At 71.0% G+C, this 57,117-nt stretch carries 52 protein-coding genes and 3 pseudogenes (2 of these 55 cut by a window edge); 31 read left to right on the plus strand and 24 right to left on the minus strand.

Annotated features, from left to right (window positions below):
• On the minus strand, window positions 1-549 hold the 5' portion of the coding sequence (locus EMA17_RS55445) for a HEAT repeat domain-containing protein (protein WP_174861436.1). Its footprint begins 492 nt before the window's first position; 549 of the gene's 1,041 nt are visible here — the first part of the coding sequence; its start codon is at window positions 547-549; the stop codon falls past the left edge of the window.
• Between the two features lie 291 nt (window positions 550-840).
• Here EMA17_RS55445 and EMA17_RS27160 point away from each other — a divergent pair, with 291 nt between their 5' ends.
• Window positions 841-1,125, plus strand: a complete 285-nt coding sequence (locus EMA17_RS27160; protein WP_126639752.1) for a hypothetical protein — start codon at window positions 841-843, stop codon at window positions 1,123-1,125.
• Between the two features lie 783 nt (window positions 1,126-1,908).
• On the opposite strand, the gene EMA17_RS27165 is transcribed toward EMA17_RS27160, so the two are convergent.
• The 7 genes from EMA17_RS27165 to EMA17_RS27190 form a co-directional block, all read right to left on the minus strand.
• Complete coding sequence (locus EMA17_RS27165) at window positions 1,909-2,100, minus strand: hypothetical protein (RefSeq protein ID WP_126639753.1); 192 nt, start codon at window positions 2,098-2,100, stop codon at window positions 1,909-1,911.
• Between the two features lie 369 nt (window positions 2,101-2,469).
• Complete coding sequence (locus tag EMA17_RS27170) at window positions 2,470-3,153, minus strand: polysaccharide deacetylase family protein (RefSeq protein ID WP_246126921.1); 684 nt, start codon at window positions 3,151-3,153, stop codon at window positions 2,470-2,472.
• 193 nt (window positions 3,154-3,346) lie between these two features.
• Window positions 3,347-3,499 (minus strand): hypothetical protein, encoded by a 153-nt coding sequence (locus EMA17_RS51975; RefSeq protein WP_160161577.1) that lies wholly within the window; start codon window positions 3,497-3,499, stop codon window positions 3,347-3,349.
• A gap of 2 nt (window positions 3,500-3,501) precedes the next feature.
• Window positions 3,502-4,830 carry a glycosyltransferase gene (locus EMA17_RS27175; protein WP_126639755.1) on the minus strand — a complete coding sequence of 443 codons (1,329 nt, stop codon included), beginning with the start codon at window positions 4,828-4,830 and terminating at the stop codon, window positions 3,502-3,504.
• A gap of 583 nt (window positions 4,831-5,413) precedes the next feature.
• A complete protein-coding gene (locus tag EMA17_RS27180; protein WP_126639756.1) occupies window positions 5,414-6,370 on the minus strand; it encodes a DUF4082 domain-containing protein in 957 nt (318 codons plus the stop codon).
• Between the two features lie 716 nt (window positions 6,371-7,086).
• Window positions 7,087-7,440 carry a VOC family protein gene (locus tag EMA17_RS27185; RefSeq protein WP_126639757.1) on the minus strand — a complete coding sequence of 118 codons (354 nt, stop codon included), beginning with the start codon at window positions 7,438-7,440 and terminating at the stop codon, window positions 7,087-7,089.
• Between the two features lie 65 nt (window positions 7,441-7,505).
• Window positions 7,506-8,357, minus strand: coding sequence for a TetR/AcrR family transcriptional regulator (locus EMA17_RS27190; RefSeq protein ID WP_126639758.1), 852 nt, complete (start codon window positions 8,355-8,357; stop codon window positions 7,506-7,508).
• Between the two features lie 180 nt (window positions 8,358-8,537).
• Between EMA17_RS27190 and EMA17_RS27195 the strand changes: the two genes are divergently transcribed.
• From EMA17_RS27195 to EMA17_RS27210, 3 genes are all read left to right on the plus strand, one after another.
• On the plus strand, window positions 8,538-10,118 hold the full coding sequence (locus EMA17_RS27195; protein ID WP_371863044.1) for an MFS transporter: 1,581 nt from the start codon (window positions 8,538-8,540) through the stop codon (window positions 10,116-10,118).
• A gap of 739 nt (window positions 10,119-10,857) precedes the next feature.
• Window positions 10,858-11,814, plus strand: coding sequence for a substrate-binding domain-containing protein (locus EMA17_RS27200; protein WP_126639760.1), 957 nt, complete (start codon window positions 10,858-10,860; stop codon window positions 11,812-11,814).
• A 1,079-nt stretch (window positions 11,815-12,893) separates the two neighbouring features.
• Window positions 12,894-13,628, plus strand: coding sequence for a hypothetical protein (locus EMA17_RS27210; protein WP_126639761.1), 735 nt, complete (start codon window positions 12,894-12,896; stop codon window positions 13,626-13,628).
• Window positions 13,629-13,927: 299 nt separating this feature from the next.
• On the opposite strand, the gene EMA17_RS27215 is transcribed toward EMA17_RS27210, so the two are convergent.
• The 3 genes and pseudogenes from EMA17_RS27215 to EMA17_RS51980 all read right to left on the minus strand — a co-directional run.
• Complete coding sequence (locus EMA17_RS27215; RefSeq protein WP_126639762.1) at window positions 13,928-14,662, minus strand: SDR family oxidoreductase; 735 nt, start codon at window positions 14,660-14,662, stop codon at window positions 13,928-13,930.
• A gap of 103 nt (window positions 14,663-14,765) precedes the next feature.
• Window positions 14,766-15,257: pseudogene (locus EMA17_RS27220) on the minus strand (nitroreductase family protein).
• Between the two features lie 338 nt (window positions 15,258-15,595).
• A pseudogene (locus tag EMA17_RS51980) lies at window positions 15,596-15,694 on the minus strand (transposase); the annotation flags it as partial.
• Between the two features lie 42 nt (window positions 15,695-15,736).
• On the opposite strand from EMA17_RS51980, the gene EMA17_RS27230 reads away from it, so the two are divergent.
• From EMA17_RS27230 to EMA17_RS27255, 5 genes and pseudogenes are all read left to right on the plus strand, one after another.
• Window positions 15,737-17,104 carry a prealbumin-like fold domain-containing protein gene (locus EMA17_RS27230; RefSeq protein WP_160161578.1) on the plus strand — a complete coding sequence of 456 codons (1,368 nt, stop codon included), beginning with the start codon at window positions 15,737-15,739 and terminating at the stop codon, window positions 17,102-17,104.
• Window positions 17,105-17,626: 522 nt separating this feature from the next.
• Entirely contained in the window at window positions 17,627-18,040 is a 414-nt protein-coding gene (locus tag EMA17_RS27240; RefSeq protein WP_126639766.1) for an ABC transporter permease family protein, read from the plus strand.
• 131 nt (window positions 18,041-18,171) lie between these two features.
• Window positions 18,172-18,495 (plus strand): annotated as a pseudogene (locus EMA17_RS27245) (ATP-binding protein); the annotation flags it as partial.
• A gap of 291 nt (window positions 18,496-18,786) precedes the next feature.
• Window positions 18,787-19,119, plus strand: coding sequence for a hypothetical protein (locus tag EMA17_RS27250; RefSeq protein WP_126639768.1), 333 nt, complete (start codon window positions 18,787-18,789; stop codon window positions 19,117-19,119).
• 498 nt (window positions 19,120-19,617) lie between these two features.
• The gene (locus EMA17_RS27255; protein WP_160161579.1) at window positions 19,618-20,772 is read left to right on the plus strand and encodes a WD40 repeat domain-containing protein; all 1,155 of its coding nucleotides are present in this window, start codon (window positions 19,618-19,620) and stop codon (window positions 20,770-20,772) included.
• On the opposite strand, the gene EMA17_RS27260 is transcribed toward EMA17_RS27255, so the two are convergent.
• Window positions 20,769-21,656 carry an alpha/beta fold hydrolase gene (locus EMA17_RS27260; RefSeq protein WP_126639770.1) on the minus strand — a complete coding sequence of 296 codons (888 nt, stop codon included), beginning with the start codon at window positions 21,654-21,656 and terminating at the stop codon, window positions 20,769-20,771. The genes EMA17_RS27255 and EMA17_RS27260 overlap by 4 nt on opposite strands.
• Before the next feature lie 258 nt (window positions 21,657-21,914).
• The gene (locus EMA17_RS27265; protein ID WP_126639771.1) at window positions 21,915-23,402 is read right to left on the minus strand and encodes a carboxylesterase/lipase family protein; all 1,488 of its coding nucleotides are present in this window, start codon (window positions 23,400-23,402) and stop codon (window positions 21,915-21,917) included.
• An 82-nt stretch (window positions 23,403-23,484) separates the two neighbouring features.
• Here EMA17_RS27265 and EMA17_RS27270 point away from each other — a divergent pair, with 82 nt between their 5' ends.
• On the plus strand, window positions 23,485-24,087 hold the full coding sequence (locus EMA17_RS27270) for a TetR/AcrR family transcriptional regulator (protein ID WP_126639772.1): 603 nt from the start codon (window positions 23,485-23,487) through the stop codon (window positions 24,085-24,087).
• A gap of 1,060 nt (window positions 24,088-25,147) precedes the next feature.
• Here EMA17_RS27270 and EMA17_RS27285 read toward each other — a convergent pair.
• A complete protein-coding gene (locus EMA17_RS27285) occupies window positions 25,148-25,729 on the minus strand; it encodes a TetR/AcrR family transcriptional regulator (protein ID WP_126639773.1) in 582 nt (193 codons plus the stop codon).
• 77 nt (window positions 25,730-25,806) lie between these two features.
• On the opposite strand from EMA17_RS27285, the gene EMA17_RS27290 reads away from it, so the two are divergent.
• The 4 genes from EMA17_RS27290 (at window position 25,807) to EMA17_RS27305 (ending at window position 30,589) form a co-directional block, all read left to right on the plus strand.
• Window positions 25,807-26,673, plus strand: coding sequence for an SDR family oxidoreductase (locus EMA17_RS27290; protein WP_126639774.1), 867 nt, complete (start codon window positions 25,807-25,809; stop codon window positions 26,671-26,673).
• Window positions 26,674-26,916: 243 nt separating this feature from the next.
• The gene (locus EMA17_RS27295; RefSeq protein ID WP_126639775.1) at window positions 26,917-27,822 is read left to right on the plus strand and encodes a helix-turn-helix transcriptional regulator; all 906 of its coding nucleotides are present in this window, start codon (window positions 26,917-26,919) and stop codon (window positions 27,820-27,822) included.
• 263 nt (window positions 27,823-28,085) lie between these two features.
• Entirely contained in the window at window positions 28,086-29,096 is a 1,011-nt protein-coding gene (locus tag EMA17_RS27300) for an aldo/keto reductase (protein ID WP_126639776.1), read from the plus strand.
• 308 nt (window positions 29,097-29,404) lie between these two features.
• The gene (locus EMA17_RS27305) at window positions 29,405-30,589 is read left to right on the plus strand and encodes a hypothetical protein (protein ID WP_126639777.1); all 1,185 of its coding nucleotides are present in this window, start codon (window positions 29,405-29,407) and stop codon (window positions 30,587-30,589) included.
• A gap of 501 nt (window positions 30,590-31,090) precedes the next feature.
• On the opposite strand, the gene EMA17_RS27310 is transcribed toward EMA17_RS27305, so the two are convergent.
• Window positions 31,091-31,270, minus strand: coding sequence for a hypothetical protein (locus EMA17_RS27310; protein ID WP_126639778.1), 180 nt, complete (start codon window positions 31,268-31,270; stop codon window positions 31,091-31,093).
• 14 nt (window positions 31,271-31,284) lie between these two features.
• Entirely contained in the window at window positions 31,285-31,506 is a 222-nt protein-coding gene (locus EMA17_RS27315) for a hypothetical protein (protein WP_126639779.1), read from the minus strand.
• A gap of 550 nt (window positions 31,507-32,056) precedes the next feature.
• On the opposite strand from EMA17_RS27315, the gene EMA17_RS27320 reads away from it, so the two are divergent.
• Window positions 32,057-32,581 carry a hypothetical protein gene (locus EMA17_RS27320; RefSeq protein WP_126639854.1) on the plus strand — a complete coding sequence of 175 codons (525 nt, stop codon included), beginning with the start codon at window positions 32,057-32,059 and terminating at the stop codon, window positions 32,579-32,581.
• 1,214 nt (window positions 32,582-33,795) lie between these two features.
• Here EMA17_RS27320 and EMA17_RS27330 read toward each other — a convergent pair.
• Window positions 33,796-34,389 carry a hypothetical protein gene (locus EMA17_RS27330; RefSeq protein WP_126639780.1) on the minus strand — a complete coding sequence of 198 codons (594 nt, stop codon included), beginning with the start codon at window positions 34,387-34,389 and terminating at the stop codon, window positions 33,796-33,798.
• 510 nt (window positions 34,390-34,899) lie between these two features.
• On the opposite strand from EMA17_RS27330, the gene EMA17_RS53000 reads away from it, so the two are divergent.
• From EMA17_RS53000 to EMA17_RS27355, 5 genes are all read left to right on the plus strand, one after another.
• The gene (locus EMA17_RS53000) at window positions 34,900-35,781 is read left to right on the plus strand and encodes a hypothetical protein (RefSeq protein WP_174861437.1); all 882 of its coding nucleotides are present in this window, start codon (window positions 34,900-34,902) and stop codon (window positions 35,779-35,781) included.
• 870 nt (window positions 35,782-36,651) lie between these two features.
• Window positions 36,652-38,904 carry an FUSC family protein gene (locus tag EMA17_RS27340; protein ID WP_126639781.1) on the plus strand — a complete coding sequence of 751 codons (2,253 nt, stop codon included), beginning with the start codon at window positions 36,652-36,654 and terminating at the stop codon, window positions 38,902-38,904.
• A gap of 385 nt (window positions 38,905-39,289) precedes the next feature.
• Entirely contained in the window at window positions 39,290-40,204 is a 915-nt protein-coding gene (locus EMA17_RS27345; protein WP_126639782.1) for an MBL fold metallo-hydrolase, read from the plus strand.
• A gap of 21 nt (window positions 40,205-40,225) precedes the next feature.
• On the plus strand, window positions 40,226-41,719 hold the full coding sequence (locus EMA17_RS27350) for a carboxylesterase/lipase family protein (RefSeq protein WP_126639783.1): 1,494 nt from the start codon (window positions 40,226-40,228) through the stop codon (window positions 41,717-41,719).
• 61 nt (window positions 41,720-41,780) lie between these two features.
• Window positions 41,781-42,164: a RidA family protein gene (locus tag EMA17_RS27355; protein WP_126639784.1), complete on the plus strand. Its 384-nt coding sequence runs from the start codon at window positions 41,781-41,783 to the stop codon at window positions 42,162-42,164.
• 112 nt (window positions 42,165-42,276) lie between these two features.
• Here the strand turns inward: EMA17_RS27355 and EMA17_RS27360 are convergent, their stop codons facing one another.
• Window positions 42,277-42,546 (minus strand): metal-sensitive transcriptional regulator, encoded by a 270-nt coding sequence (locus EMA17_RS27360; protein WP_126639785.1) that lies wholly within the window; start codon window positions 42,544-42,546, stop codon window positions 42,277-42,279.
• A 128-nt stretch (window positions 42,547-42,674) separates the two neighbouring features.
• Entirely contained in the window at window positions 42,675-44,870 is a 2,196-nt protein-coding gene (locus tag EMA17_RS27365; RefSeq protein ID WP_126639786.1) for an MMPL family transporter, read from the minus strand.
• A gap of 128 nt (window positions 44,871-44,998) precedes the next feature.
• On the opposite strand from EMA17_RS27365, the gene EMA17_RS27370 reads away from it, so the two are divergent.
• From EMA17_RS27370 to EMA17_RS27390, 4 genes are all read left to right on the plus strand, one after another.
• On the plus strand, window positions 44,999-45,388 hold the full coding sequence (locus tag EMA17_RS27370; protein ID WP_126639787.1) for a DUF302 domain-containing protein: 390 nt from the start codon (window positions 44,999-45,001) through the stop codon (window positions 45,386-45,388).
• Window positions 45,385-45,633 carry a YgaP-like transmembrane domain gene (locus EMA17_RS27375; protein WP_126639788.1) on the plus strand — a complete coding sequence of 83 codons (249 nt, stop codon included), beginning with the start codon at window positions 45,385-45,387 and terminating at the stop codon, window positions 45,631-45,633. The genes EMA17_RS27370 and EMA17_RS27375 overlap by 4 nt, the downstream gene beginning before the upstream one ends.
• Before the next feature lie 737 nt (window positions 45,634-46,370).
• Window positions 46,371-46,634 (plus strand): hypothetical protein, encoded by a 264-nt coding sequence (locus tag EMA17_RS27385; protein WP_174861438.1) that lies wholly within the window; start codon window positions 46,371-46,373, stop codon window positions 46,632-46,634.
• Window positions 46,631-46,996: a hypothetical protein gene (locus EMA17_RS27390; protein WP_126639789.1), complete on the plus strand. Its 366-nt coding sequence runs from the start codon at window positions 46,631-46,633 to the stop codon at window positions 46,994-46,996. Before EMA17_RS27385 ends, EMA17_RS27390 begins: the two co-directional genes overlap by 4 nt.
• A 149-nt stretch (window positions 46,997-47,145) precedes the next feature.
• Here EMA17_RS27390 and EMA17_RS27395 read toward each other — a convergent pair whose 3' ends face one another.
• From EMA17_RS27395 to EMA17_RS27405, 3 genes are all read right to left on the minus strand, one after another.
• Window positions 47,146-48,372: a serine hydrolase domain-containing protein gene (locus EMA17_RS27395; RefSeq protein ID WP_160161580.1), complete on the minus strand. Its 1,227-nt coding sequence runs from the start codon at window positions 48,370-48,372 to the stop codon at window positions 47,146-47,148.
• A gap of 241 nt (window positions 48,373-48,613) precedes the next feature.
• Window positions 48,614-49,036, minus strand: coding sequence for an SRPBCC family protein (locus tag EMA17_RS27400; protein ID WP_126639791.1), 423 nt, complete (start codon window positions 49,034-49,036; stop codon window positions 48,614-48,616).
• Window positions 49,037-49,088: 52 nt separating this feature from the next.
• The gene (locus EMA17_RS27405) at window positions 49,089-50,099 is read right to left on the minus strand and encodes an aldo/keto reductase (RefSeq protein ID WP_126639792.1); all 1,011 of its coding nucleotides are present in this window, start codon (window positions 50,097-50,099) and stop codon (window positions 49,089-49,091) included.
• A gap of 463 nt (window positions 50,100-50,562) precedes the next feature.
• On the opposite strand from EMA17_RS27405, the gene EMA17_RS27410 reads away from it, so the two are divergent.
• The 3 genes from EMA17_RS27410 to EMA17_RS27420 all read left to right on the plus strand — a co-directional run bounded on the left by EMA17_RS27410 (window position 50,563) and on the right by EMA17_RS27420 (window position 52,969).
• Window positions 50,563-51,030 carry a MarR family winged helix-turn-helix transcriptional regulator gene (locus EMA17_RS27410; protein ID WP_126639793.1) on the plus strand — a complete coding sequence of 156 codons (468 nt, stop codon included), beginning with the start codon at window positions 50,563-50,565 and terminating at the stop codon, window positions 51,028-51,030.
• Between the two features lie 177 nt (window positions 51,031-51,207).
• A complete protein-coding gene (locus tag EMA17_RS27415; protein WP_246126922.1) occupies window positions 51,208-52,371 on the plus strand; it encodes a low temperature requirement protein A in 1,164 nt (387 codons plus the stop codon).
• 214 nt (window positions 52,372-52,585) lie between these two features.
• Window positions 52,586-52,969, plus strand: a complete 384-nt coding sequence (locus EMA17_RS27420; protein WP_126639794.1) for a hypothetical protein — start codon at window positions 52,586-52,588, stop codon at window positions 52,967-52,969.
• 995 nt (window positions 52,970-53,964) lie between these two features.
• Here EMA17_RS27420 and EMA17_RS27425 read toward each other — a convergent pair.
• Window positions 53,965-54,549, minus strand: a complete 585-nt coding sequence (locus EMA17_RS27425; protein WP_126639795.1) for a TetR/AcrR family transcriptional regulator — start codon at window positions 54,547-54,549, stop codon at window positions 53,965-53,967.
• A gap of 229 nt (window positions 54,550-54,778) precedes the next feature.
• Here EMA17_RS27425 and EMA17_RS56075 point away from each other — a divergent pair, with 229 nt between their 5' ends.
• Together EMA17_RS56075 and EMA17_RS56080 are read left to right on the plus strand one after the other, a co-directional pair.
• The gene (locus tag EMA17_RS56075) at window positions 54,779-55,234 is read left to right on the plus strand and encodes a penicillin acylase family protein (protein ID WP_371863045.1); all 456 of its coding nucleotides are present in this window, start codon (window positions 54,779-54,781) and stop codon (window positions 55,232-55,234) included.
• Entirely contained in the window at window positions 55,177-55,857 is a 681-nt protein-coding gene (locus tag EMA17_RS56080; RefSeq protein WP_371863046.1) for a penicillin acylase family protein, read from the plus strand. Before EMA17_RS56075 ends, EMA17_RS56080 begins: the two co-directional genes overlap by 58 nt.
• A 117-nt stretch (window positions 55,858-55,974) precedes the next feature.
• Here the strand turns inward: EMA17_RS56080 and EMA17_RS27435 are convergent, their stop codons facing one another.
• Window positions 55,975-56,640, minus strand: a complete 666-nt coding sequence (locus EMA17_RS27435) for a hypothetical protein (RefSeq protein WP_126639796.1) — start codon at window positions 56,638-56,640, stop codon at window positions 55,975-55,977.
• Between the two features lie 197 nt (window positions 56,641-56,837).
• On the opposite strand from EMA17_RS27435, the gene EMA17_RS54335 reads away from it, so the two are divergent.
• Both EMA17_RS54335 and EMA17_RS54340 read left to right on the plus strand, forming a co-directional pair.
• On the plus strand, window positions 56,838-57,032 hold the full coding sequence (locus tag EMA17_RS54335; RefSeq protein WP_246126939.1) for a hypothetical protein: 195 nt from the start codon (window positions 56,838-56,840) through the stop codon (window positions 57,030-57,032).
• A gap of 41 nt (window positions 57,033-57,073) precedes the next feature.
• On the plus strand, window positions 57,074-57,117 hold the start of the coding sequence (locus tag EMA17_RS54340; protein ID WP_246126937.1) for a hypothetical protein. Its footprint extends 316 nt past the window's final position; only the first 44 of its 360 coding nucleotides appear in the window; the start codon lies at window positions 57,074-57,076; its stop codon lies beyond the right edge, outside the window.

Consider the following 57,117-nt stretch of genomic DNA (forward strand, 5'->3'; position numbering starts at 1 on the left):
CAGGAGGGCGAGTGGGATGTGCGCGTCCGCGGCGATCGCGTCCCGCGCCGCCCGCACCGACCAGTTCTGCGCATAGCCGCTCCCGTCGAGGTGCAGGTCGTCGTCGGCGTCGGCGACCCGCAACAGGGCGGCGCGCGATCCGTCGCCCCAGTGGTTGCGACACGCCACCGCGGCGACCAGGACGAGGGCGTTCACGCGCTCGTGCATGGCAGGGTCCGCGGCGATCCGCAGCAGGAACGGCACCGTCAACGACGCCACCGACTCCGTCGTGCCCTGATGACAGATCGAGTTGCCCAACGACGCGCCCGCCCGGCGCGCCACGGTCGGGTCGGCGGAACGCATCCGCTCCAGGTGGTGGGGGACGTTCTCGCCCGAGCCGTACGCGTGGGAGAACCTGCCCCAGGGCACCTCCCCGAAGAAAAACCCGTCCTTGACGTCCCTCGACAGGCCCGCGACGACCATGCGTACGTCGAGCGCGGTCCCCTCGTACACCTCGATGCCGTGCACACGCACCCGCTCGAGATCGAACGCGAGTTCCTCGGACGTCACGGTCGCCTCCCGCGGATCTTGGCCGAACGCACCCTGCCTACCACCACGCGCCGACACCGCCCGAACGAACGAACGGTCCCGCTCCGGCAACGACGCCCCGCACGTGGCGCGGTCGTCGAGGATGGCGTCGTGCGACGGTCCTCCGTTCGTTCGCCGTCGTGCCGCGAGTGGGGTCGTCGAGAGGCGCGCCGTCGGGTCGGGGGTTCGTCGACTGACCCCGACCGGGCGCCGTCCGCTCCCGGCGAGTCGGGCGGCGTCCGGTGGATCACCCGTCGAGAGCAGAATGGAACGATGAGCGCTTATCTGGTTGAGAGTTGGGGCTCGGACGGCGCGGATCCGGCGGGGTTCCTGATGCTTTCGGCCGTCGGGATCGTCCTCCTCGGGGTCGGGATCTGGTTTCTGCGCGATCGAGAGGGGGCCGCGCGATTCTTCGCCGAGAACAGCGCCGACGTGGCCTCCCGATCCCCCGAGGAGCGGTTGGTCTCGGCCCGGGCAACGATGAAGGTCATCGGTCCGGGCTTCCTCGTCCTGGGGTCGCTGCTCTTGATCGGCGGTACCGTCGCGGCCTTCACCTGATCGATCCGGCCTCGGCACGGGTCCCACCTGCGCCGGTTCGTCGTAGGTGTCCGTCAGGATGCCCGGGTGGCAACGAACGATCCCGGTGGTACCGGCGAGGAGGAGCAGCCGGCGCTCGGGGTCGAGGGGGCATGGCAGGCCGAGCGGGCTGCCCGGCGGCGTGCGCCGAAGGCGTCGGTGTTGGTGCGTGCGGTCGTTGTCCGGCCACCCGGTCGCCGCGAGCAACACACCTGCTGGGAGGCCGCGTTCGTGACGCCTCATGCAGGCCCCCGTGTCGATGGTCCGGGCAACCCTGTCGCCCGACGGTCGCGGTCACGAACCCGTCGCCCGATTCGACGAACGGACGGCGATGCCACCGCGCCCGGCCGGCCGTCGCCCTGTACTCGGCGGACCGGCCGGGAACGTCATTCCAAGCAAGCGGTAGTCAGGCGCGGGGTGTGTCGCGCGGGCCGGCATGCCTCGGGGCGTCAGGCATCCGATCCCCGGCGTGGCGCGGCACTTCGGGCAGGGTGTGGGCCCATGCGAGGCCGGGGGCGACGTTCACCGGCCGGCACGAGGAGGTCCTGCAGGGTGGTGCGCAGTTCGCGACGGGTCGCGGTGGCGCCGAGCAAGGGCAGGAATTCCGAGACGTGCCATCCCGGGGCGGCGCCGGCCCGAAGTCCGCACGGTGCACGGGACGGTTGAACGGATCGACCGGCGACTCGACCCCGAACCCGAACCCGAACCGGCGCGCGGTCTCGCCGACGTACCGCTGCTCCAGGAAGTGGAGGTGGCAGTCGATCTTCAGCAGCTTGCCGCGGACCGTCGAGCTGGCCCGCTTCCCGAGCCCCCGGCGAAGTACTTGTCGAGATGACGCCGGGTCGACTGCCACGGCGGGAGGTCGTGGCAGTCGCCCAGCTCGACCACCGGCTTGACCGGCTGGTGCAGCGTGGTCGGCGCGAGCCCGACGACGTCCCGCGCCCGCGGGAGCGCCATCGGGGTGTCCTGGAGGAACGCGTCGGCGCTCCGGTCACGCCGAACCGTCCCGTCCGCTGCGCCGCCGGACCGTAGCGCGCGACTCGGCCGCCCGTCGTGCCCCGACACCCACTCATCGAGGAGGCCGGTCAACCGACATGTGGGATGCGACCGTACCGGCGCGGGATTGGGATTGCACCACTCGATCGAGGTCGGGAGCCGAACGGACCTGTCCGCCCGGCGTGAGCAACCCGACGACTCACTCGGCACATTGCTCGTCATCCCTCGGTCACCCGAATGCGACACGACGCATTGTCCTCTCGCCCTACCCGCCCGGCCGGGGAGGCGGCGGGGCGGGTGTCGCGGGGTGCGCTCCGGTGCGGCGCGCGGTCACCAGTGCGCGGCGGTCGCGAAGAAGGTGGTGCCGGGCCACGCCTCGGTGGGCGTGGTGGAGGGGACGATCCGGCCCGCGCACAGGCCGCGTTCGGCCAGTCCTTCGACGATGCGGGGGATCGCGGCGAGCGTGGTCGTGTAGCCCTCGTGCAGGAGGATGATGCCGCCCGGTCGCACGGTGAGCGCGTTGGCGACGATGTCGTCGGTGGAGATGCCGTTGTAGTCGTACGTGTCGACCGTCCACAGCACCTCGGTCATGCCCAGCGTGGTCGCGTCCTGCCGAATGCCAGGGTTGGTCCGACCGTACGGCGGACGGAACAGGCTCGGGGCGTGGCCGGTCGCGGACTGGAGGATCTGGTTCGTGCCCAGGAGTTCGTTGAACGCGTCGGGTTCACCGAGTTCGTCGAGGAACGGGTGCGAGAAGGAGTGATTGCCGATCCAGTGGCCGCCGGCGGCGATCTGGGTGACGTACTGCGGGTGGTCGAGGGCGTGTGCGCCGGTGAGGAAGAACGTCGCCTTGACCCACCCGGCGTCGTTCAGGGCGCGGACGTACGCAGGGGTCAGGGTCGAGGGGCCGTCGTCGAAGGTGATCGCCGCGTAGCCCGCGGCGCAGGGGCCCGCCGGTTCCGGGTCCGCGTGCGCGGCTGCGGCCGGGCCTGCGAACAGACCCGCCACGGTCATCAACGCAACGGTCGTCCATGCGCGAACCCGTGCGTTCGACTTCATCTCGGTCGTCCTTTCGAAGGTGCGAGACCACTGCGGGTGTGGCGCACCGCCGGTTGGCGGCGACCACGTCGGCACCGCGCTCGGGGGCGTCCGGGAACGGCTTACCGGACGCCCCCGAGGGCGGAGAGAACACCTGCCGACCGTGCGGTCAGCGGGTGCGGGCGGGCATGATCCGCCGGAGCGCGAGGCCCGCGCTGAACAGCGTGAACGCGGCCACGAACGCCCACATGACGTTTGCGCCGGTCGCGGCGAGCGCGCCACCGGCACCGGCCGCGGCTGCTCCTGTGCTTGCGTGGTACATGGTTACCATTTCCTTTCTTTTCTTCGGATCGCGTCCCAGAACGCCTGAGCCTGGGCCGCCTGGAGGTAGAGGTCGAAAGCCATCTCGACCACGATGAGCGCGCCGAGTACCACTTGGAGCGGTCCGCGCTTGCGGACGCTCACGGCGCGCTCGAGGGAAAAGATCAACGTCACGACCATCCATATGGGTTGGATGCGCACGTGTCCGGTCAGGGCCAGGGACAGGAACAACGAACCCAGGTAGATCGCGATGACCAGCAGACCGATCAGGGACAACAACTGGCGTCCCCAATAGGTCCGGGTGATGTGGGTCCACCCGTAGTCCGTCAGGTTCTCCAGAGCGCCGCGTTTCCATCGCAGGCGCTGCTTGAACAGGTCCGACCACGTACCCATGACCTCGGTCATCAGCGTGCACTTGGGCGGACAGACGATGCGCAGGCCCAGGTGCAGGATCCCGAGGGTGAGTTCGTTGTCCTCGGTGAGCACCCGGGTGTCGTAGACGTGCGCACCGCCCGGGAGTTCGCCGGCCGCCCGGGCGGCGACCACCTCCTGGAGGGTGAGCGCCCGAAAGAGCGTGGCGGTGCCGGTGAGTACCAGGGCTTTGCCCTGGAGGCGTTCCACGTCGCGGACGTATCGGGCGTACTCGTTGCGCTGGAGCATGCCGACGAACCCGCCGCCCGGCTTGCCGGTGAACGTCCCGCCGACCGCGCCGAACTCGCCGGAGGCCAGTCGTTCCAGGCCGTGGCTCAGGAACTCGGGACCGAGCGTGGAGTCGGCGTCCATGACCAGGATCGCGTCGGCCGGGCCGAGGCTCGGCAGGATGCGGTCGATGACCTGGTTGAGGCCGCCGGCCTTCTTGTGTTCGTTGTCGACGGTCTCGTAGACCTGGACACCCATGCTCCGGGCGATCTCGACGGTGCGGTCGGTGCAGTTGTCCGCGATGACGATGATCGTCTCGGGTGGGCGCCGCTGGCCGAACAGGGACGTGATCGTCTCGCCGATCTGCGCTTCCTCGTTGTGCGCGGGGACCAGCGCGGTGATCCGCATCGCGTGCACGTCGGCCTTGGGCAGCGAACGGCGGCGCCGGCGCTTGGTCTTGAGCCGGAAGGGCTCGGCCTTGCGCGCCCGATGCCGCCGGGGCGTGCCGGTCGGTGTGCTCGCGGTGTTCGCCGTGGGCAGAGCCGTCGGAGCGGGGCGTGGTGCGGCGACAGGGCGCGGTTCGGCGCCTATCGCCGTCAGCTGCTCGGTCGGATGGTCCGAGCCGGCCGGGCGCTCGGCCCGCCCACGATGCCGCCCACTGGGCGCGCCATTCACGTATCCGGTGTTCTTCATCCCGCCATCGCATGTCGACCGCGCCAATGGCGAACGGAACGACAGCGCCCCGCCCGTGCGCACCCCTGAGCCGTGTCGGCATCCGGGCAGCACGAACACGACGAGGAGTGAGCTCGTCGAAGAGCGAAATCGTCCATTCCCCCCTGGGCCCCCACCCAAGGGGGCCAATCATGGGGTATTAGAACGATCTTTGTACATCACAAAGTCGTAATTGTGAGCACAGGCACATACTTACGCGGAATCCATCTGGTCGGTCGGTGGCGGATTATGGGCCGATTTGTACGTCTTGATGACGACGTAGCCGGCACATTGGGACACGGGGGGCGGGGATTGGGTGGGCGCCGGACGGGTGGTTGCCGGTTCGGGTGGGGTGTCGGCGGCCGACTCGGGGGGATGGGCGGCCCCGGTTCGGACACCTCCTCCTGAGGGAAGTTCACGATCCTCGGGGCGGTGATCACCCCGGCGGTACGGACGCCGTGGCACCCGTACCCACGGCCCGGCGGCGCGCGACCCCGGTCCGGCCCCCGCGGAGGCGGCCGGACCGGGGTCGCGACGTGACCACCGACGGGTCACCGGGTGCCGGTCATTGCGGCCCGCCGGCCGTGGTGAAGTACCAACTCTTGGTGGGCATCGGGGTGCCGTCGATGGAATCCGCGCTCAGTCGGACCTGGTATACGTAGCCGGCCGCCAGATCCGCAGTCGGATTGAACCTGACGGTACGGGAGGCGCCGTCGTAGGACGTGGCGCCGGAGATGTCGCCGGCCTCGCCTTTGAACAGGTGCCATCGGATCGTGGAGTACCGCACCTCACGGTCGAAGGCCGCCGAGAGGTTGGTGTCGACCGGGACCGAGACCTCCCCCGGCTTCGGGGACTGCTCGAAGATCTCCGGCGCGGGGCCGGAGTCGTTGGTGGTGTTGAACACCGGAGTGACCCAGTAATTGGTGTCGTTCCAGGTGGAGTTCGGGAACCCGGTGCCATAGGCGTAGACCCCGTTTCCGCCGATGTCGGCACTCGCGGGCGCGGTGAGCGGGCCACGGGAGTGGGCGGTGGTCAGGCCGCCCTGGTCGGCGCTGTACCCACCGTTGGACGCCTGGTACGACACCACGTAGGTGGTGTTGGCGGCAAGCGCGGGAAGCGCGGTGAAGTTCGCCTGTTGCCAACCGGTTTCCGACTCGTCGGTGAACTGGACACTGGCAAGTCGTTGACCGGTCTCCGACCACAGGGTACCGGTGTGCCTACCGGTATTGGGGTAGACCTTCCAGAAGCGGATCCCGACGAGGAAACCGGGCCGGTCCACCCGGAACTTGACCCCCACTTCGGTGGCGACGGTGTCCTGGTCCGCTCCGGAGACGGGCTCGTCGCTCGATGTCCACAGGGCGCACGGGCAGGAAACCGGCGGCAACGGGTCGGCTTCGACGCCGACGCCCTGGGGATCCACGGCCGCCCGGGACGTGCCCGGTGCGGCCGCGAGTAACGCGAACAGGAGCGCGAGGACGATCGGAATGGTCGCTGTGCGCAGCCTTGGCCAAGGTATGTTCATGGGTTTCTCCCCCACTCGAACATCACTTCCCGGGACGGTCGCCCCGGGGTCGAGCCACGGGAGAGTCTGACGCACGTTCCAAGGGTGCGTCCACCGGATCGCGCGTACACCCGGCCGGCCTTCTCGGCCCGATCCGGAAGGCGCTTGGCTCCGGAACGCGCTTTGTGGGAAAGGGAGTTCGCCATGCTATCGGCATGGCAGCCGACGCTGCCGCCGCATCGCGCGCGGCACATTCCCCTCGGTCGATCCGGATGACGTGCTTGCCGCGGACACCGCCGGCTTCCAAGGCCCGGTGGGTGCGGCGTCGGGGTTGCCGCCGACGAGGAGGCGCTCACCGGGTTGGAGGCCGGCCTTCCCGCGCAGCGCGGTCACGACCGTGGCCCCGCCGGCGAACGGCGAAATCGCCCGCACCGGAACGACGTCTTCCTCCGTACCACTGGAAGCATCACGTCGCGCCGCAACTCACCTGCGCGGAGGGTACGTTCGTCATCGACCTGCTGCCGGACCCAATAAGGCCTCTGGACGTCGGGTCGTGGATGGGTGCCGCCAAGGGCGCCGGGCACCCACGCTCACGGACACCTCCGAGGCGACGGCCCCCGGGAACTCCTGGGCGCCCCCGGCTCCCCCGGGGCCGCCTTCGTCCCGGGGACCCCGACCCCGATCGGCGAGGCCCTCCGCGCGCGGATCGACACCTGCAAGCGCCAGACCCGGAGGGATCAGGCGGGCTGCCATAGTTCGACGCGGTTGCCCTCGGGGTCGGTGACCCAGCCGAATCGACCGACCCCGGTCATTTCCTGGATCTCCTCGGCCACGTCCGCGCCCCTGGCGCGCAGCTGCGCGAGCATCGCGTCGAGGTCGCGGACCCGGAAGTTGAGCATGGTCCGCTGGGCGCGCGAGCCGAAATAGTCGGTCTCGGTCTCGAACGTCGCGAACACGGTCGGCCCGGCCTCCTGCCGCCAAACGCCGTTGTCGTCGGCGTCCAGGCCCAGACAGTCGCGGTACCACGCGCTCAGCGTCGTCGGGTCGGCGGCCCGCATGAAGTATCCGCCGATTCCGAGCACACGTTCCATGGGGCCATCCTGTCAGGACGACGACCCCGCGAGCCGGCAACACACCGAACTCCACCGGGCCGTCGTCACCCCTCGCGCCGGGCCAGCGACGCCGCAATGCCGTCCAGGACGCCGGCCAGGCCCCATCGGAACAGGGCGTCCAGGTCCCAGGGTTCGCCCGCGGCGCGCATCGCGCGGGTCAGCCGCGGATACGCGCCGGTCGCGTACAGGGCGTCCCAGGAGGGGTCGGCCACGGTGCGCCGCCGGGCCGAGGCCGGGCCCGACCGGCGCTCGTTCTCGATCTCGTCGACAAGCGTCACTGCCACGCCCTGCGTGTACGCGGTGACCATGAAGACGTAGCGAAACGCCTCGCCGGGTTCGAGGTCGAGTCCGTCGAGGGACGTGAACGTGTACTCGTTGTCCGCCGCGATCCCGGGGCTGGGGCGCAGCCGGGTGCTCATCATCACGTTCGGCAGGATCCACGGATGCCGGCGGTACAGCTCCCAGTCGCGGTGCGCGGCCCGTTCCAGCCCCTCGCGCCAATCGCGCGGGGGCGGCTGCGCCGGCGGCGCCTCGGTCAACGCGGCCTCCACCATCAGGGCCACCAACTCGTGCCTGGACGTCACGTGGCGGTACAGGGACATGGTGCCCGCGTCGAGGCGGGAGGCCACGGCGCGCATCGAGAGCGCGTCCAGCCCCTCGGCGTCGGCGATCGCGATGCCGGCGCGCACGATGCGCTCGACGGTCAGGTGGGGCGGGTCGGTCTCGCCGGCCGTGGCGGGATCGACGTCGGCGCCGGGAGCCGTCGGGTCGATCGTGGGCTCCCCCGCCGTCCGGGCCCGATACGCCTTCGCCTGGCAGGCCCGGGAGCAGTAGCGCCTGGGCCTGCCGCGCACGGCCGACTCCAGCGCATTGCCGCAGCGAGCGCAGGTCGCCATCGCACGGATCTCCTTTTCGTCACACGGGCAACTTCGTGACGAAATTCTAGTCGAGAAATGCTGCGTGCGGAAATCTGCCATGCAAATACCGCCCCGAATAACGATTGGAAGCCTTCCAGGGTCATGGGTATCGTGTACGCATTCGACGCGTACGACGTACGCATCAGGCTATAATCGACCATGGAAACGGCTCCGGGAACGGTGGACATGACGGAAACACGCAACAGGGCCGGGACGAAGGAGTGGGTCGGGCTCGCGGTCCTGGTGCTCGCCTGTGTGCTGGTCTCGATGGACATGTCCGTCCTGTTCATCGCGCTCCCGTTCCTGACCACCGATCTCGATCCGAGCGGTTCGGAACTGCTCTGGATCATGGACGCCTACGGGTTCCTCCTGGCCGGACTGCTCATCACGATGGGCACGCTCGGCGACCGGATCGGCCGGCGCCGGTTGTTGCTCGCGGGTGCGCTCGGCTTCGGCGTCGCGTCGGTCCTGGCGGCCCTGGCCACCGGTCCGATCATGCTGATCGTGGCCCGCGCGCTGCTCGGCGTCGCGGGGGCCACCCTCGCGCCGTCCACGCTCTCCCTGATCCGGAACATGTTCCACGACGAACGCGAGCGGGCCACCGCGGTGGGCGTGTGGACTGCCGGTTTCGCGGGCGGCGCCGCGCTCGGCCCGATCATCGGCGGCGTACTGCTCGAACACTTCTGGTGGGGCTCGGTCTTCCTGATCAACGTGCCCGTGATGGTCCTGCTGCTCGTGCTCGGACCCCTGCTGCTCCCCGAGTCCCGCGACCCCGTACCCGGCCGCTTCGACGTCCCGGGCGCGGTCCTGTCGCTGGTCGCCGTGGTCGCCGTCGTGTACGGGATCAAGCGGAGCGCGGAGCACGGTCTCGGCCCGGAGCCGGTCGGCTGGATCGCCGCCGGGCTCGTGGTCGGCGGTGGATTCCTGTACCGGCAACGGGTGATCGCGGACCCGATGATCGACCTGTCGTTGTTCCGCTCGCGCCGGTTCGGCGTGTCCTTGGCGGCCGACGGGCTCGGCTCGTTCGTCCTGGTCGGCTTCAGCCTGTTCACCTCGCAGTACCTGCAACTCGTGCACGGGATGGGGCCGTTGGAGTCGGCGGTGTGGTCCTTGCCGACGTTCCTGGTGATGCCCGCGGGCATCGCGGCGGCCACAGCGCTCGCCCCCCGCATCGGCAAGCCGAACGTGATCGTCATCGGGTTGGCGGTGTCCGCGCTCGGCTTCGTCGCGCTCGCGCCGATCGGTACCGACTCCGGGAGCGGCCGGCTCGTCGCCGCGTTGAGCGTCGTCGCCCTCGGTATCGGCGCGACGGTCGCGGTGGTCACCGACGTCGTGTTGTCCTGCGCGCCGCCCGAACGGGCCGGATCGGCCTCGGCGATGGCCGAGACCGCCGCCGAGTTCGGTGGTGCCCTCGGCATCGCGATCCTCGGCAGCATCGGCACCACGATCTACCGAACGACGCTGACCGACAAGGCACCTGACGGCCTGTCGCCCGGCGACCTCGACACCGCCCGGGACACCCTGGGCGCCGCCGTCGACACCGCCGCGAACCTGCCGAAGGGCACCGGCGACGCGTTGCGGCGGGCCGCGTTCGACGCCTTCACCCGGGAGATGCGGATCACCGCCGCGGTCTGCGCGGTGCTGCTGACCGGCGCGGCGCTCCTCGTCGGGATCCTGCTGCGCGACGGCGCCGCCGAGGACACCCCGCAACCGAAGGAGCCGGTGACCGAGGCCCGGTAACCGCCGGCGTCGACCACGGCCTGCCCCGGGCCGCTCACGCCACGGTGAACGAGGTTCCGGACGCCGCACCGATCGCCCCGGAACCCGCCCACCGCGGCGCCGCCACCATCGTCCGGCACTCCAACCTCCTCGGCGACGTGCGCCGCCCCCGCGACGAACGACACCGCGCCCCAACCCCGCACCAAACGCCGCCGGTTCGGCCGCCCCTGACGGGACACGCGACCCGCCGGATCCCTCGGCAATCGGCCGGACAGCACCACACGGCACCATCGACATGTGCCGAAGCACGCCGGTTGTCACCAACGACCCGCCCCGAGCTGCGACTTCCCTGCCGGCGAACGATTCCTGACCGCGAGCCCCACGAGCCCACCCGACGCGGCGGCCGACACCCCGGGCCCCGCCTGGATCGCCCGCATCCTGCTCGCCGCCGTCGACGGCCTGCACTCCGGTGACTCCCGAAACCCGACATCGACACGACCGCCGACCTGCGGACCCTCTACACGGTCCTGCCGGCCACCCTCCCGCCGGCCGACCACCCGGGCGTCCCCGAGGCGGGGTAGGTGCACCACCCGAGTGTGTGCACGGCTCACGATCCGTGTGGCGGTACGGATACGGGTCGGCCATCCGGCGGGTTCGATGTTTCCCTGCCGGTTGCCCTGCGCGTGGGCAAATCAGGCTTCTCTCAAGGGAGTTCGATCCGGTCCGGTCTGTGATTCCCGAGAAGAGGGGCACATCCACCATGCTCGGTTCGTATCGCCGACGCACCGTCGGCGCGCTGTCCGCCGCGCTCGGCGCCGCCATGACACTCGTGATCGGCACGACGACCTCGGCCCGGGCGGCCACCTTCGTCAACGGCGGCACCGACAGTCTGTACAACGTCACCCGTGCCCTCGCCGACGACTACGCGTTCAACGTCGACCCGAACGGCGACGACTGGCTCACCGCACCCGCGGCCCCGGGGGCCTTCACCTTCGCCAACGCCGCGTGCAACGCCTACTACGCCACCCACCCGCTGCCGACGAACGCGGACGTGCTGCCCCTGGAGCGTGCGCAGGTGGTGCCGAACTGCTTCGCCTTCGCCCGTACCGACGTCACCCCGACCACCCCCACCGATCTCACCTACATCAGGGTCGCCGGCGACGCGGTCACCTGGGCCACGAAGAAGCCCGGTGCCCCGACGAACCTGAGCAAGGCCGTGCTCAAGAACATCTACAACTGCACCTATACGGACTGGAGTCAGCTCCCGGGCAGCACCGCGTCCGGCGCGATCCAGAAGCACCTCCCGCGAGCGGAGGGCGGCCTGCGTCGGAACTTCATCAAGTACGTACTCGACGACTTCGACCCGACCGCGCCCGCCAACTACCCCTGCTCCATCACCGTCGTCGGCACGGCTCAGCCGGACCGCGGCGACGACCCGGCGATCGGCTCGGCGAACGCCATCATCGCCTACGACGCCTCCGCGTACCGGGCGCAGACCACCCCGGCCACCGGCGTGGTCAACCACACCAACGGATTCAAGCTCGGCAGCATCGACGGCAAGGCGCCCAACACCGCCGCGTTCACCGGCAACATCTCCACCTACTACGTGATCGACGCGCGCGATACCGAGATCGACACCAACACGATCGCGTTCATCAATTGGGCCAAGGCCCCCGCCCAGCGCCCCATTTGGCAGCTCTTCGGCTTCGTCCCGTAATCGAAGCGGGTCCGCTTCGTACCTGTGCTTCCGGACGCTTGACGCTCCCGTCGCCGTCCGCTCGCCGCGTCGGCGGACGGACGGCGGCATCGGGTCCCGGGCCCGATGATCGTTCCGCCGGCGCGACGGGGTCGTGGTCGGGGAAATCCCGAAGCATGACCGCACCCGCCGCCCCGGAATCGCTGCACGGGCGGTCACCGCCCGTCCGGTACGACCCGCCCATCCACCGCCGCCGCCCGGCCGGCCGCCACGGGACCGAGGAGCCGAGTCGGCGGCGGCCAGGCCTTCGGCCGGGGCGCGGCAGCGGCCGGCGAGTTCCGGAGGGTCGAGCACCACGAAGTCGTGGCCCGGCAGCGCTACGTGCGTGATCACGAAATCGAGGCTACCGGCGCCGCTGCGGACCTCGCGGCGATCCGGTCCTCGCAGCGACAACCACGAACGGCACGAGCAACGCCCGGACCGGGTTCCGACCGGAACGGCACCGTCGACTCGACGAGTTCCCGCACCCGGGGCGAATCCCACGGCGGCGCAGCGGCGGGCGAAATCGATCGAGCAGCCGTCCGCGGCGGCTGTCGTGCGCGGAGCCGCCCAACCCCTATGGGGCCTACAACATTTCCTCACAACTTCTTGGGGCGTCGGGGTGGAGCCCGATCGAAGGGTGGTTGAGGTGGGGCCGTCCGAACGATCGTCGACGCGTGTTGGCGTTCCGGCGCGGCAACGCCTGGTACCTGCGGGCCTGCGTGATCCTGCGCCGGATCGCCGGCCGACCCATCCGCGTGCCAACGAGACGCCGGGCCCACTGCCGGACCGGATCCGTATCTCGGCAACGAGCGACCCGACCTCCCCCTCCCGGTCTGTGCCACCGCCCCTGGTGCCGTCTTCGGTGGGCGCGCGTGCCGGCGGTATTGGAAACGACCGCACGGCGTGCGACTGGTACATTGCCGGCCACGGGGAACAGCGCGACGCTCCAACTACGGCTGTTCAAGGGCTTGTTGAACGTCGGTGCGGTAGTCGGCGCCTTGCGGTCGACGCGACGCACGTCCGCCTCCGTGGCCGCTCACGACGGAGGAGGGACGCCGATGGCCCAGTGGCGCGAGTCCGGATCGCGGTCGCCATGGGGGATCATCGGGGAGTACTTCACTCCGGAACACCGCATTGCCCCGCCCGACCCGTTCATGGAGCGCATGCAACTGCTCCGATCCTGGGTGAGCGTCGGCATCGTCTTGTGGATGTGCTACCAGTACGGCTTCGACTACGACGAGTTCAAGTCCGAGGCCACCGGCAACCTGACCATCGGCGTGGGCACCGCGCTCCTGATGGTGCCGTTGATCGGCCTCGTCCTGATACTCGTCGCCGACCCCGCCGCCCGGCCCGACGTCAGGCGCGACATGGCGGCGCCACTCGGCCGCGTGGTGGCGTTCGTTGTGATCGGTGCCGTCTCGATCCGGGGCATGTCCTACGCCGATGCCCATGAGACCGTGTTGTCCTTGTTCGTCGTCACGCCGCTCGCGTTGATGGCCACGGTGGTGTTCATCTGCGCCGCGTGGTACTCCACTCGTCACCTGTTCAACGCCGTCGACGGCCACCTCCTGATGCCGTCACTGGTCGGCCCGTGGGTTCCCTGGGCCATCGCATGCGCGAACATCGGCGACTCGGGGGACAACGTTCCCGCGGGTGTCGGCCTGACCGTCTCGTTCGGCGGCGCCGTCCTCGTGACCGTGCTCGCGGTGTGGGAGCACCTGCGCGTGCGCGAGCTGTACGGCATCTCCCTGCGGCACCCCGACCCCGGGTCCGCCGACGCCACCGACGCCTGACCGCGCCACGCGGAACGGTTGGCCCCCCGGCTCTTTCGGAGCGCCGGTGTGCACGGAGACGGTCACGCGGTCGGGCATGAGCGCGTCGTCCCTGCATCCATGGTGCTCCGCGAACACGGATGCGTGCCCCTGGCGGTACGTCAACGGCCCGAGTTCGTGTATCGACCCGTCTTCGGGGCCTGTATTCACGTCGGTGGCGGGACTCCATTGCTCGGCGAGTCCACGGGGGGCGAGATCCGCTCGTCCCACCGTCACGAACGACAGGGCCCGCGCGGCATCCGCCCCGCGGGCCCGTCGAGTCAGCGTGCGAGCCAGTCCCGATAGGCCGTCTTGGCGAGGACGGCGCCGTCCCCGGCGATGAGGGCTTTGCCCGAGGCGGCGGCGAACATGCCGGCCGTGTCGTCGGTGACGACGGTGCGCCGGTCGCCGCGGGCGGCGAGGGTGATCCTGCCCAGTTCGTCGAGCCGGAAGACCTCGGGACCGGCGACGTCGCGGGTGTCCCGTAGCGGGGTGCCCACGCTGACGTCGGCCACGGCCCGGGCAACGTCGGCCGAGGCCATGGGCTGGACGAGCGTGGCGGGCAGGCGGACGGTGTGCTCGTCGGAGGTCCAGGACAACACCGAGTCCATGAACTCGAAGAACTGCGTGGCGCGGACGATCGAGTACGGCACGGGGCCGGCCTTGAGGATGTTCTCCTGCAGCACCTTGGCACGGTAGTAGACCAGATCCGGCACCAGGTCGGCGCCCACGATCGAGAGGATGACCGCGTGCCCGACGCCCGCCGCCTCGGCGGCGGCCAGCAGGGTGTCCATGGTCTGCCGGAAGAACGCTGGTGAGGCCTCGTCGAAGGTCGGCGAGTTCGTCAGGTTGACGACGACGTCGGCACCGTCCAGCGCCTCCGCCAGGCCCTGCCCATTGAGCAGGTCCAGGCCGGAGGACGGGGAATGCGGCACCGCGTGGTGCCCGTTCGCGTTGAGGATCTCGACGACCTGCGATCCGATGAGACCGGTCCCACCGATGACAGCGATGTTCATTTCTTCGCCCTTTCTTGCCGGATTCCACAAGGAACACGTTCACGAACCAAGACCGACCGGCCCTGCGGGTTGTGACACACAGAATTTCCCGCAGGAACAGCCTCTAGACTCCGACGCACGTGACGGCCTCGTCGAGCGGTGCCCAGCCGGTACGAGGACGGCTCACCGCGACATCCTCGAATCCGATCGACATTCCGCGGAAGAGAACGAGTTCGTCCGGGGGCGAAAGGATCTCGCCGCCCCATGCCACGATCGATGTAGCGGAACAGGGCGGCGGGCGCGCCGAGTGCACCGTAGCGCTGCTCGCCGAAAGCGGATCGGCGCTCGCGGTACGGGGATCTCAGCGTGGGCGGGTACATCTCATACTCCGGCTCGTCCCAGAGCTCGCCCGCGGCAAGGCGCTCGCCCGCGCGCTTCTTGAGCTCCGCCGGCGGGGCGCCGGTCACCACGTAGGCATGCCACGGCTGGATGTTCGACCCGGACGGCGCGCCCAGGCCGCCGCCGACAGCACCCGCTTCAGCACCTCCCTCGGGACGGGCCGGTCGGTGAATCCGCGAACCGCCTGGCGGCTCGGGGCCGCTTCGTAGACGTCCACGATCTCCTGCCTTCCGAACCGATCGAGACGCGGCGGGTGGCAGAGGCACGGGAACGCCACGTGAGGCGCGAGCAGTCGCTCGCCGCCGTCTCCGTCAGGAGACGAACCCGCTGTAGGGCGCCGTCGACGAGCGGAGCGGATCGTCCCGGGGCCCTCTTTTTCGACTCGACGAACGCCTTCGAGACGAAATCCGGCACTTCCCGGCGGCCGTCGACGGCGCCCCATCCCGATGAAACCGGCCGCTCCCCTCGGGCCACGGGCATCGTCAGGGAAGGTGATTCGTCACGCCGCCGTCGCCGACTTCGCCGATCGCTCCCGGGTGCAGGGTGCCGATGCCGCGGCCCGTACCGCGCCTGAACGTCCCGCCACGGGGCACCCGTCCGCAGCCGCCACAACACCCCGTCGATCACCTGCCGATGTTCGGCCGCTTGGAGCATCCCCGCCGAGCGCCGCTCGCCTCAGCATCCGATTCTTCCCGTATGAGACGTTATCTTTCATTCGCGAGCGCGGTGCTGGTCGCCGGGCTGTCCACGTCGGCCGCGTTCCCGGCCGCCGCCCCGGCAAGCACGGCCCCCGCTGCGCGGCAGGCCTCGCAGACCTTCACCTTCACCGGGGCGCCTCAACAGGTCACGGTCCCCGACAACGTGTGCACGGTGACCGTGGACGCGTTCGGGGCCGCCGGCGGCGACGGCCAATACGGCGTGGCGGGCGGCCGGGGGGCGGAGGTATCGGCGACGTTCGGCGTGACGCCGGGAGAAGTCCTCACGGTGAACGTGGGCGGCGCCGGGCACTCCGGGGACGACAGCGACCCGGCGCGCGCCCAGGGCGGCTACAACGGGGGTGGCCGGGGCGGCGCCTACATCGCGAACGGCCAGATTTCCGGTATCGCCGCAGGCGGCGGCGGGGGCCGGACCACGGTCGGCACCGGTACGACACCCCTGGTCGTGGCGGGTGGCGGAGGAGGCGGCGGCGCGTCGTTCTTCGCCACCGCCATCGGCGGCGGGAACGCCGGCCAGGCGGGCGAGCCGGGCCAGGGGCTCCCGGGGGACGACGAGGGCAGGCCCGGCCGGCCCGGCGGCGAGGGCGGGCAGGGCGGCGTCAACGCCCCCCACACCGCCCCCAACGGCGAGAACGGCAGCCCGGCCGTCGGACCGGTCGGAGGCGCGGGCGGGAACAGCATCCTCGACCCGCACGGCGGCGCGGGCGGCGGCGGAGGTGCGGGAGCCACCGGGGGCGGCGGCGGGGCCGCGTCCCCCACCGCCTCCAACAGCGGCGCGGGCGGCGGCGGAGGCTCCAGCAGCGGCCCCGCGAGCGCCGTGTTCACCACCGGAGCCCGTCAGGGCAACGGCGAGGCCACCCTCACCTGGATGCCCTGCGTCGTCGTCACCGGCGACGTGACGGTCCTCAAGCGGGACGCCCACACCCGAGCCCCGCTCGCGGGTGCCACCTTCCAACTCTGGGAGGAGACCAACGACATCCCCGGACTCCAGACCACCGGCACCAACCCCGACACCGCCATCGGCGAGCCCTGCGTCACCGGCACCGACGGCACCTGCACCCGCAACGTCCCCGTCGGCACCTACTACTGGGAAGAGACCCGCGCCCCGGCCGGCTACCTCCTCCCCGACGACCGCGTCTTCGGCCCGCTCGTCCTGACCGCCGCCAACGCCGCCACCGGCGTCGGCGTCACCGCCGACGACACCGCGAAACCGACCGAGCCGAAACCGCCCTGCCACGATCACCCCGACGACACCACGAAGCCGACCGAGCCGAAACCGCCGTGCCACGATCACCGCGACGACCACGGCACACCCGAACCTTCCACCCACGGCGGCTGCAACTGCTGACCGCGACCCACACATCCACTCGCGGAGCGCGAGGCAACGCCAAGGCACCGCCCGCCCTCACGCTCCGCGAACCCAACACACCATCGCAACCTCGTCCACGGCCGTCGGCCCGACTCACACGTCCTTGCGCCGCTCCCACACGATCGGGGCGTATCGTCCCGGTTCGTGGCACGGGCCCAACGCGTGTCCCAGCCCGTGAGCCGCGACGGCACCGACCCGGGTGTCGGGGCCTGCTCGGTCACACCTGCGGACGCGGCGGCGAGGACGCCGGGTCGGCGCCGGGCGCGGTTGTGCTCGACACCCGCTACGCGCGGCGCCGGGGCCTGGCGGTCGGCGACCCGCTCGTGGTCGGGGCCGTGGGTGGTGCGACCCGCATGTTGCGGGTCGGCGGCCTGCGCACGGATCGGCCAGCGGGCACGGGCGGCGAGGTGAACCCGCTGGATCCACCCGGCCGCGGCGCCCGGGACGGATGGGATCGCGCTGCGCACGGCGGTGAAGGCGGCGACCTCGGCCGAGCCGAACGTGGCGGTGCGAACCCGGGCCGACTACCGGCGGAGCCGCAAGGGCGTGCTGGGCACGATGGTGGCCCTGGCGTACGGACTGCTGTCCCTGACCATCGTGATCGCGGTCCTGGGCGTGGTGAACACGCTCGCGCCGTCCGAGGTCGAACGCACCCGCGAGATCTGGATGTTGCGCGCACTGGGCCCCGGCCCTCGGCCTCGGCTGGGGCTTCGGCGCGGCACGGTGGTTGGCCCACGACGGCAGCGTGACGGTGCTCGCCGTGTCGTGGCCGACGATCGCCGCAGTGGTCGTCGGCGCGACCCTCGCGGGCCTGACCGCAGCGACGATCCCGGCCCGGCGCGCGGCCCGCCCGGGCATCACGGCCGCGATCCGGGTGGACGCGTGCGCAGCGCGGCCTCGGGCCGGACGCGGTAGTCGGAGCAACCCGCCGGGCGCCCCGACCCGGGTGCACGGCGACGCCGGGCAACTCGCCCGGATCCCGCGCAACCCCGCCGACAACGCCGCGACCCACGACCTCGTCCGCCGTACGCCCGACGGTCGCGCCGTCGGCCGACGGACACACGGCCGTGCTCCGGGTGGCCGACGACGGCCCCGGGCCCCTCGCCCAACGCGACCACATCTTCGAGCGGTTCGTCCGCCTCGACCCCAGCCGCGACCGCGACTCCGGCGGCGTGGGACCGGGTCTCGCCATCGTGCGCCGACTCGTGGCCGCCCACCACGGGAGTGTGATCGTGGACGAAGCATCGGGCGGAGGAGCCCTGTTCCGAGTCGTCCTGCCCACAGGTCCGAACCGGCCCCAGGACCGGCACACGAGAGCACCGGCGACTGAACCCGAACAGTTGCCGCAGGTGACAACCGGTGGGCGGTGACCTGCTCGTCGAAATGGCGGTGAAGATCCGCACGGAGCCGCCATGGGTGTCTTCGCGGTGGACCGAGGCCGAATCCGGCGAACCCGACGTCTCGCGGCGTCATCCACTCCAGGTTTGGCTGCCATGCGTTGGGTGGCGGTGACAGGCACGGTCGTCGCCACGTGTGCGATGACCCTGACGGCTTGCGACTCGTCGGAGTCGTCGCCGAACCGGCGATCGTCGGTCCCGAGTGGTTCGGCGGCGCCGTCCTCCGCCGCAGGGCGTGCGCTCGTCGCGGCCGACGGCTCCGACGTGCAGGCATGCCGTGACGGCAACTGCCGGATAGTGGTGGCCGGGCCGGTCACCATCGTGCTGGACGGAACGTATCCGGCCGAGGTCTCGATCACCCCGCAAGGCGACAGGGCCGAGTACCACGCCGCGTCGGGAGCCGGTACTTCGGTCGGCGGCAGCATCGGCGTCGGCTGCTCCGCCGTCCCGAGCGCCGCGGCGAGTGGTTCGGGCGGCAGCTCGCGCAGTATCGCCTGGTGCGGCACGGCCCCGCCGCCTGCGGCGACCCAAGGCGTCGTGCTGCGCGTACCGGACGCCCGTGACGGAGCCGTTGTCGTCGACATCGGCACAACCTGAACACGACTCAGGGGTGGCGGCGAGCAGTTCCTCGGTGGAGACGGTGACCGCGTCCACGACCAAGAACAAGCGGGCGAATCCGCCGGCCGTCGGATCGCGGCGTCGGACGCACGGGACCTGCGCCGGACCCGAGCCGGGTCGGTCGGGGGGCAGATCGGGGTTACGCACGATGAGCCCTGTACATGGGGTGCGCATCCGCTCCCGACAGGCTCGGACACCCGGGCCCGGCCCGTCGTTTCTCGGGACGACGGGGAGGCGACGAGCAATCGGTCCGGGCGGTCCGGCGGGCGCTGTAGACGGTGGTCGCCCGGCGGCATCCGTCCCACGACAACCCGCTCCTGCGGCCCTCTTCGCTGGGACGGGACCGTCAACGGCGTGCGAACACGACCGATCCTCGATGATTCCGCATTTTCGAGCGCCGCCCGGCGTGCTGCCGTACGGTTTTCGTGTCGCATCGTGCAGCCGCGTCCTGTCGGGGGATCCGTGCGCCGTCTCCGTGTGTCTTTCGTCGCGGCCGGGCTTGCCGTGATCGTCTGCGGTTGTTCGGGCGGCGGGGGTGGTTCCGCCGCTCGTACGCCGAGCGATCGGGCGCCCGCGTCGGCTGATCAAGCCCCCGGGGGTACCGGCACGGACGGTCGGGATCCGGGCCTCGCATCCACTCCCGCCCTGCCGAGTATCGGTCGGCTCGTTCGCACCTTCACCGACGAGTCGGGCGCGCGGCTGGACGGGCCGCTGGCTTTCAGCCCGGACGGCGGGCACCTGGCCGGCCCCGGTCAGAGCGCCGACGCCTTCGTCTGGGACAACGCGTCCGGCGCCGCGACGAAACTGACGGACCCGATCTTCCCCGGACGTCCCGTCTCTTCGCTGTCCTACACGCGCGACGGCAGGGAGTTGGTGACGACGGGATATCAGGACCGCGCCTGGGATCCGGCCACCGGCGCGCTGATAGCGAACGGATTCCCTTCACTGACGGCTGCCCAGAACGTCGGGGGGAACCCCGACCGGGGCCTCGGGTTCGGCCGCGACGGCACGACGTTCTACGTGTATACGGGGGTGTCCGCGCCTACCGTGGCCGTGGGCACGTACACGCTGTCCGGCACCGCGCTGGCCCCGGGCGCATCGCATCACCTGGCGTCGGCGCTCGATACGGCGGCCTACCCGCCCGTGGTCAGCCCGGACGGCCTCTCGGTCATCGGCGCAGCCGCCACGGCTCCCGCGCACGCCCCTTGGCTGATCGACCTCGCCTCGGGCACCGCCACCCCGGTCGCACTCCGACCCACGGACGCGAGTCCGGGCGCCGATACGACGGCGGTCGGATACAGCCCGGACGGCAAACTCCTCGCCGTGGCCCGGTTGCAGTCCGACGGGGAGGCGGTGACCCTGTACGACACGACGACCTGGACGAGGACCGTATCCTTCCGCGGAAACGCGTTCGCTTTCAGCCCCGACGGCAAAACGCTCGCCGTCGGAAGCAACGACACGGGCCCCGGGGTGCAGTTGTACACCGTCGCCGACGGCAAGGGCATCGGAACCCTCTCGACGACGAGCGAACTCGCCCATTCCCCGGGAGCCTTGGCCTTCGGCCCGGACGGCGGTGAACTGGCCGCGGCGGAAGGCACGGCGGGGATCGAACTGTGGAACGTGCGCCCTTAGTGTGGACCTGCGCACACTGGTCGGCCCCAGAACTTTCGCAGGGCGGCGTTGACGACGGCGGGCTCCTGGGTGTGCGGGTAGTACCCGGGTACCCGCAGGAGGTCGCCTCCGAGGGAGTCCGTGAGGGACTCGGCCACGGCCACGAGGGGTAGCCCCACATGCTCGCGGTACGCGGCCGGTGCGTGCTCCCAGGTTCCGCAGATCACCAGAACCGGTGGAGCAGCGTCCCGGATCGCCTCCAGCGGGATCTCCGCCTCCCAGACGGGCCGCTCCCCCATCGAGGTGGCGACGGCACGGAGTCGGCGCGAGGTGGGCTCGGGCATGGCCATCCCCAACCCCTCGGTGGACGCGCGCAGATACTGCTCCGGCGTGACACCGTCCGGGATGCCCGGGGCACCGTCGCGCACCCGGTCGAGCAGGTCGGCGACGATGGGATGGTGGGCCGCGGCCGTGAAGGCGGAGGGCTGGACGAGGGCGAGGGAGCGGACGAGGTCGGGTCGGCGCGCGGCGGCGATGAGCGCGGCGACGGCACCGTTCCCGTGGCCCACGAGGTGTGCGCCGCCGAGCCCTGCGGCGAAGGTCTCGTCGCCGAGAATCTCCACGACGTCCTCGGCGTCCACGTCGAAGTCGCTGCGCGCGGTGTCCGGGCTGTCCCCGTAACCCCGGCGATCCATCAGGAGCAGCCGGCGGCTGTCCGCCAGGGGGCGTTGCGCGGCAAACCCGTAGGTGGGGTCGCTGCCCCAGGTGAAGATGTTGTGGACGAAGAGGGCGGGAGCGGCAGCGGTTTTCGGGAGCACCGGGACCACCGGGACCGCCGGAGCCGTCGGGCCCCGGTTTCCTCCGCCCCGATCGCGGTCGTCCCACACGGTCACGTGCACGGTCATGGGTTCACCTTCCCGGAGTCGAGGAACGTCGACTCCCGTGAGTCCGGCAGGTAGGTCGTGTGATCGGGGGCATCGAGCAGGCCGAACCATCCGTCGTGCCCGAAGGCGTCTCGCCCTGATCACGGCTCGCGGGTCGCCCCCACACGCGTCGGGGCCGGAGCAGCCGAATCGCCGCCCCCTGTCGGGCCGTTGCCTCCGGCGCCGGATCGTTCGTGCCCCGTCGGGTGGCGGGCGAAGCCCCGGGGGATCGCCCCGCGTCTACGCGAGGTCCAAGGGGGCCGGGTCGTGGCCGTCCCAGATTCGGCGGGAGGCGGCTTCCGGGTACGGGACGGTCCTCGACTCGACGTCCAGGACGCGGGTGAGCCCTCGGTCGGGCCCGTGGGCGGGCCATCCGGGATTCCCGGTCGTGACGAAGCGGACCCATCCCCCCTGTAGTTCCCGGGATACCGCCGAGACGTCCGGCGTCGGTCGGTCGCCGAAGAAGTGTCGGCCGATGGGGCTGTCCAGCGTGCCGAAGGCCAAGGGGACGTCGAGGCTGTGGCAGGCGCCCAGGAGTCCGCCGCCCGCCGGGGCCGCGAGTCCCAGCTCGAACAGGAACGACGTACCGCCGGCCGCCCGGTTGGCTTCGGCCAGGCGCAGCGAGGGCATCCGGAAGAGGGCGTCGGAGTGCACCAGTTCGAGGAGTTCTTCGGGCGTGGCCGTGGGGTGGGCGGCCCGGTAGGCGTCGGCGGCGGCCGGTGTCGGGGCGAACAGGTCCAGGGCGGTTCGGGTTTCGTCCTCGGTGTAGGTGCCCGATCGCCCCATCATGACGCTGAAGAGTCGGAATTCGTCGCGGGTGTGGCCCACGAGGAGTTCGATTCCGTTCGCTCGGCCGTCGGCCAGGGCTTTCCAGGGTGTTTCGGTGAGTACTTCGCCGTCGAGGACCGGGCATACGGCGACGCCGATCCGCGCGAGCCGACCCCACCTGTCGCGGTGGTCGGCGAGATCGGCGCCGAGGGCGGTGAGTTCGCCGGCCAGGCGCGAGGGGGCGATGCCCGAGAGGGCTTCGACGTCGGGCACCGTACCGACCCGGGCCGCGAGCACGGCGGCGACCTCCCGAGCCAGGCCGCGGGTGCACAGCAGTCCGGGTACGGAGTGGGCGATGGCTCTGTGGAACAGTCCGCGCGCCGACTCCGTGGTCAGCAACGCCGCAATCGATCCGGCCCCGGCGGATTGTCCCGCGACCGTGACCCGGTCGGGGTCACCGCCGAAGGCGGCGATGTTGCGCCGTACCCAGTGCAGGGCCGCGATCTGGTCCAGGAGCCCGCGATTGGCCGGCGCGCCCTCGACGAGGACGAAACCCTCGACGGCGACCCGGTAGTTGACGCTCACCACGACCAGCCCGGCTCCGGTCAGCGCCGCGGGATCGTACATCGGGTCGCCCGAACTCCCCGCGATGTAGGCGCCGCCGTGGATCCACACCAGCACGGGCAGCCCGGTCGCCCCCACCGTCGGGGTGGCGACGTTGAGGGTGAGCCAGTCGTCGCCGACCGACGTCTCCGCCGTGGGCCCCGCCTGCGGGACCACGGGGCCGAACTCGCCGGCCTGTCTCGTCCCCTTCCATCCCTCGATCGGGGCGGGCGCCCGGAAACGCAACCGCCCGACCGGCGGCCGGGCGTAGGGGATGCCGCGGAAAACCGCGTGCCCTCCTCGCCTGCGCCCTTCGACGACTCCCTCCGCCGTGCGTGCTCGCGGTCGCTCGGACATGCCACCCTCTTCCTCTTCGAGAGGACTTCAGCCTTTACCAGTCAACTGTATTATGTCAACTGTATGGAAAAGGAGGTCGCCGATGCCCAAGCAGGTGGATCATCGCGAACGTCGCGAGACGATCGCCCGAGCACTGTGGCGCGTGGTGGAACAACGCGGCATCGCGCACGCGAGCGTGCGCGAAGTGGCCCAGGAGGCCGGGATCTCCCACGGCGCGGTGCAGCACTACTTCGCCACCCGGGAGGAGATGTTGGTCTTCGCGATGGACTTCGCGTCCGAACAGACCTCACTGCGCGTCGCGGAACGCGTCGCGGAACTCGGCGACGCGCCGCATCCGCGCGACGTGCTCCGGGTGACGCTCACGGAGATGCTTCCGCTGCATCCCGAAGCACGCGCGACGAGCCGGATGAGCGCCGCCTACGTCCTGGAGGCCCTGCACGACGCGCACATCCACGCACGCGCACGCGAGGGCCTGACCCACGGCCGCGACCTCGTCGAAGACCTCGTCCGCCAGGCGATCACCGACGGCCACATCGACCCCGACCGCGACCCGGCGATCGAGACCAACCTGCTCCTGGCACTCACCGGCCTGACCCCGCTCGTCGAACTGGGCGTGATCGAACCCCGGGAGGCCACGACCACCATCGCCCACCACCTCGACCGCCTGTTCACCAACCGGCCCTGACCACGTCGCGACATCGACGGTCGCGCGCGGCCCGACACCCGGCTCCATCGGCGCACACACCACACGACCGCACCGGGAGGGAGCGTCCCACCGTCCCGGGTGTCCCGAACCGCGGCGCCCGCGGACGTCCCGTGCTTTCGGGCCGTGGGAACCGGCAGGACCCTCTCACGTCACGGGCACGCGTCGGGACCCACGCCGGCGGCCGCGTCCCGGATCCGGTCCGGCGCGTGAAGTGCCGACGCCCGACCGGGTGATCGGCACACACGGCGGCGTGGGCGAACCCGCAACACGCCGCGCACATCGCCAACACCTCCTCGCGCTCGGCCCCGGACGACACGTCCGCCAGGGCGCGGACCTCGCGCGACGGGTACGCCGTGGCCGTCGCGCAGAACCCCACGCTGTCTCCGAACGATGGCGTGGTCGTCACCCGGCCCGTGATCCACGCGCCACCGGGGCCGGTCACGCCGGTCGGCCACTCGTACGGCGGTGCGGTGATCACCGACACGGGCAACCACAACAAGGTGACGGCGCCGGTGTACGTCGCCGCGTTCGCCCCAAACGCGAGCGAGTCGGTGAACACCCTGATCGCCGAACCCCACCCGGCACGCCGGTGCCGCCGAGCCTGCCGTCGCCCGCCGATGACCTGCCGCTCGCCCAGATCGGCGCGCTTCCCGACCGACTTGCAGATCCGAAGGCGCTGCCGGCGCGACCGAACGGATCGGCGCCACGACGATCGAGGTTGCCGGCAGCCACGCGATCCACGTTTCGCGGCCCGCCCCGGTCGCCAACCTGATCGAACAGGCCGCCGACTCCTGATCCCACGACGGGACACCCCCGGCGCCCGCCGCACCGGCCTACCACGGCCGATGCGGCGGGCGCCACACACTCGGCTGCCGCCAACACCACGCGAGGGGAGCCCCCGTAGAGTCACCGTGCCGGCGCAGGACATCGCTCCCGGGCGCAGGCGCCACCGCTTGGCGAGCGTCCGTCGGGGTCGACACTCCGACCTCGACCACATCGGCGTGCAACCACCCTGGACACGGCACGGTTCGCGACGCGCTCAACGCGTCCCGTCGTCGCCCGTGCGCAGGCCGCGGACCAGCAAAGCCGTCAAGTGATCGGCCTGCTCGGGCGGTACCTGCTCGCGCAGCCATGCGGCGGCGTTCGTCAGCGCGTGCACATCCGCCGTGGAGACATCGTCCCGGACCGCTCCCGCTTCGCGCGCGGCCGACAGCAGCCGTTCGGTCGTTGCCGTCATACGTGCGCACGCGTCGTGCAATTCGGACGCCTCGTCGGTGAAGCCCTGCATCAAAAGCGTCGCCAGCCCCCGGTATGCCGCGGCGTGCCCCGAGACCGCGCCCATCCACGCCGTCAAGGCCGCCAACGCCGTTCCGTGTCCGGGCAGTTCGTCGCCGAATTCGAAGAGGGCGACGTGCCGCTCGCGCAGCAGTGCCGCGGACAACGCGCCCCGATTCGGGAAATGCCCATAAAGCGTCCCGATCGCGACACCGGCCTGCCGGGCGATGCCCTCCAACGACGCGCCGGTGCCCTGCTCACGGAACGCTTGGTCGGCCGCCGCGAGGACGCGTTCCCGATTGCGTCGTGCGTCGGCGCGCGGCCGACGCGTTCCCGTGCCGCTCATGCATAGCCCCTAGACAAGTTGAGGGGTCCTCGAATTAATATTTCGAGGACACCTCACCTTAGCCGAAGGGGCTTCCCATGATCTTGGTCACCGGGGCAACCGGATCCATCGGCAGACACCTGGTCCGGCGGCTCGACGAACTCGGGGCGCCGTTCAGGGCCCTCGTACGCGACGCCGACCAGGGCCGCGCGCTCGGCTGCCCGTACGCCGTCGGCGACTTCGACGATCCCGATTCGATCGCCGCGGCAGTCGTCGGCATCGATCGGGTGCTGCTCAACGGCGCGGGCGCGGTCCCCACCCCAGACGGCCGACCGCAGCCCATGGTCGCGCAGCAGAAGACCGTCATCGACGCGGCAGGCCGCGCCGGTGTACGGCGGATCGTCAAGGTCTCCGTGTGGCACGCCCACCGGGGCGGCAGGCTCGCGCAGGGTGCGCACTGGGAGATCGAACGACACTTGGAGGCGTCCGGTGTCGAATGGTCGCTTCTGCACCCGAGCGGCTTCATGCAGAACTTCCTCACCGGTGCGGGCACGTTCGACGACAACGGGAGCCTCATCGCCCCGGCGGTCGATGCGCCCGTCTCGTACATCGACTGCCACGACATCGCCGCGAGCGCGGCCGTACTGCTCACCGAACCACGGGGCGCGGGCGAGACCTTCGTCCTGACGGGCCCGGAGGCGCTCACCATGCGGGAAGTCGCGGACCACCTCGAGGGTTCTCTCGGGAGACCTGTCGGCGTCGTCGCCCTGGGGGCCGAGGACATGGCGGCCAGACTCGAGGCCCAGGGCGTGCCCCGGCGGTTCGCCGACGACGTAGCCCACCTCTGGGCCGATGTGGGCACCGGCTCGATGGCTGCGACCACGCCCGCGGTCGAGCATCTGACCGGCCGTGAACCGAGGACCTTCGTCGCGTTCCTCGCCGCCAATCGGAACGCCCTCCGCTGAGACCGCGTTCACCTCGGACGATCGAGCCCGGAGCAAGGATCGACGACCCGCAATTCTCGGCGTCCGCGCGTAGCCGGTGCGCAGGGTCCCGGCCGGGGAGTTCGCCCGCTGCGCCGTTCCGGCGGCTTTTTCGTCGGCCTGCCGCCGGTGCGGATGACGACCCCGTCCGTCCTGGGATCGCGAGTCGGCGGGCGAGGGTACTGCGGGGGAATACGGCTGTGCGGGCCCTTGCTGTGTGGATCCGTGGGTGACACCGAGGTGGTCGAGGGTCCGGGGCGGGTGGCCGCGATGTGTCGGGAGACCCTGGGGGACGAGCCGGGAATCAGACGTCCTCTGGCGGAGGGTTCGTCCCTCGACATCGTCGAGATCACCTGTTGTGACGATCAGCGGTCGTTTCGTCCGCCGATTTTCGTTTCCGAGCCCGAAGCCGGGGTCACGCGGATGTTGTTGGTCCGCTCCGGCGGGTTCCTGGCGCGGGTCAACGGCCGTGAGGAGTTCACCGACCCGGTCGCGGGATTCGTGCTCCGCCAAGGCGATGAAGTGGCCGTCGCCCACCCGGCCCACACCCGCGACATCAGCACGATGCTCGATCTCGGCCGGGACGTCTACGGTGACCTCCTCCTGCCACCGGCCCGGGATCCCGTCGTACCGGTTACCGCCGCGCTCGACCTGGCCCATCGACGGCTGGTCTCCGCCTGCCGGGCCGGGATCGACCGCTTCGAGGTCGCCGAGCGGGTGCATCACCTGCTCACCACAGCCGCCGCCCCGCGCACTCCGGCACGGACCGGGCGACGCGCCGCCACCGTCCGGGCGCACCGCAGGCTGGTCGCACACACGCGGGCGGTGCTGATCGACGGGCCGTTGACGGCGAGCCTGGAGGAACTCGGCCGCCACGTGGGCTGCTCCCCCTTCCACCTCAGCAGGGTGTTCCATCAGGTCACCGGGCAGACCCTCAACCACTACCGCAACCAGCTACGGGTCCGCGCCGTGGCCGAAGACCTCGCCGACGGACACTCCTCACTGCGGACGCTGGCCACCACCTACGGCTTCGCCGACCAGGCCCACCTGACCCGCGTGTTCCGACAGCACACGGGACTGGTACCCAGCGCGGTCCGGGCGATGCTGAGACCGGCCGGCCCGGGTCGGTGAATGCGCACAAGAATCTTCTACGCCACGGCGGTACGACTCCGTGATGATCATCGACATGAAGGCCGCCGCCACGTGCTCCGGACTTCGAGTCGAATCCATGCCCTGTCGCGTGCAGAGGGCTGCTCAGGACTCCGGTTCGGGCGGCCCGGTGCGCGGCTGACCTCTCCGGAGATGGGCGCCGGAGCGATTCGTCGGCGCCCGGGACGCGTTGCGGAAGTGCCGTTTACGCGGCCACCGGCCAGGCTGAACGAAAGGGAACTCCCGTGAAATACCGCACCATCGGCGCCGACCCGGCGACGCGGCGCGAGGTGAGCGTGCTCAGTCTGGGCGCGATGTTGTTCGGCACGACCATCGACGAGGAGAGGTCGTTCGCGATTCTCGATCGGTATGTCGAGGCCGGCGGCACGTTCATCGACACCGCGAACAACTACGCGTACTGGAACACCGGCAGTCAAGGCGGGGAAAGCGAGGCGCTGCTCGGCCGCTGGCGGCGCAGCCGTGGCATCGGCGAGGAGATCACCATCGCCACCAAGCTCGGCGGCCGGCCGACCGCCGTCACCGAGCCGACCGGCTCCACCAGCAGGCTGGTCCCCTCGGACGGCGTCGAGGGGGTGAACGCCAAGGTGATCCGCGAGGCCTCGGCCGCCAGCCGCGAGCGCCTCGGCGTGGAGAAGCTGGACCTGCTGTACGCGCACATCGGCTTCCCGGACGCGCCGTGGCAGGAGATCGTCGAGGCCTTCGGCGCATTGGTCGCGGACGGCACGGTGGGCCTGCTGGGCGCCAGCAACCACTGGGGGTGGAGCGTGGAGCGGGCCAGGAACCTGGCCGCCGCCGCCGGCCTGCCCGGCTACGAGGTTCTCCAGTACCACCACAGCTACCTGCGGCGACGGGGGGATCTGCCCGGCAGGCGCTCCCCGGACGGGGAGATCGGCACGGTCTCCGGTGACCTGCTCAGCTATGTGCGGGCCGAACCCGGCCTCGCGCTGGTCGCCTACTCCCCGCTGCTGGGCGGCGCCTACGTACGCCAGGACAAGCCCCTGGACGCCGGCTTCGACCACGCGGGCACGCCCGCCCGCCTCGCGGCGCTGCACCAGGTGGCCGACGAGACCGGTGCGACCCCGAACCAGGTGGTGCTGTCCTGGCTCATCGGCGGCGAGATACCGGTCATCCCCCTGGTCGGCGCGTCCTCGGTGGCGCAACTGGACGAGAGTCTGGCGGCCGTGGACCTGGAGCTGACCGTGGAGCAGCGCGCCAAACTGGACGCGGCACACTGAGCGCGTCCGTAATTCGTAGTTGTCGACAACGGTCTGCGATCGCCAGGACGGCCTGCCCGGGGTCTCGACACCCGGAGAGGCACGCTCATATCGACGACCCGACCCGGCACCCGCGCTACGAAATACCGGCGCTGGGACGTGCATCGGTCTTGCAGTGGGAGTTCCCGACGCCGTCGCCCCGCGGGCCCTCGCCAACGCCGATGACGCCCTCGGGGCCGCGCCGGTCCGGGCGCCGGGACGGTTCGGATTCGACCACGCCGATCACCTGCTCCACACTGCCGAAACCCGCATCACCCTCGACCCCGACCATGCCGACGGCGCCACGCGACACGCCGCCGCCGGCGAGTCGGGGGCGTCGTCGCGACGAGCGGCGGGCGATCCGTCAACGCCTGGAACGGTGCACGACCCGCCAGGCCCGGCAATCTCCGAACGATGCGTGTCGTGCAACTTTCGTTGGTATCGGGCCGGTTGGCGTGGCGCAACCATTGCTGCGGGCCGCAGGCGGGGAGTGGATCCCGCAGGCCCGGTCGCGACGCATATGCGGTCGTCGACCGAACCTTCGTCAACGTTCCGCCCCGGAGGTCAACATGCCCATAAGACTCCCGCGCTTGCGCCGTGCCGCCCTGTCGACGGCGTTGACGGGACTACTCATGGTCGGCGTGCTGGGCATCAACCTGAGCACGGCATCGGCGCAGGGTGGTGGTGGCGGACCCACGCCCCAGGATCCCGCGGACGGCCCCGTCATCCCCGGCAGGTGTCCGACCGGCTACAGCCGCGTGATCGTGCGGTCCGACGATTTCCGGACGTACGTGGCCGACATGTCGGGCCCCTGGGGCCTCAAAGGCTCCGGGTCGGCATATATGGGAGCCCTGGGTCACCGGTTCGTCGGTGTCGGCTTCGATCTCGAACGGCCCGACGCGCGGGAGATGTTGACCGCCGTCGGCGCGAACTACGACGACGTGCTCACGAAGGGGGCCGCGCTCGACGAGAGGCAGGCCGCCGTGCTCTTCGAGGCCACGTTCCTCGAAGCACACCGCCGGGCATATCGACTCATGCCCGATTTGGGCAGCATCCCGGAAGCCTCCCGACAGGCGGCGCTGATCGACGTCCTCTTCTCGAACAGCACCGAACCGGACAGCAGCCTGCAAAGGCTCGTGAACGCGGTGAAGTCCAAGGACTTCTCGGAGGCGTCGGTCGTCATCGACGGTCTCAACTACAACGGCACGGCCAAGGTCAACGACAGTGACATCATGCGGTCCGGTGTCCGGTGCGTCGTCAAGCTGCCCGTCATCCGGCCGCCGAGCAGAGTGACCATCAAGCCCGCCGACGGGAACCCGGTGATCGACTTCCCCGGCACCAAGCCCAAATTCCCGTATCCGGAAACCCAGCACGCCTGCAGTGAGAACGTCGTCGGGGTGTACTTCAACGGGGTTCACGTCGGCAACATCGACATCGGCTGCAAGAACATCGTCATCTGGTTCATGCTCGACTGACCGCGCGGTCGCGACCGGCTCACCAGGACGACTCGCGTACCCCACGAGGTGCGCGAGTCATCCCGTCGGTCGACCGACCGCGACATCGACACGGACTCGCCTGCCGGCGACGGAAGATCGTCGCCCGTGTGACAAGTGGGCGACGTGGCCGACGTGGCCGACGGATCCGGGTCGGCCGTGGGTGGGCCCGTGCATCACGCGGCTGATCTCGGGAAAGCCGACGTGGACGAACTCGGAGAATCGGCTTCCGCCTTCCCGACGCCGACCCGATTCCGCCCCCGGACGGCACGATCCGCCGGGACGTCGGGTGTCAGCGCACGCGGCAAGGTCCCCGCTGTCCAAAACCGGTCGTGCGACAGTCGGCAAAGGCGGAGCCGACGACGGCGGGAGTCCGCCGCCCTGGATCCGCCTCGGCCGTCGATGGCACCGGGCGCAGAGTCAGCCGTAGTCACATTCCCGCTGCGGGATGCTTCCGTAGATCTCGTCGGCGGATCGGGGCGCTCACTCCCGCGCCACGAAGACCGGCCGGGTCGTCAGCACGTCCACGGACCGCTGGGCACGCACCACCAGTCCCAGGGCCTCGATGGCGGGATTCCCCTCCAGGGTGAAGACGATCCCCATGCCGTGGCGCTCGGCGTGGTCCATCACCCGCTGCGCCACCCACGACGGACGTCCGCCCACCAACGCGACGTCCCCTAGCCGGACTTGGGGCCCCGCCTCGCGTCCACGGCGACCGCGCACAGGCCCAGACCCGGTCCGAAGTACACCTCGAACGCGATCCACGACCCCGGGGAACTCGCATACGACGGGGCACCGACCAGGGCGGCCCTGACCCCCTCCGGCGACGACCCGAATCGCAACGGGCCCACCCCCACGAACGGAACGAACTCCCACTCCACCCCATCGTCCCGAACCACCCACACATCCTCCACGCCCCGACACTCCCCTTCCGACTCGAACACGACCGTGTCTCCGCCCTCGCCACCGTCGCGCCCGCGACGAAGCCGGTGAGCCCCACCCCGAACTCGGAGGCGACACGCCCCCGACGGGCCTGTCGCCGACGCACCCGACGAGAACCGCATCGAACCCACAACGCGCCACGGTCACCGGCTCGTCGGGCGGCACGGGAACAATGCGTCCCGTGAGCGGAAGTGTGCAGGAGGGCTCCAACACGGTGAGCACCGCTCGCACGGTGACGACGCCGTCGACCGCGATGCCCTCGGGAAGACCACCATGACCATCCTCGTGAACCGGATGGTCGACATCGCGGGCCGCACCACCACGTTCTGCGATCCGGCCCGTCACGCCGTCGACCCGACTCGGCGAACAACCCCGTCAACCGGGGCGTCACGGGGAGACACCAGCCGATTCCCGCCGGGTTTTCGAAGTTTCCTTCATCGTCGTAGCCGAATGGCGTCGGTGCGTGACGCTAAGGTCGTGGAACTCGACGACCGCAGGAGGATTTCCATGTTCCCGTCGTTCACACCCTCGGTGCGCAGCGCAGTGCTCGTCGTGACGGTGTCAGTCGTGTTCGGCGTCTCCTGCGACACCTCGAACGGCGGATCGCAGGAGACGGCCGCAGCGGGTGCGTCCGTGCCATCGGCGTCACTGGGCACCGACTCGCCCACCCCCGCTCGTACTTCGGTGTCGGCCGATGCGTCGATCGCCCCGTCGGCCGCGGTACCGAAGGTGAAGGTACGGGACGCGTTCGCCGGGCTCCAGGCAACCCTGAACGACACCTGCACCCCGGCCAATTGCGCCTACTTCCTCGGGCGGGTCCACGACGAACTCCACCGCCTGGACCGGGCGATGAAGACGGATCCGAAGGGCGCAGGCCACTTCCCCGAACCTATAGCCCTGATCAAGGCACTCGACGCCGAACTCGGCAGCGACCGATCCTTCGAGAACCTGAAAAAGCACCAGACCACGCTGATCCACACCCGGGACCGGATCAACACCTGGATGCAGGGCCACCCCAACGACTACCGCTGACACACCACCACCCACCCACGAGTCGACACGTCACCCGGGCGGCGCGAGACGGGCGGAGATCAGCACGACGACCAGACCGGTACGCCGGCCAGGGCAAACAACAGGACCCATCGGCACGTCGAGAGCGGCCCGTTCACGCTCGCCGGGCCCGCGGCCGTCGTGATCGCCGCAGAGAACGGGACGGCAACACCGGCGGTCGCCGTTCGTGGCAATCCAGCCGATGCGCGCACCCGCCACACCACCCGATCCACCCGGGCCACCCGGTTCGTGCGCACGGCGTCCATCACCCACGCGGGTTCGGCGAGAGGTCCGGAGAAACGGATCCGGAGTAATCCCGGCACCGCGCTCCGGGCCTACTCAGCGGCTCGTGACTCTCCGTCAGCTCGATGGCGGCATGTTGCGCGGTCGGCAGTGGTCTTCGACGTCGAGCACACGGCGCCCTGCCTCGGCTCGGAACTCATGTGCCGGATAGCGGCCGGTCGACGCTCCGCCCGGACCCGGGTACTCGCTTCTGATCCGACCCCAGAACGCGGGGCGTTCGGTCTCTGGGACGACCCGGAGACTGATCCCACCCGTCCCCCATTCAACCGGCGTGGCATGGTCCATGACGAGCCGACGGACGACCCGCACGTCCAGGCGCTTGCGGTGGAGCACTCAGCGGATTCCTTGCTCGTCCACGAGCGTGGCCGGATCCTTCAGAGCGCCAGGGTCGCGGGAAATCGCTGCATGAGCCGAATCTCCGCTCGCCCGATGGCGGTTCCGCGCCGCCCCAGCGACCTCACCGGGCCCGCTCGCCGGGCCCGCACGCCGACGGCGGCCCCGCGCCGGACAACCGGTCCCGTGTGTCGCGAACACCCCACGCCCCACCTTCACACGCCCGCCCCCGCTCCGTCGTCACCTCCCGTCCGAACCGCCCGGGAGGAACCGCGACCCAGAGCAAGAGGAAGAACCCTCGGCGTCGGCCGTCATCCACGTTCGGCGCCCTGGCCTCCGCGCTGCCCGCAGTGCGCACGATGCTCGCCGGTCGCTGCCGGCAGCTTCTGAGGCCGGGGGCAGCCGTCGCCGGCCGGTGGGCGTTGACGGATCCTCGACACCCGACAAGACCACCTGCGGCAGGGCATGTCGGTGCCCGCGAGGGATGATCGTTCGCACGACCGACAACCCCGGCGGACCGGATTGGATGGCAAGGTGCTCGAACGCGCTCCGGTGGCCGTTCAGTCCTCGCTGTGGAACGGAGGGCGGGTCCAGAGGGTGAGGTCGCTGCTGGTCGCGATTGCCAGGGTGCGACCGGCTGGGGAGAAACCGGCGGTGCGCAGTTCCGAGTAATCGGAGTGGAAGATATGCCACCAAGTGCCTCCCGCCGCTCCGTTGTTTGCTCCGCCGTCGGCGGAGAGGATGATGCGGTCGTGGGGCCAGTCGGGGCTGACGACATCTACCGTCGAACCGTCCTGGGTCGTGCTGTGTAGACCGCCGCCGAAGAGGCCGGCGATGCGAATCTCGGTTCCTGCGACGGGACCGAGTCCAGGGCACGCGAGGTCCGGGTGTGTGTCAGGGGTGCTCGTGGCGGGGTCGGGATCCCGGTCCCGGGCGATCCTGTCGCCGGTGACTGCGTCGAAGAGCCCGTGTCCGTCGTGGGATACGACCATGACGAGGTCGTGTCCGGTGTCCGGATGGATCGCGAAGCCGATGCCGAGCAGGCCACCGATGGGGATTCCTCGGCCCAGGACCGGCAGCCAGGGCGTCGGGGCCGACATGACGGGGGCGGCAAGGTAACGATCGCGCAGGCGCTGCTGGTACTCCGTGATCAACCTGCCTCCTCGGTTCGGTTGACGTTGAGGATCTCTCCCGCAGCGTGCCGAGTCGACTGGATTTCACAGGGACTGATCTCGGCTGACCTGCGCGGACTGGGTTCTCCTGTCAAACGCCTCGATTGGTTGTCACGGCGGCGGCGACCGGATCACTTGAGACGCCGGGGCGCCGAAAGTCTCGAGTGATCCGATCCTGGAAGCCGAGATACCGGGTGTTGTCCCAGTTGTCCCGGCCTGTCCCTGCTGCTTCGAAGTGATACCGGATTTGGGTGTTCAGCCAGGACTGGTAGTCCCTGAAGTTCCTTGCGAGGCCGTTGGGATGCTCTCGTTGTGCCAAGAACTCGCCCGAGAGTCGGAAGAGCGTCGCGAAGGCTCGACGTCGGCGCGCGACATGAGCGGATGGATCCCCTGCCGAAGGGAGATGGCGAACGAGGGCGGGCCGGTTGAGATCATGCCCTGTTGAGCCGGACGGCATCCGGCGAGGTCGAACCCCCGCCGTAAGCTCGCGCCATGCCGATCGAGTACGGATCTCGGAACAACGTCAAACACTGGAATGAATGCACGGATGTCCACGACTTTTTGGAGCAGATTCGCCTCCGCCCCGGCGTCTGGCTGCCCGGCGGCTCGCTCCGGAGCCTGGAGTCCATCCTGATCGGCTATCGGATCGCGCTCGGCGTTCACGCCGTCGACGAGCCCTTTGACTTCTGGCCCGAAGGCGCCTTCGCTCAATGGCTCCGGCAACATCTCGAACAGCACAGTTCCCTCGGCTGGGCCTCCGAGATCGAACGGGTGACGCCCGACGGTTCCAGCCCGGTCGAGGAGTTCTTCCGACTGCTGGACCGGTACCGCGCCGAGTCGGTCTCGCCCACGTCCGGCCCACGGTGGCGGACCGATCATCCTGCGATGCGGGCCGTCCGCATCGAACTCGATCGTCACGACTGGGCCGCGATGCAATGCGGTTGCGGCAAGTCGGCGAGTCACCTGCCCGATGCCCTCTTGCGGCTCATCGCTGCCCGAACGCCCGGAGACGCGTCCCTGGCCGAAGTCGACGACCACGTCATGATCCAGTCCAACCTCACGGACCCTGCCCCGGCCGTCACCGCAGTAGTCCTCGCGTCCCTGGCCGACCCCGACCTCACAACGCCCGTCGCCCGCACCGCACTACTGCAGTTCCTCCTGGGCGTGAGTGCCGGCGACACGACCCAGCAGGTGGAATGCGTGGAACTCATTCGCGGAGGGATCTGGATTCTCTACCGGGAGTTGGTCGCTCACCCATCAATCGACGCCCGAGCGCATGCCTACGAGACCCTGAGCAACCTCGATACCGAGCAAGAACGGCTCGCTGCCTTCCACCACGCTCTCCGCGACCATTTCCCCGCATACCTGGACTGAGCACACCCGCCAGCAAGCAATCCCCGACACAGCCTGGAAACGCCGTCAGGACCACTCGTAAACACCCTGACGGTGTCCCCATGCGACGAACCAGGTCATCCGAGACACCGAGCGAATCGGAACCGCCGGGCGTGGCGACCGGCACGTGTGTCCGCCGTTGTCGCCGCCCCGTCGTGCTCCGATACCGCGCGACAGCGACCGCCGCAGCCGGGGACCTGGAGCGCGCCGACCACCGCCCGCCTCGAGCCGTACGTCTTCGCGCCGTCGACCTCGGGATCGCTGCGGCGGGGCTACCGGCCGGCCGGCGCCATCGCCCCATCCGGTGGCCGAGCGGCACCGATGCAGTCACATGACGCATACCCCGGCTGTCCGGCCGGCCGCAGAATCGTGAAGCGAGCACCCTCGGGCCTTTCCGGGGCGGCGGGCAGGCACGATCGGGCGGCGCCGGTGGCGTCGTGCCATCACGGGCGGGGATCGCGGAAGGCGCTGCCGTGGTTGCCCGACGTTCGTGGCTGGTCGGACTCGGGTTCCGTGCTCCATGTGGTCGGCTTGTGCGCCGCTTCTGTGTCGTCGACGGCTTGGCCGATGTGGAGCGGCCTCGTGAGGCTGCTCGCGAGCGGGCGAACGCGCGGCGCACGGAAACGTGCGGCTTGGTGACGGCTGCGTCGAGATGCGTCGAATGTCGGGTGACCTTTCGGGCGGCCGGCGGCTGTCCGTCCCAAGTCCGCGCACCGCGTGGCCCCTTCGCGGTCGCCGAAACCCGCGCCGGCGCCGGCGATGGACGCCCACATGCTGCGGGGTCCCGTGGCCGGGCGGAACCCGAAGGTTCCCGCACGGCCGTGCACACACGAAAGGACCTACGGAGACCCCATGGTGGCAAGGACGACGACATCGTTGTGGGACCGGTTCGCGGCCTTCGACCCCGGTCTCGTGCGTCTGGCCTCCGCGCTGGGCGCCGTGCTCGGTACCGCCGCGACCCTCGCCGTGCTGACAGCGCTGCGCGTGCCCGAGACGGCGCTGGTGGTCGGCGGCTTCACCGCGATGACGACGTCACTGGCCGTCGGCGACCTACACCCGCGCAACCGGTTCGTCACGCTCGGACTCGGCGTTCCGCTCTCGCTCGCGTCCCTGGCCGCCGGAGCCGCGCTGACGCCGTACCCGACAGCGGCCAAGCTGGTCTTCCTGATGGTGATCCACCTCGCCGTTCAGGCCCGCCGGTTCGGCCCGCGAGGGCTGGGCCTGGGGATCTTCGGTTTCATGGCCTTCCTGCTGTCTCAATTCACCCAGGCCCGGGTCGACCGGCTTCCGCTGTTCGGGGCATCGGTACTGGTCGCGTTCGGGGCCGTCACGATCGTGTGGTGCTGGGTCGGCCCCGTCACGGCGTCCCGCGCCCTGATGCGACTGCGGCGCACATTCGATGTGCGTCTGCACGACGTTCTGCGGGACACGGCCTCGATGATCGCCACCGGGCAGGACATCGACGCCCGGAGCCGATCGTTGCAGGACCGCCTCGACCGGCTGCACGCATCCGTGCTGCTGATCGAGGACTTTCTCGACGAGCGCGCCGCCGACGAGGACACCGAGGCCCTGCCGGCGCACCTCGGCCGGGTGGAGGTGGCCGCGCATCGCCTGGCCGTACTGGCGGTTCGTGCGATGCGCACCCCGGCAGCCGGCAACGATCCGGCGGAGCGGACGGCGCGACAGCTGCTCGCCCGGCGCATCCGGGCTCTCCGGCAGCCCACCGTGGGAACTCCCTGCGCGGCCGAGCGGTGGGTTGAGGGGTACGAAGGCGGCCCGGCGAACCGGCCGACCCGCTCCGCTCTCGTGCTGGACTGCTTCCCCCCGGTCGACGAACTCGCCGAAGCCCTGCGGGTTCTCGGCCCACGCGAGCGCCCGGCAGGACGCGGGACACCTCCGGGCAAGCCCGCCCCACGCACCTTCGGGGCGCCGCCGCGCGGGGGCACGGACACCGAAAGCCTGAAGCGGGAAGCCACCCGTCAGGCGTTTCAGGTGACGGTTGCCTCGGCTCTCGCCATCGCGGGCGGTCAGCTCCTGTCGCCGCACCTGTGGTACTGGGCCGTCGCGGCCGCATGGGTCGTCTTCATCAAGAACGAGAGCACCGGCGAGGTACTGCTCCAGAGCCTGCGGCGGCTGGCGGGCACGGGCCTCGGCGTGGTGTTCGGCTACGGCCTTGTCGCCCTGGTCGGCGGAGACGGCCCCGTCCTGCTGGCGCTGCTCCTGCTGTGCATGTTCGGAATGTTCTACACCCCGTCGCACGCCTACTGGGCCGTGACGTTCTTCATCACCGGCACGCTCGGCATGCTGCTCGCGCTGATGGACACCTTCTCGACGCACGTGCTGCTCCTGCGTGTCCAGGAGACCGCACTCGGAGTGTCCTGCGGGATCCTTGCCGCCGTCCTCGTCCTTCCCACCACGGTCCGCCGCGCCGGCGACGCGGAACTGGTCGGCTTCCTGCAAGTCCTCGACCGCCTCCTACGGACCGTCGCGGCAGGAAGCACGGGCACGGAAATCCCGACGAGCCGGGTCCGCGCGGCACACGACCTCGACCGGGCACTGGAATCCTTCCGCAGGGCCTGTCTGCCGCTCACCCATCCGCTCAATCCGCAGCGCCGCCGCCGGCACCGCGTCCGCCACCTGCTGGAACTCCTCGAGACCGGCGCGTACCACGCACGAAGCCTGGCCGCCGCTGCCGAACGTCTCCCGGCGGACCACGTCCCGGAGTGCGCCACCCGTCTCGCGGCTGCCGCCGCCCGCGCGCACGAGACCGTGACCCATCTGATCCGGGTCACCGGCCGTCGATCGGCAAGCGCCTCACGAACGGCACGCCCCACGGTCGTCAGGGCACTGTCCCGGCTCTCGGAGGAACAACGCGTGAGCCGCGACCGGCCGTCGCCGGAGTACCGCCTGCTGCTGCACGTCGAGCGCCTCCATGTGGCCCTGACCGCGCTCGTACAAGCCTTGGACCCACTCGCCTCGGACCCCGACCGCACCACTGCGGTGTCCTCCGAGAGGACGGACATCCCCTTGCCGCCCGGCCCGATCCGGGCCGCCGCCGCCGCAGTGAGCTGCCGCGCCCTCGCCGACCGGTGCGAACGCGCCTGAGCCGGATTGACCGAGTGGTGGTCGGGGTGCCGGTGAACGTGACCGAGACGGCGCATCCGCCGCCCTGTCTCAAGGCGATCGACGCCAACCGATCCCGGACCGGAGCGCGTCTGCGTTCACGAACGCCGTCATGTAGCGGCAACCGCCGGAGAACCGCGTCCCGCACCCACGCGCACGGCGCGGTCGGTCGGCCGGCCCGCCGACCGAAGGCCGACGGCGTCGTCCGGCAGCCACAACGAGGACGAACTCGTCGACGTATCCGACGTAGAGGCCACCGGAACGTGGGAGCCCGCGCCGTACACACGGGTGCAGTCACGTGACGGATACCGCACCCACCGGGGCCACTCGTACGGTCGAGTAAATCCCCGAATTCCAAGGAAATCCCATGGAACAGATCACCCTAGGCAATGTCTCCGTCACCCGGGTATGGGAATACTACGGTTCCGTCGAAATGACGCCCGACACCTTCTTCCCGGAAAGCTCGAAGGAAGTCTGGGAGAACGGTGCCGACTGGCTCGTCCCGCATTTTCTGGATTCCGAGACCAACATCGTGAATTCGGCGATCCAGACCTGGCTGCTGCGCAGCGAGGGCAAAACGATCCTGGTCGACACCGGCGTGGGCAACCACAAGGACCGTCCCTACGCCCCGGTCTGGAACCGCCTCGAAACGGACTTCCTGGCCAACCTCGCCCGGGCCGGTGTGCGGCCGGAGGACGTGGACATCGTGATCAACACGCATCTCCACATCGACCACGTCGGCTGGAACACCTACCTGGACGAACGGCAGTGGGTGCCGACATTCCCCAACGCCACCTACCTGATGTCGAAGGACGACTTCGACTTCTGGAACCCGGAGAACGGTCACCGGCCGCTGCTCGGCCGCGGCAACCAGAACGTGTTCGAGGACAGCGTGGCCCCGGTGCACCGGGCCGGCCTGACGCGGTTGTGGGAGAACAGCCACCGGATCGACGCGAACCTGCGCCTGGACGCGGCTCCCGGGCACACGCCCGGCTCCTCCGTGCTGACGCTCGCCTCCGGTACGGACCGCGCGGTGTTCGTCGGCGACATGCTGCACAACCCGGTGCAGATCCTGGAGCCGGACACCAACAGCTGCTTCTGCGAGAACCCCGCCGAAGCCCGCGCCACCCGCCGCAAGGTGCTGGGCTGGGCGGCCGACAACAACGCGCTCGTGATCCCCGCGCACCTGGGCGGGCACGGCGGCACCGAAGTCGTCCGCGAGGGAAGCACGTTCGCCGTCAAGGGCTGGGCGCCCTTCACCCCGTACACCGAGCAGGGCTGAAACCCGCGGAAAGGCAGCAAGATGAACCACCACCCCGAACCCGTAGTGACCACCGCGCAGGGCGCTGTGCGCGGTCTGCACCGGGAGGACGGCACCGCCGCCTTCCTGAACATCCCCTATGCCGCCCCGCCCGTGGGCGCCGGCCGCTTCGCGCCGCCCGAGCCGCACGAGCCCTGGGACGGCGTCCGGGACGCCACGATCCCCGGCCCCAACTCACCGCAGTCCCAGCGCAAGCTCGGCAACATCGATCTGGCCCCCTACTTCGGCACCGGCTGGCACCGCGGCGAGGACTACCTCACCGTCAACGTCTTCGCGCCCGCCGTCGCGCGAAGCGACCTGCCGGTCATGGTGTTCGTACACGGCGGCGGCTTCGTCGCCGGGTCGACCCGGTCCACGCTGTACGACGGGTCCGCCTTCGCCCGCGACGGCGTGGTCCTCGTCACGCTCAACTACCGGCTCGGTATCGCCGGTTTCCTGGACCTGCCCGGAGCCCCCGCCAACCGCGGTCTGCTCGACGTCGTCGCCGCGCTGCGCTGGGTGCGGGAGAACATCGCCGGGTTCGGCGGTGCCCCGGACAACGTAACGCTCTTCGGCCAGTCGGCCGGGGCCACCGTCGTCGGCGGCGTCCTCGCCACCGCGGAGGCCGCGGGTCTGTTCCGGCGGGCGATCGTGCAGAGCGGCAGCGGCCTGGGCGCGTTCAGTACCGAGCAGGCGGCCCGCGTCACCGCCGCGGCCGCCGAGGTCCTGGGTGTCGAGCCGCACACGGACGCCTTCGCGGAGATCTCCGACGAACGTCTGGTGGAGGCCGCTTCCAAACTCGCGGGCATCGACCTGCGGACCGCCACCCACCACGACCCGCTGATCGGCCTCAGTCCCTTCAGCCTGGTCCTGGACACCCAGCCCGCCGAAGCGGTCGCCGCCGGCCTCGCCGCCGGCGTCGACCTGCTCATCGGCACCAACACCGAGGAGGGCAACCTCTACCTGGTCCCCGTGGACAAGTACGCCACCTCGACCGCGGCCGACGTCAACGACGCGGCGATGCGCTCGCACCCGGATCCGGCCCGGCTCGTCGAGACCTACCGCAAGTCCCGCCCCGAGGCGTCCTTCGCGGAACTGCGCTCCGCCATCATGGCCGACGCCCTGTTCGGCGCGGGCACCCGCGCCCTGGCCGCCGCCCATGCCGCCCACCCGGAGTCCGCCACCTACGCCTACGAGTTCGCCTGGCGCTCCCAGGCCCTGGGCGGAGAACTCGGCGCCGCCCACGCCGTCGAGCTGCCCTTCGTCTTCGATCTCGCGGACCGGCCCGAGCTGAACGGCCCCAACGCCCTGCTCGGCCCCGACAAGCCCCCGGCGGGTCTCGCGCACCGCGTGCACGAGACCTGGATTCGGTTCGCCGCCACCGGCGACCCCGGCTGGGACCCCTACGACCCCGATCGCAGGGCCACGATGCGCATCGACGCCGAGTGGACCCGGATCGACGACCCCCGCAGCCGGGAACGGCAGGCCTGGATCTGACACCCAAATGTGTGTTGCCCGCTCCCCCCTTTCAGGGATCACCACCGCTTCGAGGAAGACCGTGACCAGAACCGTCATCACCACCGGGAACGCCCCCTCTCTCCCGGCCCCGCTCTCCCAGGGCATCCGCAAGGGCCCCATCCTGCAGGTCTCCGGACAGCTCCCCTTCGACCCGGACACCGGCGCGGTCGTCGGCACCACCGTCGCCGAGCAGACCGCACAGGTGCTGCGCAATGTCACCGCCGTACTCGAGGCGGCCGGCGCGGGCCTGGCGGACGTCGTCATGCTCCGCGTCCACCTCACCGACCCCGCCCACCTGCCCGAGCTGAACGAGGCATACGCGGCAGCCGTCGGCGAGCCCTTCCCCGCCCGCACCACCGTCTACATGCGGCTCCCACCGGGACTCCTCGTGGAGATCGACGCCCTGGCCGTGCTGGACGACTGACACGGCCGCAACACAAGGCCGGTCCGGCGCGGTTCGAGGGGACCGCGCCGGGCCGGGGTCGATGGTCGGATGAGGCGCCCGTGCCGCCCGCGCGGCCGGTCGTCCCGGGACGTCAGGCCAGGGAGAGGAACAGTTTCTCGAGTTCGGCTTCGCTCAGCGGCGCGGTGTCGCCGTTGGCGGCGGCGCTCATGCACTGGCGCATGTTGCTTGCCACGATCTTGAAGCCGGCGCGGTCCAGGGCCCGGGAGACGGCGGCGAGTTGGGTCACGACGTCCTTGCAGTCGCGGCCGGCCTCGATCATGGAGATCACGGCGGTCAGCTGCCCCTGGGCCCGGCGGAGCCGGTTGAGCACCTCGCGGGAAGCTCCCTCGTCGACGGTCATGCGGTTGCCTTCCTTTCCTTGCGAACCCCGATCCATGGTACCCCCGGGGGTATGTTCCCCGGGTGGTGGTGTGTCCGGGTGCCGGCAGACGGGTCGGTCGTGGGGCCGGAGCCCCGCCGGCGGGCGGGTCAGTCGTGGGAGAAGCGGATGTCGGGGAGGATCCGGCGCAGCCACCTCGGGCTCCACCAGGCCGCGTGGCCGGTCAGGCGCAGGAGGACGGGCAGCAGGACGAGGCGTACCAGGGCGGCGTCGAGCAGCACGGCCAGGCCCAGGACGATGCCCATCTCCTTGGGGGGCAGCGGTCCGGAGAGGGCGAAGGTGAAGAAGACGGCGACCATGACCGCGGCGGCGGCGAAGATGACGCGTCCGGAGTGGCCGAGCGCGCCGACGACCGCTTGGCGGGGGTCGCGGGTCTTCTCGTAGTGCTCCTTGGCGGACGCGAGCAGGAAGACGGTGTAGTCCATGGCGATGGCGAAGATCATCGCGAAGAAGAACACCGGGGCCCAGCCGTCGAGGAAGCCCTGGGGGGTGAAGCCGAGGAGGCCGGAGCCGTGGCCGTCCTGGAAGATCAGGCGCGCGGCGCCGAACGCGGCGGCGGTGGCGAGCAGGCTGGTGGCGGTGCCCAGCAACGCGGCCAGCGGGGCCTGGAGGGCAAGGAGCAGCAGGAGGAACCCGAGTCCGAGGACGACGCCCAGGACGAGCGGGGTCTTGGCGTCGAGGGTGGCCTGGAGGTCGAGGTTCTCCACGGCCGCGCCGCCGACCTTCGCGTCGTCGGGGAGCGTGCCGCGCAGGCGGTCGACGGTATCGGCCAGCTTCGGGTCGGACGGGTCGACGGACGGCATGGCCTGGAGCATGGTCAGGGCGGAGCCGTCGTCTGCGTGCCGGGCGGGCATGACCCCGGCGATCCCGGGGTCGCCGGCGAGCGCGGCGGCGGTGGCGTCGGCCGCGGCGGTGGGCGTGACGATCTGGAGCATGCCGGGGGCGCCGGGGCCGAACGCCCGCTGGACGGCGGTGTATCCGGTGCGGGCCGAGGAGTCCTCGGGGACCACCGTGATGGACGGCATGGCGGTGCGCAGCCCGATGATCGGGGCGGCGAGGGCGATCAGGACCAGCAGGGCGGGGATGCCGTGGCGCAGCGGGTGGCGCCACAGCCGCTCGCCCCAGGAGGTGAACGCGACGGAGGCGCCGGCCCGGTCGGCGTCGCGGCGGGTCCAGGGCGGGGCGGCGGCGTTGACCTTGTGGCCGAGGCGGCCGAGCACGGCGGGGAGCAGCGTGAGGGTGGCGGCGAGGACGAAGGCGACGGCCAGCATGATGCCCAGCGCCATGGAGCGGAACGCGGGGGCCGGGACGAGCATCACCGCGGACAGGCTGACCAGCACGGTCGCGCCGGACAGCAGGACGGCCTTGCCGGCGGTGTCCATGGTCTCGCCGACCGCGCGGCGCGCGTCGCCGTGCCGGGCCAGGGCCGCGCGGAATCGCACCACGAGGAACAGCGCGTAGTCGATGCCGAGCGCCAGGGCGAACATCATCGCGAAGTTCATCGCCCACACCGACGTGGGCGTGACGTGATTGAGCAGCACCAGCGCTCCGGCGGACGCGGCGAGTCCCGCGAGGGTGAGCAGCAGCGGCAGTCCGGCCGCCACCAGCGACCCGAACGCGAGGACCAGGATCGCGAGCGTGACCGGCCAGGACAGCATCTCGGACTTGATCATCGCGTCGTGGTTGGCCTTGTTGAAGTCGCTCCACAGCACCGACGCCCCGGTCGCGGAGACCTCGACACCGTCGCCGGACAGGGCGGCGAGCGGCCCCTTGAGGTCGTCGGCGGCCCGGACCATGTCGTTGGTGTCGGCCCGGGCGCCGGCGAGCACGATCGCGGTGCGCCCGTCGGGGCTTGTGGTGACGCCGTTCTGCGGCGGGACGACCTCCGCGATGCGGGAGTCGGCACGCAGCAGGGCGGTGGCGCGGTCGACGACGGCGCGTACGGACGGGTCGTCGACCGGACGGTCGGCCGCGACGACCACCTGGAGCGCCGAGGAGGCGTTCCCGCCGAAGTGCGCCTGGGCCAGGTCGCGCACCTGGACGGACTCCGAGCCGTTCGCCTGCCAGCCCGCGCCCGCGAGGGCGGAGGTGACCTGCGGGGCGAACGCGCCCAGTCCGGCGACCAGCGCCAGCCACAGCACCGCGACCAGGCGCAGACGCCCGGCGGCGAGGACGCCGAGGCGCCCGAGGGGCCCGAGACGTGTCGGCGTGTCGGCGGCGGCGCCGGGCTGCGGCGGGGTCGCGCTCCGCGCCGTGGCGCGGGTGGGGTGGTCGGCGGTCGTCACAAAGCCTCCTGATGGATACCCCCGGGGGTACGTTCCGAACCACGGTAGCCGATACCCCCACCCGTATACAAAAATACGGGTGGGGGTATATTTGAAGCCGCTCGGGGATTCACCGAAGGAGGCCTGACATGGGCTACGACCGCACCGTGCGCGTCGACACCGACTTCACCACCACCGTCGCCGCGGTACGCGACGCGCTCGCCGCCCACGGGTTCGGCGTGCTCACCGAGATCGACGTCACCGCGACGCTCCGGGCCAAGATCGGCGCCGAGATGGAGGACTACCTGATCCTCGGTGCCTGCAACCCGGCGCTCGCCCACCGCGCCCTGGACGCCGACCGCGCGATCGGGCTGCTACTGCCGTGCAACGTGGTCGTGCGCCGCGACGGCGAGCGCACCCTCGTCCAGGCACTGGACCCCATGACCATGGTCGCGCTCACCGGCGACGCGGCCCTGGAGCCGGTCGCCCGCGAGGCGGCCGCCCACCTCGACGCGGCCCTCGCCGCCCTCGCCGCGTGACCACCCGTACCGGACGCCGGGACCGGGAACAGCGGGTGGACTTCCTCACCTTCATGAGCGGCCCGACCGGACGGGCCCTGCGCATCGCGGCCGGCACCGCCATGATCGCCACCGGCGTGACACTCGGCGGCGGCTGGTGGGCCCTCGCGGCCCTGGGCCTGCTCCCACTCCTCACCGGCGCGCTCGGCATCTGCCCAGTCACCATGCTCGCCAACCACAGGTCGCACCTGCGCGAGCACGGCTGACCCGGCCCCGGGGTCCCGGGCGATCCGGGAATCACCGTGCGCGCAAGGGCCGTTCGCCGTCCGCTTCAACGGTGCGATCCTTTGGCGTTGCTTTCGCGAGAACCGAAGCCGCTTCAGCGCGAACCCGAGGGTCCGACGCCCCGATATCGGGGGTTGGGCCCTCCGGTTCGCGGTGAAGTCGCGGGATCGCCCACCAGCGGCCGCTCCAAGAGAGCGCGCACGGAGTTCGCGCAGCGGATCCGGTCGAGAACAGGGAGACCGGCCGGCCGGACCACAGCCCGGACATCTTCCCGGCCTAGGTCACCAAACCGTGCTCGGCCAGGCTCCGTGCGAGTAGGTCCAGGCCACTCCCATAGAGCTGCGAAGCACAGAATTGCCGAAGGACATGCGGCGTCAACTTGTCTGCCCAGCCCGCAAGATGCGCTTCGACCGCGTTGTCGGGTCCACCTCGCAGGGCGTCGTCGCCGACCGGGCGGCCCGAGCCGCGGGCGCCCTTACCGTGGCGAACGTGGAGCTTGCCGAAGCGTCCCGGGTCCCACTTGATGTCGGCCGGGTCGAGCTCGCATGCCTCGCCGACCCGCGGGCCGACCTGGGACATCAGCTTCGAGGCGGTGTGGTTCCGGGCGGTCGGTGCGAGCTTCCGGCAGGTCGCCAACTCGCCTCCCCAGCCGGTGCTCTCAAGGCATCGCGACGGTTCTGCTAGTCACTGGTACCGGGATATAGCTATGCTCCTGGGCATGAGTAAGCAGACGAACATCCGGCTGGACGAGGCCGTCAAGGCCGCCGCCGAGGAGCGGGCCAAGCGCCGTGGCCTGAGCCTGCAGGGGTATGTGGCCGATCTGATCGAGCAGGACGTGAACGAGTCGCGCGCCGCGTTCATGGCCGGCGCCGCGACGTTCCTGGCGGAGTACGCCGACCGGTTCGAGACGGAGTTCGGCGAGGACCGCTACCCGGGCCTTTCGGTGGAGTCGACGCGGACCGCGCCGCGGGACGCCGCGTGAACCTGCGGATCGACCTCGCCTGGATCCTGGCGGTCGCCCAGCAGATCCCCGGCGACCCCCAGGTCGTGGACTACGGCGTGCCGATCGCGGCCGACGCCCGCCACCGCGCGGAGATCCTCGACCACGAGGTCTACCCCGAGCCGCACCACAAAGCCGCCGCGCTGCTGTGCGAACTCGCCCGCAATCCGAGCCTCGAGGCGCGGAACCTGCTGTTCGCGGCCACCGTCACCGCGGCCTACCTCGCCGCCTGCGGCCTCCCGGTGAGCCCCGGCCTCGACACCGTCCTCCCCCTGGCCCACGCGGCGCGCGAAGGCCTCCCGGTACGCGAGGTCGCCATCCAACTCAAGACCTGGACGAGCTGACCCACCCGGCGGCAAGAACACCCGAGACGAGGGTTGGTCGCCGTCACGGGCCATCCGGGCGCCGGGATCGACGAGCAGGAGATCCGCTTCCCGGGCGGGCCCTCGTCACCGGCATGACGCGGCCCCGCCCGACCACGCGCGGGCTGCGGTCAGCCGGACGTGCCGCAGAACGTGTGTTTCATGATGTTGTCGACGGCCCTGCCGTGGTCCGGCGTCACGTTCGACCCGTACGGGTTGAACACGACCACGACCGTCGTGCGCCCATCCGGGCTCGCGTACATCCCGGTACGGGTACCGATCGCCGCGCCGCCGAGGCCCCACGGATCGGGGGCACAGGTCAGCGGCCAGTTGCCCAGGCCGAGTCCGTATCCGTCCTCGCCGCCGCGGACCGTCTTCTTCATCTCGGCGAGTTCGGCCGGGCGCAGCAGTTTGCCGGAGAGCAGGGCCGCGTCGAAGCGGGCCAGGTCCCGGGTCGTCGAGATCATCTGCCCCGAGGCACCCGCCCCGGACATGTTCAGGCGGGTGACGTCGAAGACCCGGCCGCCGTTGCGCAGATAGGCCTTCGCGTAGGGGCGGTCGAGTTCCGGCGAGTCGCCGGGGAAACCGGTGTCACGCATATCCAAAGGACGCAGGATGCGGCGTTCGACCTCTTCGGCGTAGGTCCTTCCGGTGACCCGTTCGATGATCATCCCGGCGAGCAGGTAATTGGTGTTGGAGTAGTGGAAGTCGTCCCTACCCGGTGTGGTGGTCATGGGTCTGCGCAGGGACGCGATCGAGAGTTCGCGCGCGGTTCGGGTCTGCCATCGACCCGTGCGCAGCCACGTTCGGACGGCGGCCTCGTTCGTGAAGTCCGGGAACAGGGCAGGGTCGTCGGTGTAGTCGGGAATGCCGGACGTGTGGTTGAGCAGATGACGCAGGCGGACCGGTTCGCCTGCCGGCCCATGGGGAACGCGCAGACCCGGCAGGTACGCGTCGATCGGGTCGTCGAGACGAAGCCTGCCCTCACCGACCAGTTGTAGGACGACGGTGGCCACCAGCGCCTTGGTGGTGCTGCCGACCCGGAAGCGGCCGTCGGGACGGACGGGCGCCTTCGTGTCGCGGTCGCGGACGCCGGCGGAGCCGCGCCAGACGACGTTCCCGTCCCGGCGGACCTCGATGGCGGCGGCGGTGGAGATGTCGCCGGCGACCAGGGCCTCGAGGTCGGCGGCCAGACCGACGGTGTCGACGGGGACGACGCCGCGCGGTGGTGTTGGTGGGGCCGCTGCGTCTGCAGCGGCGGCGGCGGTCGCGGTGGCGAGGGCGAGTGACATGGCGGCGGACAGGCCGACCGTGACCCGAACGAGCCGTGAGCCGAGGGCGCGCGAAAGGGCGGGCACGCTTTCCTCCCGAGGTCGGAGCGCGGGTTGACGGACCCAAACCTTCCGTTCGACCGCAGGTCGCGTCATCGTCCTCGCGAGGGAGGGATACTCCCCGAGACGACCCGCACGAACGCCCCGATCCTCTCGGGGACTTCCCCCAGGGGAATACCCGGAGACCGAACGCGGTGTGAGTGGTCACACGGCCCGGCCCGGGTACGCGGGGTGCGTACCCGGGCCGCAGGTGGGTGACCTCTGGGTGTCAGGCGGAGAGGGTCTTGTGGAGGGCTTCGAGGCCGTCGGCGTAGATGCCGGTGAACAGGTCGACGACTTCCTGGTCGGTGGCGCCCTTGGGGTGGAAGCGGCCGGACCACTGGACCTCGGCGACGTCGTCGCGGCCGGGGACGGTGTGGACGCGGATGGTGGAGACGTAGCCGTCGTCGACCGGGAACGGGGCTTGGAGGATGGCGTAGCTGTACTGGCGCTCGGTCTCGTTGAAGTCGACGAGGCGTTCGATGATCACTTCGCCCTCGGGGTTCTTCAGCCGGCGCACCCGGCCGCCCTCGGCGGCGACGCTCTCGGGGATGTAGGGGAGCCAGTCGGGCAGGGCGTCGAAGCCGCCGATGAGGCTCCACACCTTCTCGGGCGAGGCCGGGACGATGCGGCTGACTGAGGTGGAGGCCATGGTCGTTTCTCCTGGATTGCGGTGTCGGGTGAGGGGTTCGGGGCGGGTGGGATCAGGCGCCGTCGGGGAGGGGGGCGGCGGGGCTGACCAGGCCTGCGGCGCGCAGGTCGTGCCAGAACGCGGCCGGGATCTTCTCGTCGAGGGCGGCGATGTCCTCGGCGATGCGGCTGGGCTTGGTGGCGCCGGGGACGGCGGCGTCGGCCACCGGGTGGGCCAGGGAGAACTGCAGGGCGGCGGCCTTGATGGAGATGCCGTGCTCGGCGGTGAGTTCCTTGAGGCGGTCGACCTTCGCGATGATCTCCGGCGGGGCCTGCTGGTACTCGAAGTGGGCGCCGCCGGCGAGGATGCCGGAGCTGTAGGGGCCGCCGACGACCATGCCGACGCCCTGCTCCTGGGCCATCGGCAGCAGGCGCTGGAGGGCGTGCTCGTGGTCGAGGAGGGTGTAGCGGCCGGCGAGGAGGAAGCCGTCGGGCTGCGGCTCGTCGAGGGCGAGGGTGAGCTCGATGGGTTCGGTCTTGTTGACGCCCAGGCCCCACGCCTTGATGACGCCCTCGTCGCGCAGGCGGGACAGGACGCGGAAGGCGCCGGTGCGGGCCTCCTCGAACTTGCCCAGCCACGCGTCGCCGTGGAAGTCCTGGGCGATGTCGTGGACCCAGACGATGTCCAGACGGTCCACGCCGAGGCGCTTCAGGCTGCCCTCGATGGAGCGTTCGGTGGCGTCGGCGGTCCACTCGTGGACGATCCTGTTGGGGTTCCCGTGCTCGAAGATGCCGCCCTTCTCGCCGAAGTCGGGGGCGGCGGTCTCGTGCTCGTCGAGGATGACGCGGCCGACCTTGGTCGACAGGACGTACTCGTCGCGGGGCTTGCCGGCGAGGACTTGGCCCAGGCGCTCCTCGGAGAGGCCGGCACCGTAGAAGGGGGCGGTGTCGTAGTAGCGGATGCCCTGGTCCCAGGCGGCCTCGACGGTGGCGCGGGCCTCCTCGTCGGGGATCGCGCGGAACATGTTGCCGAGCGGGGCGGTGCCGAAGCCGAGCCGGCCGGGAAGGATTTTCTTGAGCGACATGATGGTGCCTTTTCGATCGGTGGTGCCGGGGTACGACTGCGTTCCCGGCGTGGGTGGGGCATGAGGAGGCGGATGCCTCTGCGGGCCGGAATCCACGACCCGAGTAGATGCAGAAGCTATCTACAAGCCAAGACAATAGTTGCAGACGCGCGGTAATGCAAGCGCGTCTCGCGCGCCGGGCCTCCGGGGCGGGCCGCCGAGTCCGTAAAACGCGACCCTTCCCCCGAACAACCTCACTGCGGTCCGGGCGGGCCCGCAAGCCGGGGGCGTCCACACGACGACCGCCCCGTCCGCCGACGACGGCCCGCCGCAGGCGCCGGGGCAGCCCCGCGGGCGTGTCGGACACCCGCCCCGGCCGGCCCGTTCGAGTCCCCGAGGCGGGGCGGGTTCATCACCCGACGCACGGGCCGGGCCGGACCTGATGTGATTCGGGCCCCTCGCCGGCGATCCGGGGGTCGGTCGCATCCCGAAGGAGCCCGCACCCACGACCACCACGGACCCCGAGCCGAGCGCTCTCGCCGACGGATGGGCGGCCCTGTCCCTGCCGCGCGGCAGGATCGCGACGCACACCGAGCGCGCCCTCCGGTCCCGGCACGACCTCGGCGTGCGGGAGTACTCACCGCTCGACGTGCCCGGCCGCCGGCACGACGGCGAGGGCGGTCACCCGCAGATGAGACGGGTCGCCGACGCGGTCGCACTCGGCCTGAGCGTGACCACCCGCCTGGTCGACCGTCCGGAGGAGCGCGGCCTGCCGTCCCGGTGCCCGCGCCCGACCGATCGGCGCGGCATCCACACCGACGTCACCGAGAGCGGCCCGAGGCTCCTCGAGCAGGCGCGGCCGACGAACGACGCCGCCCTTCGGGACGCGCTCGACGGCGCGGCCACGAACCCGGAGCCGGCGTCGCCCGTCGCGGCCGTGGATGCGGTGTAGGCCCCGCGCCGAGTCCCCCTGCCTACCGCACGGCCCCCTACCCCGGCCCGCGCCGTCGGGTCGGACCGGGGAGCCGGGCCTTCCGATCCCCCCGAGGCCCCGGATTGCGCATCCCGTCGCACGGCCGGATCGTGAGGCTATGCCGAGCCACCCCAGGGCCCGAAGCGGCGGGCCGACGTGAGCGGCGCGCCGTCGGCCGGCCTGCGCCGCATGGTCTCCCCGCTGGAGCTGTTCTTCGACCTGGTCTTCGTCTTCGCCGTCGGCCAACTCGCGCACCACCTGCACGCCGAACTGTCCTGGCGCGGCGCCGCCGAGACCGCGGTGATGCTGATCGCCGTCCTCAGCACCTGGGCCCTGACCAGTTTCGACGCCACCTTCCTGGACGTGGAGCGGCCCCGCACCCGGCGGCTGGTGCTGGTGGTGATGGGCCTGGTCCTGTTCATGAACGCCCAGATCCCGCACGCCTTCACGGGCCGGCCGTGGGCCTTCGTCGTCCCGCTGGTGGCCATCCTGCTGCTGGTGGACATCACGGCCGCGGCATGGGCCCCGACCCCGCTCCTGCGCCGGCACTACCGCCGGGTGACGGCGTGGGCCGCGGCCTCCATCCCCCTGTGGCTGACCGGCGCGGCCGCGGCCCACGAGTCACGCCTCGCCTGGTGGGCCGCGGCCGCCGCCGTCGACATGACCGGCGTCTGGCTGGCCCACCCCCTGCCCCGCAACGTCCTGTCCTCTCGGGACCTGGTCTTCGACGCGGAGCACATGGTGGAACGGATCCGGCTGTTCATCATCCTCCAGCTCGGCGAGACCGTACTGACCATCGGCACGGCGATCTCCGCCGCCCCGGTCGACGCCGCGACCGTGACGGCCGGCCTGGGCGTGTTCGTCGCCGTCGTGTGCCTGTGCGCCAGCTACTTCAGGGGAGGCGAGGACATCCTGGCCCGGCACGTCGCCACCACGGCCGACACCCTGCTGCCGGTCCGGCATGCCGTCAGCGGTCAGTACCCCACCCTGGCCGGCCTCGTCGCCCTCGCCGTCGGCGCCGAACTCGCCATCGGCCACCCCACCGGCCACGGCAGCACCGAACTCGGCCTCCTCCTGTTCGGCGGCCCGATCCTCTACGTGATCACCCAGGCCTGGTGGTACTACACCTCCACCCGCCAGGCCTGGGGTGCCCGGCTCCTGGCCTGCCTCGCCTGCGCCATCGCCGGCATCGCGGCCGTCCGGCTCCCGCCCCTGGTCTCCGTGCTGATCCTCGACCTGATCCTGGTGACACTCGTACTCACCCTCACACGAGTGCACCGGAGAGTGCTCACGACCATGACCCCCACGGACAGCGACTGATCCTGTTCCCGACCCGGGCCGCGATCATCGATCGGGCCGACGTACCCGGGAATCACCCGTCCGCCGTCGAGGCGTTCACTCCGCACGGCCTTCGCGGCGATCCCGCGGCGCCCAACCCTGTTCGGGACATGTTCCGAACAGCGCTTCCCATGGTGAACGAGAGCCGTGTTCGTGAGCATGGGCGGCGTCCGCGGTTCCAACGAGAGGAAGCGATATGCGGAAGCTCTACGCGATGGGCGTCATGGCCGCGGCGGCCGTCTTCACGATGGTCTCCGTCTCTTCGGCGCAGGCGGTGGCCACGAATGTGCAGAGTCCGGGCAACCTGGCCGGTGGCCGCTACGAGAGTTCGACGGACACGTTGTCGATGTGGGACAACTCCGTGCTCGACAACGACTATGTGCGGCTGCGGGTCACCAACGTGACGCGGAACGACCCCAGGGTCTACACCCATGACGGATCACCGACATACAACAACCGGAAGGACGTTCACATACCTTCCACGTGGAAGTCCGGTGACAAGCTCAGTCTCTCCGTCTGCTCGGTGGACCGTTACCGGCAGGTTGCCCGCTGCTCGAAGACCGTGCCGGCCTACGTGTAGCGGTCGGGTACACGAAGGGCCGCACCGGCATTCGCCGGTGCGGCCCTTCGTCCCTCAGGGTGTGCGCGTTGCTCCTGCCGCACGGCGCGGCGGAGCGTCGCCGGCGTGGCCGGTTCCGCCCGTCCGGAGCGGAGAGGGCAGCCGGCTCGGTATCCGGCCGTGCGACAACGCTTTCGGCGACCAGTGGTGGCACTACGGCTGAGGCACGCCCCGCGCGGGCGCACACGGCGGTGGTACGACCTGCGAGGGCTTCACCGATCGGCGGCGCGCCCTCGTGGGGATTCTCCGTCATCGCTCCGGATGGCCCGAACCCACGTGCTCGGGCTTCGGGTTCGCGCGGACCACGTTCGAGTCGGCGCCGGTCGAAGGGGATCTGCCGGGTCGCGGTCTCGACGAGGGCTTCGATGCCCCGACGCGGGGCCGCGGCAAGGGCGTGGCGTTCGTTGAAGCGCGCTCGCGTAGGAGGGCCGAGACGACTCACCGGTGATCGGTGATGCGGTCCGCGGCCGAGACGGCTTGAGCCGTGCGCAGGGGCCCGCGTCGACGTCGAGCGCCCTGTCCCTGCGGTGTCTCCGCGGCCGCGGCGGTGTGCGGGCGCGACGTGAGGAACCGGCTTCGCCTCGACCCCGAACGGACATGTGATCGCGGGCATCGCGGACAGGGTGCGGCTCCGACGTCATGCCGACGCCACCGCCGACCCCGGCCGAGGACCGCGCCGTCGCGGCGCAGGCGCAGCGGCACGGACCGGGGCGTGGTCCGTCGGACGGACTCGCGGGCTCCCCCGCCTGCGCTCCGCCGTGTGTGGCTCGGTTCCGGTGGTCTCGCGCGGGCCGACGCCGGCGCGGGTCGATCGGCCGCGTCGTCGCGCGCCCGAACGTGGTCCGGTGACGCGGCCCACGTCTCGTGTGTGTCTCCCACCGCCGCGCACCGTTCCGGCACGATCGCGTGTCGCGTGGGGTCGTCGATTGCCCGGCGGGTCGGTCTCCCTCGGTCGGTCAACGGCCTCGGGCGATCAGTTCCTCCAGGCGTTCCACCAACGCCCGCGCGGCGGCGTCGAGGCGGGTCCGGTCGCCGGTGGCGAGCAGGTCGAGGACCATGCCGGCCAGAGCGGACGCGCCGAGCGTCGCCTCCGCCTCGGCTCGCGGTCCGGTCACACCGGCGCGCCGCAGTCCCGTCGCCAACTCCTCCACCCACGCGACCATCAGGCGGCGGCGAAAATCGGGGGCCAACAACGCGGAGGTCCGCGGCATCGCGATCGCCTCCAGGATCAGTCGCACCCGCGCGAGATGCCCGGGCTCACGAACCCACTCCCAGTAGCGCCCGACCACCGACGCGGCGTCGGCGCCCTCCTCCCCGACCCACCCGCGGACCAGGTCGGCCTGCTCCGCCTCGACGAAGGCGAGCGCCTGCGCCAACAGGCCCTCCTTGGAACCGAACTGGTAGGACAACGTGTACGTACTCACCCCGAGCGCCGCGGCCAACGGCCGCAGCGACACATCACCGAGCCCCCCACTCGCCAACTCCTCCACCACCGCACGCAACAACTCGGGCTTACGATCCGGATCCGGCCTGCGTCCCATGATCACAAATTTACATCACGATTGTCATGAGAACGGGCAGCGCCCGCGACACCGCGATCCGGGGACTCGGCCCCCGTCGTGTTCGCGTCCGGACACTCCCGCTCGCCGACCGGGAGCAGGCCCGCGCCTCGTCGCCCGGGTACACCGTCGGGCGACCGGTGCCCTGCGTCGGGGCGCCGTTCGGGGGGATGGCGGGCCGGCGCCGCGCCGGAGTGCGGCGCGGTGCCCCTTGTTCACCCCGGTCGGCGGTCGGGCGTTGTCGTTGCCGTGGACGACCGACGCGGCGTACGCGATCAACGACGCCGGTGCCGCGAACCCGCGAGGATCGGCCATCGCGTTGGCCCTGGCCAGGGCCCGCGACACGGACGGGGTCCTGGACGCGGTGCGCCGCACCCAGGGCATCCCCTGGGCGAACACGATCGCCGCCGATTCCGCCGGGCAGACGCTCTTCGTGCAGTCCCAGACCCTGCCCCGGATCACCGACGACGTCGCACGTCGCTGCTCGACCGCGTTGGGCCGGGAGACGCACCCGGCGTCCGGCCCGGCGGTCCTGGACGGCGCGGGGGCGAGTGCGCGCTCGGCACCGATCCCGACGCTCTGCAGCCGGGGACCTTCGGGCCCGGCGCGATGCCGACGTTGCGCGACGCCCCGTACGTGGAGAACTCCAACGACAGTGCCTGGCTGACCAACGCCGAGCACCCGCTGGTCGGCTACGAGAGGGTGTTCGGCGACATCGGCGAGCCGCGCTCGCCGCGCACGCGCGGCGCGATCGAGGACGTCTCCGCCGCGGCCGCCCGGGGCGGGCTGCGCGTCGAGGATCACCCCGGAATCGCCGTGGGGCGAGCACCAGTTCGTGGTCCGCGACCATCGGCGTGTGCCGATCCCGGGCGGGACGGGCGAGTTGGGGGTGTGGAACGTCGTCGAGGCCGACTGGGAGGCGGCCGGCGGCGGCTACACGGACGTCTCGTCCGGTACGTCGTACGTCCAGGCCGTCGGCTGGAACGACGGCCCTGCCCCGTCGCACGGACCCTGTTGGCATACTCCCGGTCCGCGAACCCCCGATCCGCACACCACGGCGACCAGACCCTGCTGTTCTCCCGCGAACAATGGGTGAGTTCCCGATTCTGCGAGCAGGACATCCTGGCCTCACCCGAGCTACGGGTGATCACGCTGCACGAGTACGCGCCTCCATGGGACGGCGCCCGCGCCACGGGAGCCGGATCGCCCGGAGGGATGGGGCCGGATGCGACCTTCGCGGGTCCGCCGGCCGTGGCCCACCGGGATCGCCCGCCCTCTCCGCGACGGTGAATGGCCGGGGTTCGGCACACACCGCTCCCACGAGGGCGGCGGGAGGCGAATGCCCCTGACCATCGCGTGCGGCTCGGCCTGCCGGGGTTCGGCCGCCGTACGTCTCGGACGGGGGATCTATCCGCGAGGTCCGAGACCTGACGTGGCATCACCACCGACACCGCGTCCGGCGCCTAGGACGCGCTCGCCCGCCTCGTGTCGCGAGAGCGTGGCCGTCGCGTCGGACCGCGGGGAGCCGCCGAGTGCGACGGTCGGAGCGCCGGTACCCAGGACACGACGGCTGACGACGGGATCGTCCCGGTCCGACGCGGCGACGCGGCGGGACGCGGGAATGTGCACGAGGGCCCACCCCAGGCAGGCGACACCGACGGCACTCTGCGGTCCGGCACCGGTGATCGCCTCCGACCAGTGGCCCAGGCGTGCCAGAACGCACCACAGCACGCCGGACCCGCCGATCGCCACCGCGTCCGCGATCACGGTCACCAGAACATACCGGCGGCTCTTGCGACGCCCCTCGGGACGGGCCGGGCGTACCCGGTCGCCGATCCACGATCCGGGCGAGCGGGCCCGGCCGCCCCCGCGCGGAATCCGCCACACGAGGACCAAGGCGAACAAGCCGATGCCGGCGACGAAGGTCGTGAGGGAATCCGAACCCGGTACCAGGAGCCCGGGCCAGGCGGAGACGATCCACGCGACCCCGACGAAGCCCCACGCGACGCCCTCCCAGCGCAACACCTCCGAACGTGCGGCGAACCGACTGCGTGTCGTATCGATGATGTCCATACCAGTAAGCATAACGATCGTCATGACAATCCGCCATAGCAGCCACACCCCCGCCATCCCGGATGCCGGCTTCACTCATCGGCCGTGGGCTCCCCCGCACACCCGAAAGACACGAACCCGCACGGAACCGCTCTCCGGAGGGCACACCACCGCCGCCGCCGACACCGAACGCATCAGGGCTCGGGCCGGCCGGTCACGTGGTCGACACGGGTGCGGGCGTGGTCGTCGAGGTCGAGGGGCCGCCGGCGGCGGTGGCGGAATTCCGGCGCCGGGTGGGTACCGATGCCCCGCCGTCGGCCGCGGTCGGGTCGGTGGTCGACGAGGAGTTGCCCGTCGACGGCGTCGCCGGTTTCACGATTCCCGCGTCGCCGGCGGATCGGTTCGCAGGCTGATCCCACCGGATGCGGGGACGTGCGCGAACTGCCCGGCGGAGCTGGGCGATCCGGCCGATCGCCGACACCGGCGTGCGTTCGTGAC

Source organism: Embleya hyalina (assembly GCF_003967355.1).
GTDB lineage: Bacteria > Actinomycetota > Actinomycetes > Streptomycetales > Streptomycetaceae > Embleya > Embleya hyalina.

Excerpts from the sequence above, each read along its gene's own strand:
- EMA17_RS27160 (WP_126639752.1), top strand. The coding sequence starts at position 841 with ATGAGCGCTTATCTGGTTGAGAGTTGGGGCTCGGACGGCGCGGATCCG.
- EMA17_RS27165 (WP_126639753.1), bottom strand. The coding sequence starts at position 2,100 with ATGGCGCTCCCGCGGGCGCGGGACGTCGTCGGGCTCGCGCCGACCACG.
- EMA17_RS27170 (WP_246126921.1), bottom strand. The coding sequence starts at position 3,153 with ATGACCGTGGCGGGTCTGTTCGCAGGCCCGGCCGCAGCCGCGCACGCG.
- EMA17_RS51975 (WP_160161577.1), bottom strand. The coding sequence starts at position 3,499 with ATGTACCACGCAAGCACAGGAGCAGCCGCGGCCGGTGCCGGTGGCGCG.
- EMA17_RS27175 (WP_126639755.1), bottom strand. The coding sequence starts at position 4,830 with ATGAAGAACACCGGATACGTGAATGGCGCGCCCAGTGGGCGGCATCGT.
- EMA17_RS27180 (WP_126639756.1), bottom strand. The coding sequence starts at position 6,370 with ATGAACATACCTTGGCCAAGGCTGCGCACAGCGACCATTCCGATCGTC.
- EMA17_RS27185 (WP_126639757.1), bottom strand. The coding sequence starts at position 7,440 with ATGGAACGTGTGCTCGGAATCGGCGGATACTTCATGCGGGCCGCCGAC.
- EMA17_RS27190 (WP_126639758.1), bottom strand. The coding sequence starts at position 8,357 with ATGGCGACCTGCGCTCGCTGCGGCAATGCGCTGGAGTCGGCCGTGCGC.
- EMA17_RS27195 (WP_371863044.1), top strand. The coding sequence starts at position 8,538 with ATGGAAACGGCTCCGGGAACGGTGGACATGACGGAAACACGCAACAGG.
- EMA17_RS27200 (WP_126639760.1), top strand. The coding sequence starts at position 10,858 with ATGCTCGGTTCGTATCGCCGACGCACCGTCGGCGCGCTGTCCGCCGCG.
- EMA17_RS27210 (WP_126639761.1), top strand. The coding sequence starts at position 12,894 with ATGGCCCAGTGGCGCGAGTCCGGATCGCGGTCGCCATGGGGGATCATC.
- EMA17_RS27215 (WP_126639762.1), bottom strand. The coding sequence starts at position 14,662 with ATGAACATCGCTGTCATCGGTGGGACCGGTCTCATCGGATCGCAGGTC.
- EMA17_RS27230 (WP_160161578.1), top strand. The coding sequence starts at position 15,737 with ATGAGACGTTATCTTTCATTCGCGAGCGCGGTGCTGGTCGCCGGGCTG.
- EMA17_RS27260 (WP_126639770.1), bottom strand. The coding sequence starts at position 21,656 with ATGACCGTGCACGTGACCGTGTGGGACGACCGCGATCGGGGCGGAGGA.
- EMA17_RS27265 (WP_126639771.1), bottom strand. The coding sequence starts at position 23,402 with ATGTCCGAGCGACCGCGAGCACGCACGGCGGAGGGAGTCGTCGAAGGG.
- EMA17_RS27270 (WP_126639772.1), top strand. The coding sequence starts at position 23,485 with ATGCCCAAGCAGGTGGATCATCGCGAACGTCGCGAGACGATCGCCCGA.
- EMA17_RS27285 (WP_126639773.1), bottom strand. The coding sequence starts at position 25,729 with ATGAGCGGCACGGGAACGCGTCGGCCGCGCGCCGACGCACGACGCAAT.
- EMA17_RS27290 (WP_126639774.1), top strand. The coding sequence starts at position 25,807 with ATGATCTTGGTCACCGGGGCAACCGGATCCATCGGCAGACACCTGGTC.
- EMA17_RS27305 (WP_126639777.1), top strand. The coding sequence starts at position 29,405 with ATGCCGACGGCGCCACGCGACACGCCGCCGCCGGCGAGTCGGGGGCGT.
- EMA17_RS27320 (WP_126639854.1), top strand. The coding sequence starts at position 32,057 with ATGTTCCCGTCGTTCACACCCTCGGTGCGCAGCGCAGTGCTCGTCGTG.
- EMA17_RS53000 (WP_174861437.1), top strand. The coding sequence starts at position 34,900 with ATGCCGATCGAGTACGGATCTCGGAACAACGTCAAACACTGGAATGAA.
- EMA17_RS27340 (WP_126639781.1), top strand. The coding sequence starts at position 36,652 with ATGGTGGCAAGGACGACGACATCGTTGTGGGACCGGTTCGCGGCCTTC.
- EMA17_RS27345 (WP_126639782.1), top strand. The coding sequence starts at position 39,290 with ATGGAACAGATCACCCTAGGCAATGTCTCCGTCACCCGGGTATGGGAA.
- EMA17_RS27350 (WP_126639783.1), top strand. The coding sequence starts at position 40,226 with ATGAACCACCACCCCGAACCCGTAGTGACCACCGCGCAGGGCGCTGTG.
- EMA17_RS27360 (WP_126639785.1), bottom strand. The coding sequence starts at position 42,546 with ATGACCGTCGACGAGGGAGCTTCCCGCGAGGTGCTCAACCGGCTCCGC.
- EMA17_RS27370 (WP_126639787.1), top strand. The coding sequence starts at position 44,999 with ATGGGCTACGACCGCACCGTGCGCGTCGACACCGACTTCACCACCACC.
- EMA17_RS27385 (WP_174861438.1), top strand. The coding sequence starts at position 46,371 with ATGAGTAAGCAGACGAACATCCGGCTGGACGAGGCCGTCAAGGCCGCC.
- EMA17_RS27400 (WP_126639791.1), bottom strand. The coding sequence starts at position 49,036 with ATGGCCTCCACCTCAGTCAGCCGCATCGTCCCGGCCTCGCCCGAGAAG.
- EMA17_RS27405 (WP_126639792.1), bottom strand. The coding sequence starts at position 50,099 with ATGTCGCTCAAGAAAATCCTTCCCGGCCGGCTCGGCTTCGGCACCGCC.
- EMA17_RS27420 (WP_126639794.1), top strand. The coding sequence starts at position 52,586 with ATGCGGAAGCTCTACGCGATGGGCGTCATGGCCGCGGCGGCCGTCTTC.
- EMA17_RS27425 (WP_126639795.1), bottom strand. The coding sequence starts at position 54,549 with ATGGGACGCAGGCCGGATCCGGATCGTAAGCCCGAGTTGTTGCGTGCG.
- EMA17_RS56080 (WP_371863046.1), top strand. The coding sequence starts at position 55,177 with ATGCCGACGTTGCGCGACGCCCCGTACGTGGAGAACTCCAACGACAGT.
- EMA17_RS27435 (WP_126639796.1), bottom strand. The coding sequence starts at position 56,640 with ATGGACATCATCGATACGACACGCAGTCGGTTCGCCGCACGTTCGGAG.